We start from the raw sequence: 57,172 nt of genomic DNA, 5'->3' as shown, positions 1-57,172 counted from the left end.
CGCCTCGGCCGAGCTCCTCCGGGCCGACTCGTCCCTCGGCGATCCGGTGCTCATCCTCGACGACGTCTTCGCCGAGCTCGATTCGCGTCGCCGGGAACGCCTCGCGGCCGCGGTCGCGGAGTACGACCAGGTCATCATCACCGCGGCCGTGTTCGACGACGTCCCCGAACGGTTCACCGCGCACGTCGTGCGCATCGAGGCCGGACGGATCGTGGACGGTCCGGACGAGGCGGCCTCCTTCGTGAGCCCCACGGAGTCGACGCATGACTGAGCCGCGGCGACTCGGACGGGACGCCGACCCGGCGGGGGAACTCTCCGCCACGGTGTACCTCCGGTTCAAGGAGATCTTCGGCGGCGAACGGGTCTCCCGTGATCGCAAGCGCCGCGAACGCTCGGCCGAGGGGCCGCAGGACTCGGTGCCGTACGGTGTCGGTCGCGACCCGAAGGGCCTCGGGACGGTCATCGATTCACTGACCGCCGGACTCGGGTGGAACTCGCCGCTCGCCCAGCACGAGGTCCTCGGGAACTGGGCGGAGTTGTGCGGCGAGGACACCGCCAGATACTCCGAACCGGTGTCGATCGCGGACGGCGTCCTGATCGTCCAATGCCAGTCCACGGCCTGGGCGACGCAACTCCGGCACATGCGCCATGAGATCCTCGTCCGCATCGCCGAACGCTATCCCGACGCCGGTGTCGACACGATCCGTTTCCAGGGCCCCGGAGCACCCTCCTGGAAAAGAGGCCCCAGGTCGATCCCAGGGCGTGGTCCACGCGATACTTACGGCTAGGGAGGCAAATACGGCCTCCGGGCATGGAAAAGTGCCTCAAACGGGCGTTTTCTCGCGGCTTCACGGGGTCTGTTTGGTAGGATGGAACGGTCGAATCTCGACGGTTTGGAGCCCTCTTTTCCTATGACATCAGAACCCAACACGCACGCCCAAGACTCTGATTACGGCGCAAGTGCCATCCAGGTTCTCGAAGGTCTCGAAGCCGTCCGGAAGCGGCCCGGTATGTACATCGGGTCCACCGGTCCACGTGGTCTGCACCACCTGGTCTACGAGATCGTCGACAACTCCGTGGACGAGGCCCTCGCCGGCTACTGCGACACGATCCTCGTGACCATCCTGGAGGACGGCGGCGTCCGCGTCATCGACAACGGTCGAGGCATCCCGGTCGACATCCACCCGGTGGAGAAGAAGTCGACCGTCGAGGTCGTCCTGACCATCCTGCACGCCGGCGGCAAGTTCGGCGGCGGCGGGTACGCGGTCTCCGGTGGGCTCCACGGCGTCGGTTCGTCCGTCGTCAACGCACTGTCCACGCGCCTCTCCGTCGAGGTCCGTCGTCAGGGTTCGGTCTGGCGCCAGAGCTTCCAGCACGGTGTCCCCGACGCCCCGCTCCACGAGGACGAGCCGTCCTCCGAGACGGGCACCACGATCACCTTCTGGCCGTCCGCCGAGACGTTCGAGACGACGGAGTTCGACTACGAGACGCTCCGGACCCGCTTCCAGCAGATGGCCTTCCTCAACAAGGGCCTCCGCATCGAGCTCGCCGACGAGCGTCCGTTGCGCGACGCCATCGAGGCCGACGACGTCGACGACAACTCGGCGGCACACTCGCAGCGCAAGGACGTCTTCTTCTACGAGCGCGGTCTCGAGGACTACGTCGAGTACCTGAACAAGGCCAAGCGTGCCGAGCTCGTCCACGACGAGATCATCTCCTTCGAGTCGGAGAACACCGAGCGCAAGATCGCGCTCGAGGTCGCGATGCAGTGGACGACGGCGTACAACGAGAGCGTCCACACCTATGCGAACACGATCAACACGCACGAGGGTGGCACCCACGAAGAAGGGTTCCGCGCGGCGCTCACCACGCTCGTGAACCGCTACGCACGTGAGAAGGGCATCCTCAAGGAGAAGGACGACAACCTCTCCGGCGACGACGTCCGCGAGGGCCTCACCGCCGTCATCTCCGTGAAGCTCTCCGAGCCGCAGTTCGAGGGCCAGACGAAGACCAAGCTCGGCAACACCGAGGCGAAGGCGTTCGTGCAGAAGGTCGTCAGCGAGCAGCTCAACGACTGGTTCGACCGCAACCCGAACCAGGCCAAGGAGATCATCCGGAAGGCGCTGCAGGCCGCGACCGCTCGTCTCGCCGCCCGCAAGGCCCGCGAGACGGCCCGTCGCAAGGGCCTCCTCGAGGGTGGCGGCATGCCCGGCAAGCTCAAGGACTGCCAGTCGAAGGACCCGTCGCTGTCCGAGATCTTCATCGTCGAGGGTGACTCCGCAGGCGGCTCCGCCGTGCAGGGGCGCAACCCGGAGACCCAGGCGATCCTCCCGCTCCGTGGCAAGATCCTCAACGTCGAGAAGGCACGCCTCGACCGCGCGCTCGCGAACAACGAGGTCCAGGCCATGATCACGGCCTTCGGTGCCGGCATCGGTGAGGACTTCAACCCCGACAAGGTGCGGTACCACAAGATCGTGCTCATGGCCGATGCCGATGTCGACGGCCAGCACATCACGACGCTGCTGCTGACCCTCCTGTTCCGCTACATGCGCCCGCTCGTCGACCTCGGATACGTGTACCTCGCGCAGCCGCCGCTCTACCGCCTGAAGTGGTCGAACGCCGACCACCAGTACGTGTACAGCGACCGCGAACGCGACGCCCTCCTCACCGACGGTGTCGCCTCGGGCAAGCGCATCCCGAAGGAGAACGGGATCCAGCGCTACAAGGGTCTCGGCGAGATGAACTACAAGGAGTTGTGGGAGACCACGATGGACCCGCAGACGCGGACGCTCCTCCAGGTCACCCTCGACGACGCCGCGGCTGCCGATGAGATCTTCTCCACGCTCATGGGCGAGGACGTGGAGTCCCGCCGGACCTTCATCCAGAAGAACGCGAAAGACGTCCGCTTCCTCGACATCTAGCCGGCCCGGTCACTGAGCTTGTCGAAGTGCGACAGCCTCGAGGACCGTCCGGCCCCGACATAGCCCCTCGACAAGCTCGGGGAGCGAAGATCGTTCAGCTCCGCAATCGAAAGAGTCAGTAGACACATGGCAGACGAAACCAACGACGAGATCACGGTCCCGGACGAGGACCACGGCGTGCACGGACGGATCGACCAGGTCGACCTGCAGCTCGAGATGCAGCGCAGCTACCTCGACTACGCGATGAGCGTCATCGTCGGCCGCGCCCTGCCCGACGTCCGCGACGGTCTGAAGCCCGTCCACCGCCGCGTGATCTACGCGATGTACGACGGCGGCTACCGCCCCGACCGCTCGTTCTCCAAGTGCGCGCGCGTCGTCGGCGACGTCATGGGTCAGTTCCACCCGCACGGCGACACGGCCATCTACGACGCGCTCGTCCGCCTCGTCCAGCCGTGGAGCCTTCGGTACCCGTTGGCGCTCGGCCAGGGCAACTTCGGCTCACCGGGCAACGACGGCGCGGCCGCCCCTCGGTACACCGAGACGAAGATGGCCCCACTCGCCATGGAGATGGTGCGCGACATCGACGAGGAGACCGTCGACTTCCAGCCCAACTACGACGGCGAGTCCCAGGAGCCGGTCGTCCTGCCGGCGCGCTTCCCGAACCTCCTCGTCAACGGTTCCGTCGGCATCGCGGTCGGCATGGCCACGAACATCCCGCCGCACAACCTCCGCGAGGTCGCCGACGGTGCCCTGTGGCACCTGGCGAACCCCGAGGCCAGCCGGGAAGAGCTCCTCGAGGCGCTCATGCAGCGCATCAAGGGGCCGGACTTCCCGACCGGCGCGCAGATCCTCGGTATCAAGGGCATCCAGGACGCCTACCGCACGGGTCGCGGTTCCATCACCATGCGGGCCGTCGTGAACGTCGAGGAGATCCAGGGCCGGACCTGCCTCGTCGTCACCGAGCTCCCGTACCAGGTGAACCCCGACAACCTCGCGCTGAAGATCGCCGACCTCGTCAAGGAGGGCCGTCTCGGCGGCGTCGCCGACATCCGCGACGAGACCTCCGGTCGCACCGGCCAGCGGCTCGTCATCGTGCTGAAGCGCGATGCGGTCGCGAAGGTCGTCCTCAACAACCTCTACAAGCACACGCAGCTGCAGGACAACTTCGGCGCGAACATGCTCGCGATCGTCGACGGCATCCCGCGCACGCTGCCGCTCGACGGGTTCATCACCAACTGGGTGACGCACCAGGTCGAGGTCATCGTCCGCCGCACCGTGTTCCGACTCCGCAAGAAGGAGGAGCGCGCACACATCCTCCGCGGCTACCTGAAGGCGCTCGACGCCCTGGACGAGGTCATCGCGCTCATCCGCCGTTCGCCGTCCGCCGACGAGGCGCGCACGGGCCTCATGGACCTCCTCGAGATCGACGAGCTCCAGGCCAGCGCGATCCTCGACATGCAGCTGCGTCGTCTCGCCGCCCTCGAGCGTCAGAAGATCATCGACGAGGCCGCCGAGATCGAAGCGCAGATCGCCGACCTCAAGGACATCCTCGCGAAGCCGGTCCGCCAGCGTGAGATCGTCAGCGAGGAACTGACCGCGATCGTCGACAAGTACGGCGACGACCGCCGCACCGAGATCATGTTCGGCTTCGACGGCGACATGAACATGGAAGACCTGATCCCCGAAGAGGAGATGGTCATCACCGTCACCCGCGGCGGGTACATCAAGCGCACGCGGAGCGACAACTACCGTCAGCAGCACCGCGGTGGCAAGGGTGTCAAGGGTGCCCAGCTGCGCGCGGACGACGTGGTCGACCACTTCTTCGTGACGACGACGCACCACTGGCTCCTCTTCTTCACCACGAAGGGCCGCGTGTACCGCGCGAAGGCCTACGAGTTGCAGGAGGCCGGCCGCGACGCCAAGGGCCAGCACGTCGCCAACCTGCTCGCCATGCAGCCGGATGAGGAGATCGCCGAGATCCTCGACATCCGCGACTACGAGGCCGCGACGTACCTGGTCCTCGCGACACACGACGGCCTCGTCAAGAAGACGGCGCTCTCGGAGTACGACACGAACCGCTCGGGCGGCATCATCGCGATCAACCTGCGCGAGGGCGACGAGCTCACCTCCGCACTGCTCGTGGAGAACGACAGCGACGTCCTGCTGGTGTCCCGCAAGGGTATGTCGATCCGCTTCACGGCGAGCGACGAGACCCTGCGGCCGATGGGACGAGCGACGAGCGGCGTGATCGGCATGCACTTCCGCGACGACGACAAGCTGCTCTCGGCGTCGGTGCTGCCGTCAGTCGAGGGTGAGGAACGCGAGGCGTTCGTCTTCGTCGTGACCGAGGGCGGCTACGCGAAGCGCACCAACATCGACCAGTACCGCGGCCAGAACCGCGGCGGTCTGGGCATCAAGGTGGCCAAGCTGAACGACGATCGAGGCACGCTCGCGGGCGCGTTGATCGTCGACGAGAGCGACGAGGTCCTTGTGGTTCTTGCCAGTGGCAAGGTGGTAAGGTCTGCCGTGGCCGAAGTTCCAGCGAAGGGGCGCGACACGATGGGCGTCGTCTTCGCACGTTTCGCGGAGAGCGACCGAATCATCGCGCTGGCCAAGAACAGTGACCGAAACCTTGAGACCCAGGATGTTCCGGAGACGGTTGCAGACGCAGCCGCCACGGAGGGTGCAGAACCCGAGGCATCCGTGCCGGACGAGACTCCGGCGATGAAGGAAGAAGTAGATGAGCAGTAGCGTCGCAGAGAAGTTGGCCAAGAAGTCGACCAAACGCACCAGCACCAAGCAGGTGCGCCTGAAGCTGGTGTACATCGACTTCTGGTCGGCGGTGAAGCTGTCGTTCCTGGCGGCGATCGCGGTCGCCGTGGTCATCGTGGTGTTCTTCTTCCTCGTCTACACGGTGCTCAACACCACCGGTGTCTTCACGAAGGTCGGTGGCCTGTTCACCGACATCGCCGGCCCGGGGAACAACATCCTCCAGTACGTCAACCTGCCGCAGGTCATGGCCTTCGCCGGCATCGTGGCGCTGCTCAACCTCATCGTCATCACGCTGATGGGAGCCCTTCTCGCGGGGCTCTACAACCTCAGCGTGAAGATCACGGGTGGCCTCCTCGTCGGGTTCACCAACAACTGACGCTCCTTCGGGTCGGCGCCGCCCCGTGCGGCGCCGCTCGATTATGAGTTGCGGCGGGAATCGGGTAGTCTCAACAAGGTTCAAAACGGGGCTATAGCTCAGGCGGTTAGAGCGCTTCGCTGATAACGAAGAGGTCCCAGGTTCAAGTCCTGGTAGCCCCACCCTGCACGACCAGTAACACACCGATTGGATCGGATCCCCGGATCTGCTCCATCCGGGGCCTTAGCTCAGTTGGTAGAGCGCCTGCTTTGCAAGCAGGATGTCGGGAGTTCGATTCTCCCAGGCTCCACAGTCCAGAAACGCCCTCGGCAGACGCCGGGGGCGTTCTCCGTTGTCGCGGGGACCGGCGGTTAGGCTGGCGGCATGGATATCCGCGTCGCTGCATATGCCGTCATCGTCGACGAACGGGGCATGCTCCTCTCCCACTGGAACGAGAGCGGACACAGCGGATGGACGCTCCCGGGCGGCGGGATCGACCCCGGTGAGGACCCGGCCGATGCTGCGGTCCGCGAGGTGTTCGAGGAGACCGGCTACCACGCCGAGCTCGACGACCTGATCGGCGTCGACTCGCAGGTCGTGCCGGCGGAGCGTCGCCTCAGCACGACGGCCACCGGGCCGCTCCACACGCTGCGCATCGTCTACCGGGCGCACCTCACCGGCGGCACGCTGACCTACGAGGCCGACGGCAGCACCGACTACGCCGCGTGGTACCCGCTCGAGGAGGTCGGCTCACTCGACCGCGTCAGCCTCGTCGACGTCGGACGACGCTTCGCCGGCCTCATCTGAGCACAGCCGTCACAACACGAAGCCCCTCCCCGGTCGGAACCGGCGAGGGGCTGCGTCGTGCGAAGCGAGATCAGGAAGCGGCAGGCTCCTCGTCGGAGACCCACAGCTCGTCGTCTGCGCGGAACGTCTGCCAGACGGCGTAGGCGACACCGGCAGCGGCGAGGACGCCGAGGCCGATCGCGATGACGGTACCGGCGCTCGCGCCCTTCTTGGCGGGCAGCACCTGCTCGGGGACGTGGAGGCGACGGAGGGCCGCCTGCACGCGGGTGTCCTTGGCGATGTCGCCGATGCTCAGCACCGTACCGACGACGCCACCGACAGCGGGGACGACGCCATCCGAGATGCCCTTGCGCACGCCGTCGACGGCGTTGCGGGAGACCTTGATCCCCCGGTCGACCGTCGGGACGACGCGGTGCTCGTAGGTGTCGCGCACGACGGGGACCACCTGCTCCTTCGAGAAGTTCCCGAGCTGACGGCTCACCTCACGAGCGACTTCGTTGGCGTGGTTCAGGACATCCTGCTGGGAGTCCCAGAGGTCGGCAGCGGAACCCTTGAGCTTCTTGAGCTCTTTCCGGCGCTTGCGTGACAGGCTCATGTGGTCATCTCCAATGATCGCGGCAACAACGTAACCTCCATCTTGCCACTTAGACCCCTGGATACCATCCGAGAGTCCCGAACCCTTGTGCAAGAATTGGGAGTATGTCAAAGCACACCGCAGTCGCCACGTTGCACACCAACCACGGTGAGATCAAGGTCAACCTCTTCGGGGACCACGCTCCTAAGACGGTCAAGAACTTCACCGACCTGGCGACCGGCGGGCGCGAGTGGACGGACTCGAAGACGGGCCAGACCCGGAACGACGCGCTGTACAGCGACCTCATCTTCCACCGCATCATCCCGGCGTTCATGATCCAGGGCGGCGACCCGCTCGGAACCGGCACCGGTGGCCCGGGCTACAACTTCGACGACGAGATCCACCCGGAGCTCAACTTCGACGAGCCCTACATCCTCGCCATGGCGAACGCCGGCAAGCGCCGCAACGCCATCACGGGCGCCGTCGAGGGCACGAACGGTTCGCAGTTCTTCATCACCACCGTTCCCACGCAGTGGCTCCAGGGCAAGCACACCATCTTCGGTGAGGTCGCCGACGCCGAGTCCCGCGCGGTCGTCGACGCCATCCAGGCCGTCCCGACCGGTGCCGGCGACAAGCCGATCGAGCCCGTCGTCCTCGAGAGCGTCACCATCTCCGAGGCCTAGGCCCCGCTCGGAGGACAGACCGTGACCCTGCCCCGGGATCCGTCGGCCAACTTCTGCTATCGCCACCCCGACCGACAGAGCTTCGTGCTCTGCCAGCGTTGCGGTCGGACGATCTGTGGAGAGTGCCAGACGCCCGGGGCAGTCGGTTTCATCTGTCCGGAGGACATGAAGGCGCAACGACAGAGCGCCCCCCGCAACCGTCTCGGCGCGAGGATCAGCAACTCCTCCCCCATCGTCACGTACGCGATCATCGCCGTGACGGCGTTCGTGTTCCTGTTGCAGTGGATCCCCGGGCTCGGCGTCACGAACGCGCTCCTCTACGCCGGCGTGTACTCCGACCCGTCGTACGGTGCCTTCCAGCCCTGGCGGATGCTGACCGCCGTGTTCGTGCACTCGCAGGGGTTCATCTTCCACATCCTGCTGAACATGTACACGCTCTGGATCTTCGGCCGGATCCTCGAGACGATGCTCGGGCACTGGCGGTTCCTCGCGCTCTACCTGGTCGCCGGGTTCGCCGGTTCGGTCGGTGTCCTGTTCCTCGCCGACCCGAGGACGGCCGTCGTCGGCGCCTCGGGCGCGATCTTCGGGCTCCTCGGGGCGTTCCTCGTCATCCAGCGACGCATGGGTGCCGACACCCGCGGGCTGCTGGTGCTCCTGGGCATCAACCTCGTCATCGGCTTCATCCCCGGCGTGAACATCGCCTGGCAGGCCCACCTGGGCGGGCTCGTCGGCGGCGCCCTCATCGGCCTCATCCTCGTCAACACCCGCAAGCGGACGCAGCAGCCCCTCCAGGCAGTCCTGATCGGCGTCTTGAGCGTCGTCCTCGTGGGCGCCAGCCTCCTGCCCGCCCTGCTCTGAGCGGGACCGCACTTCGACAGGCTCAGTGACCGGGTTTGGCTCAGTGACCGGGTTTGGCTCGGTGACCCGGTGTGGCTCGGTGACCGGGTTCGGCCCGGTGACCGGGTACCGCCCGGTGATCAGCGTCGACCAGTGGTGCGCCCGGCGGCGCGCCACAACCGTGCAGCAGACGTTGAAGGTTTCTCGAGTTATCCACAGAGTTATGAACACTGGGGATAATTACACCGGTGTGGTTCCCCGTGTTTCCGGGACTCCCTGCGGTTCTCCACACCGGCATGTGGATAACTCGGAAGTTCTCCACATTCCTGTGGAGAACTCGATACGCCGGATCCCGAGTACAACGAAACAGCGGGCCGTCCGAGAGGACGACCCGCTGTGCACGACGTGAAGTGAGAGAGGCTAGCGCCACCTGGTGGTCATGAGGAAGCCGATGAAAGCGATGCCGAAGCCGACGAGGATGTTCCATGGGCCGAGCGACTGGATCGGGAGCAGCGTGCCGCTCAAGTAGTAGACGACGATCCAAGCGAGGCCGAGGAGCATGAAGCCGAACATGACCGGCTTGAACCAGACCGCGTTCGGTGCGGGTTCGCCGCTCGTCTGCTCGGGTTCGCGGGACGGTTTGCTTCGTGACTTCGTGCGTGCCATGCCGACATTCTACCTGTTCACCCCAATCGGTGCCTTGGGGATCAGCCGATCCCGGGTTCTTCTCGGTAGAATCCATGCGTGACCGACGACCTACCTTCGCGAGCGAGCGCGCGCGCCGCTGAGCGCAGAGCGCCGTCGAAGCACCGGATCAGCGTCTTCGGGGTGGCCGGGGAGCTGCTCATCACCGCGGGCATGGTGGTCCTGCTGTTCCTCGCCTGGCAGCTCTGGTGGAACGACATGATCATGGCCGGCAGCCAGGCGAACGCCGCGTCGAACCAGTCGCAGGAGTGGATCAAGAACGCCGAGACCGCTCCGGCACCCGAACCGACCGTCGATGCGACCGGCGCGCCGAACTACGGTGAGCCGCCCGTGACCGCCCGCCCCGCGCCGGGCGACCCGTTCGCGGTGCTCTACGTGCCGCGGTACGGTGCCGACTACCGCCGCGTCGTCGCCGAGGGTGTCGACACCGCGACCGTCCTCAACAGCTTCGACCTCGGCGTCGGTCACTACCCGAGCACCCAGATGCCCGGCGAGGTCGGCAACTTCGTCGTCGCCGGTCACCGCAAGGCTTACGGCGGCGCGATGACCCTGATCAGCGACCTGCAGATCGGCGACAAGGTCTACGTCCAGACGGCCGACGGCTACTACACCTACGTGTTCCGGAACATCACCTACGTGTTGCCCACCCAGGTGGACGTCCTCAACCCCGTCCCCCAGGTGGACGGCGTCGCACCCACGCAGCGCATCCTCACCCTGACCACCTGCAACCCGCTCTATTCGACGGCGGAACGCAGTATCGCTTACGCGGTGTACGAGTCCTGGCAGCCGCTGTCCGCCGGGCCGCCCGCCGAGATCGCCGCGTCCGTCGCGGCCGCTGGAGGCTGACGATGTACGGCGCACTCTGGAGGGTCCTGCCCGGACCCGTCTGGCTGAGGATCATCATCCTCGTCGTCCTGTTCGTGGCGGTCGTGGCCGCCCTCTTCACGTGGGTGTTCCCCTACGTGGACTCGTTCATCGTCGATCAGAATGTGACCGTCGGCGACGAATGACCCGAGTCCTGGTCATCGACAACTACGACAGCTTCGTCTACACGCTGAACGGGTACGTCGAACAACTGGGTGCAGAGACCCTCGTCGTGCAGAACGACGGCATCGCGCTCGACGACCTCGAGCAGCGGATCCTCGAGTTCGACGGCGTGCTCGTCTCGCCCGGACCCGGCCGGCCCGGTGACGCCGGGATCTCGCTGGCCACCGTGCGCGCCGCGTACCGCACCGGGACACCGCTCCTCGGGGTGTGCCTCGGCCACCAGGCGATCGCCGAGGCGTTCGGAGCGACCGTGCACACCGCCGACGAGCTGATGCACGGGCAGAGCTCGCTCGTGGAACACGACGGTAGTGCCCTCTACCGCGGGATCCCGCAGCAGTTCAACGCCACCCGGTACCACTCGCTGGCCGTCGTCGACGGCAGCGTTCCCGAGGAGCTCGTCGTGACGAGCCGGACGACCGGCGGCGTCATCATGGGCCTCCGCCATCGTGACGCCCCGATCCACGGCGTGCAGTTCCACCCGGAGTCGGTGCTCTCCGAGGGCGGCTACCAGCTCCTGGCGAACTGGCTCGAGACGGCCGGGCTCACCGGTGCGCATGAGCGGGCACGAGGGCTCAGTCCGCTCATGACCCGGTAGGCCCTTCGACAGGCTCAGGGACCGGAGAGCCTACGGACCGGTGCAGTAGGTGAGTGTGATGACGGACTTCTGCGGAATGTCGCCGGGTGCGGGTGACATGGCCGTCACCGGGTCGCCGGCGACGGCCTTGCACGTCGCGTCGGCCTGCGGCTGCACGGTGAACTGCCTCGTCGCATCCTGCAGGTAGTTCGTCGCGTCGAGGAGTGGCTGCCCGACGACGTCCGTCAGCGTGACGTTCCCGCTGGAGACGACGAGGTTCACCGTGGACCCCTGGTCGACGGAGGTACCCGCTCCGGGATCCATCCGCAGCACGACACCTGCCGGCACGGTCGGCGAGTTCTCGCGGGTCACGGAGCCTTGGGTGAGGCCGGCAGCGGTGACCGCGGCCCACGCGGCCTCGGAGGATTGGTTGGTGACGTCGGGTACCTCGACCTGAGCGCGACCGGTCGACACGTAGACCTTGATCTGCGTGTTCTTCGTGACCGTGGTGCCGCCTGGCGGGTCGGTGCGGATGACGTGCCCGGCATCGTAGTCGCTGCTCGCTTCGTCGAACTTGGTGGGGACGAGCTCGAGCTGCTCGATCGTGCTGTTCGCGCTCTCCCACGTGGCGTCGACGAGATCCGGCACCTCTCGGGAGTCCGTGGAGATGCTTGTCGCGGGCGGGAGCTGCACCACCCAGAACACGAGCGAGAACAGGATGACGGCGATACCGGCGATGGCGGCCCAGATCCACACGACCGGTGGCCGGCGCTGAGTACGCGTCACGGTGTCGTCAGAGGTGAGCTGACGGATCGCCTGCTCGGTGCTGGACGCCGCCGTCGGAGATGGGCCGAACAGCGAGTCGTGGTCGTCGCGTCGGACCGGGACATGGCCGGCTCCGGCTTCGTCGAGGTCCTCACGGAACTCGACGGCGCTCTGGTACCGCTCGAAGCGATCCTTCGCGAGGGCTCGGAGGACGACCTGGTCGAGTGCCGGCGACACCTTCGGGTTGATCGAGCTCGGTTTCACCGGGCGCTCGCTCACGTGCTGGTACGCGACGGCGACGGCGGTGTCGCCGCGGAAGGGCGCCTTGCCCGTCAGCATCTCGAAGAGGACGACGCCGGTGGAGTAGAGGTCGGTCCGCGCGTCGACCGTTTCGCCCTTGGCCTGCTCGGGCGAGAAGTACGCGGCCGTGCCGAGGATGGCGGTCGTCTGGGCGACCGTCGTGGACGAATCGGAGACGGCGCGCGCGATGCCGAAGTCGGTGACCTTGACGTCGCCGGCCGTGGTGATCATGACGTTGCCCGGCTTGATGTCGCGGTGCACGACGCCGGCTCGGTGGGAGTACTCCAGCGCGGTGAGGATGCTGTGCGCGATGCGCACCGCCTCCTCGGACGCAACGGGGCCCTCGGCGATGAGGTCCTTCAGCATGCGTCCTTCGACGTACTCCATGACGATGAAGGGCTCGATGAGGTCGTGACCGGAGCCGTCCTTCACCCGCTCCTCGCCGGCGTCGTAGACGCGGACGATCGTGGGGTGCGCCATCCGTGAGGCGGCCTGCGCCTCCTGACGGAAACGGGAGCGGAATGCGGGGTCGGTGGCGAGCGTGGACTTCAGGACCTTGATGGCGACGGTGCGGCCGAGCTTGGTGTCGACGCCGCGGAAGACGTTGGACATGCCCCCGCGACCGATGAGGTCGCCGACGACGTATCGGCCTGCGAGCAGGCGTTGATCGTCAGCCACGTACCACCCCTGAATTCGCTTGGAGGACAAACACTAACAGCTTACCCGGGCACGCTTCGAGTGCTCTCAGGGATGCCCCTGAGAGCACTCGAAGCGGTACTAGGAAGTCGCCTTGACGACGGTGATGGGCGACGGTGCGGGGGAACCCGACGATGTGCCTGTACTGCACCGTACCGCGTACGTCGCCGACAGGGATCCGGGGGTGTCCACGGTGACCGTACCGAACGTGGTGTTGGCGTCGAACTCACCCGAGGCGTTGTTCTGGAACGTACCTCCGGTGACCGTCACGGTGTAGCCCAGGAAGTCGGTTCCGGTCGGGCAGGCGTTCTGCACCGCGAGCCAGTCGACACGGATCGTCGTCGACGCGGCATCCTTCGGGATCTCGAGCTGACCAGCGTCGTTGAGGACGGACTGGTCGAACTTCGGCGCCTCCGTGGGCGGGTCGATGACCGCGATCTCCCCGTACACGGTGAGGGTGATCGCCGACCCGGTCTTCACGTTACCCGTCGGGTTGACGTCGTACACCGTGTTGACCTGCTCCGGCGAGGTCGCGGCATTGCCGACGTTCTTCGACACGCTGAAGTTGTACGGCGGCGCGCTGAAGATCGTGTTGAGTTCGTCGAAGGACCGGCCCTGGAGGTCGCTCAGGTTGATCGGGAACACCGTGGGCGTGGGCGTCGGTGTGGGCGTCGGGGTCTTCGTCGGCTTCGGCGCCGCGGACGTCGTCGGCGGTGGCGTGGTGCCCCCGGCATCGTTGCCCTGGTTGGCGAACACGGCGATCAGCGAACCGACCAGCACGATGACGAGCAACGCGACCAGACCGATGAGCGGCCAGGTCCACTTGCTGCGCTTCTTCTTCTCGCCCTCGCCCTCGACGTCGTCCTCGAGCTGGTCCGCCTCGGCGGCGGACAGCAACTGCGTGGTCGCGTCGTCGGCTGCGGGCATCCGGCGGGTCTGTTCCATGACGGTGGTCGCGGCGTCGCCGGCCCCACCGAGGATCATCGGCACGGCTGCGGCCGCGGCGTTGAGGTCGCCTCGACGGAGTGCCTGAGCGGCGCGCGCGACGTGGGCGGACGATGCCGGACGGTCGACCGGGTTCTTCGCGATCATCGACATGACGAACCGGCGGACCGGCTCGGCGATCGTGACGGGGAGCTCCGGCGGCTGCTCGTTGATCTGCGCCATCGCGATGGCGACCTGCGACTCGCCCGTGAACGGACGGCGTCCGGCGAGACATTCGTACGCGACGATGCCGAGCGAGTAGATGTCCGTCGACGGTGAGGCGGGGTGCCCGCTCGCCTGCTCGGGCGAGAGGTACTGCACGGTGCCCATGACCTGACCGGTGGCCGTGAGCGGCACCTGGTCGGCGATCCGGGCGATGCCGAAGTCGGTGATCTTGACGCGGCCGTCCGGCGTGATGAGCAGGTTGCCCGGCTTGATGTCACGGTGGACGAGGCCTGCGGCGTGCGCGGCCTGGAGTGCCGACGAGGTCTGCGCGACGATGTCGAGCACCTTGTCGGTGGGCAGGACACGCTCCCGCTCGAGCACGGTGGACAGGGCCTCACCGGGCACGAGTTCCATGACGAGGAACGCGCTGCCGTCCTCCTCGCCGTAGTCGAAGACGTTGGCGATGCCCTCGTGGTTCACGAGTGCGGCGTGCCGTGCCTCGGCACGGAACCGCTCGAGGAACCCGGGGTCCCCCATGTACTCGTCCTTGAGGATCTTGATGGCGATGGTCCGGCCGATGACCAGGTCAGTGGCCTGCCACACCTCGCCCATGCCACCGATCGCAATGCGAGATTGCAGTTCGTAGCGACCCCCGAAGGTCAGCCCGGCTGTCGGTCTCATTTGTTCAGCACCGCCTCTAGTACTTTCTTCGCGATCGGAGCGGCCACGAGGTTGCCGTAACCGTCCTGTCCGAGTCCACCGCCATCTTCAACAACGACCGCCACAGCGACCTTCGGGTCGTCCGCAGGCGCGAAACCGGTGAACCACAGCGTGTACGGATCGTCGGATCCGTTCTGTGCCGTGCCTGTCTTTCCAGCCACATCGACCCCATCTATTCTTGCATTAGTCGCAGCACCGCTCTGGACGCCCTGGACCATGATGTCCGTGATCTCCTTGGCCACCGAGCTCGAGATCGGCTGCGACAGCTGCGCCGGTTCGAACTCCTTGAGGACGCTCAGATCGGGGTTCACGACGCGGTTCACCAGCTGCGGGTTGCAGACGATGCCACCGTTCGCGATACCGGCCGAGACCATGGCCATCTGGAGCGCCGAGGCCCGCACGGTGTACTGCCCGAAGGCGGCCATGGCGGTCTGGTCGTCGCTCAGCGCGTTCGGGAAGGTGCTCGGCTGCATCGGCATGGGGTTGAGTCCCGTTCCGGTGATGTTGACGTCCATGTTGAAGCCGAAGCTCTGCGCCATGTCGCGGATCTTCTCGTAGCCGAGTTCGACGCCGAGCTCCGCGAGCGGGATGTTGCAGCTGAGCTCGACGGCCGTCGCGATGGACACCGTCGCCCCGCCGCCGCAGCTTCCGCCCTCGGAGTTGCGGATGACGGTGCTCGTCCCGGGCAGCGTGTAGGTGGAGGGGTTCGGGAACTCCGACTCCGGCGTGTAGTCGCCCGAGGCGAACGCCGCGGCCGCGGTGACGAGCTTGAACGTGGAACCGGGCGGATCGAGGTCGCCGTCGACGCCCTTGTTGAGGAGCGGCTGGCGGTCGTCGTCGTCGAGGGTCCGATAGGCGTCGAGCACGGCCGCGTTGTCGTGGCTGGCCAGGACGTTCGGGTCGTAGCCGGGGCTCGACACCGAGGCGAGGATCTTGCCCGTCTTCGGCTCGATGGCGACGATCGCGCCCTCCTGGTCGCCGAGCGCGTCGAAGGCGGCCTGCTGAACGACGGGGTCCAAGGTGACCTCGACCGCCGCACCCTTCGGAGCCTGGCCGGAGATGAGCCGGTTGATGGAGTCGAGGAACTGGGAGTTCGACGTGCCGCTGAGGAGGTCGTTCGTCGCGAGTTCGAGACCGGACGAGCCCTGGGTGGGCGAGAAGTAGCCGGTGACCGGCGCGTACAGCGGTCCGTTCGCGTAGACGCGCTGGTACTTGTACTCGTCGTCGCTCGCGACCGACGAGGCGATGGCGGTCCCGTCCGTGAGCAGGATGGGACCTCGCTCCGTCCGGTAGCTGTCGTAGAGCGTCCGGGTGTTGCGACCGTCGGCGTTGAGGGTGTCGGCCTGGAACATCTGGATGATCGTGGTCGACCCGAAGAGCGCCAGGAACATCGCCAGGACGACGATGCTCACCCGCTTGAGTTCGCGATTCATGAGACCACCGCCTTGGGTTGGGTTCGGACCGTGTCGGAGATGCGGAGCAGGACGGCGATGATGATCCAGTTCGCGACGAGCGACGACCCGCCGGCCGCCAGGAAGGGTGTGGTGAGCCCCGTGAGCGGGATGATGCGGGTCACGCCGCCGACGACGACGAAGACCTGCAGCGCGACGGTGAACGCCAGGCCGATCGAGAGGAGCTTGCCGAAGTCGTCGGTACCGGCGTAGCCGACTCGGAAGCCCCGCGAGACGAGCAGCAGGTAGAGCGCGAAGATCGCGAAGAGGCCGGCCAGGCCGAGCTCTTCACCGAGGCTGGCGATGATGTAGTCGCTCTGCGGGACGGGCGTGATCTCGGGCATGCCCTGGCCGAGCCCGGTGCCCAGCAGTCCGCCGTGGGCGAGGCCGAAGATGCCCTGCACGAGCTGGTAGCTGCCGCCGTCGCGGTCGAAGACCTCCGGGTTGAAGGCGTCCCACCAGTTGTGGAACCGACCGGCGACGTAGGAGAGGGTCTGGCCGGCGATGAACGCACCGGCGAAGAACATCGTCAGGCCGATGATGATCCAGCTGGCGCGGCTCGTCGCGACGTACAGCATCACGAGGAACATGCCGAAGTAGAGCAGACCGGTTCCGAGGTCGCGCTGGAAGACGATCACGCCCATCGCCATCGCCCAGACCACGAGGATCGGGCCGAGGTCGCGCAGACGGGGGAACTGGATCCCGAGGAACTTCTTGCCGACCATCGAGAGGCTGTCGCGCGTGCGCACGAGATAACCGGCGAAGAAGACCGCGAGAGCGATCTTCGCGATCTCGCCGGGCTGGAAGGTGACCGCGTCGCCGATGCCGATCCAGACGCGGGCGCCGTTGACCTCCCGACCGATGCCCGGCAGCAGGGGAAGCAGGAGGAGGACGAAGGCGAAGAGGCCGGCGATGTACGTGTACTTGAAGAGCACGCGGTGGTTGCGGATGATCAGGACCACGGCGATGGCGCCGGCGATCGCGATCGCACTCCACACCATCTGTCGGACCGCGGCGCTTGCCCAACCGGAGTCGCCGAGGGCGATGTCGATCCGGTAGATCTCAGCGATGCCGACGCCGCCGAGCACGGTGGCGATCGGTAGCAGGAAGGGGTCGGCCTCCGCCGCGGTGTAGCGCAGCACGATGTGGAAGGCGAGGACCAGGAGTGACAGGCCCGAGCCGAAGGTGATCAGGGCGAAGTCGAGGTGCCCGAGGGCGCCGAGCTGCACGAGCATGACCGCGACCGCGTTGATGGCGAACGCGAAGATGAGGAGCGCGAGCTCCAGGTTGCGGAGCTTCTTCGGCAGCCGGAGTCGGCGCATCGTCTTGATGACGCCGGTGTCGGCTTGGATGGGGGCTGCGACGTCACTGGTCATCGGTCACCCGCAATCGCTTCACGATGTCGAGGGCCTCGGTGAACGAGGACGCGCTGATGGTCTGGTCGACGGCCTGGCGGTCGAAGTCGGAGAGCGAGCCGAGCGGGATGCCGGTGTCCTCCTTGACGTTCGAGAGTTTGATGGGGCCGACGTCCTGCTGGATGCCCTGGTAGATGACCACCGTGTCTTCGTCGCCGCCGACGAAGTAGCGGGTCTGGGTCCACGCGTACCCGAGCACGACACCACCGACGATCGCGACGATGACCACGATGAGACCGACGAGCCAGGTGATGCGCCGACGTCTCGCGCGGCGCTCGTCCTCCTCGATGAGCTCGTCGAGGTAATCCTCGGAGGCGGGCTCGAAGTGCGAGTTGCCGAGCGAGGTGACCCGCCCCGGGTGCAGCCAGCTGTTGGGGATGAGCGACGGCTTCTTCACCGACGGGGTGAGCGCGAAGGCCACGGGCTTCGAGGCCGAACCGACGACGACGGGCTCACCGTCACTCACCGGCTCGTCGACGATGTCGACGACCACGACGGTGACGTTGTCCGGTGCACCGCGGTCCAGGCTCTGCCGGACGAGCTTCTCGGCAGTGCGCTGCGCCGACAGCTGCTCGGTGAGGGTCGCGGTGATGTGCGTCTCGTCGACCACGCCCGACAGACCGTCCGAGCAGAGGATCCAGCGGTCACCCGGCTGCGTCCCGAGCGTCATCGTGTCGATCTCGGGGGAGGCGTCGACGTCGCCGAGGACGCGCATCAGCACCGATCGGCGGGGATGGACCATCGCTTCCTCGGCCGTGATCCGGCCGGAGTCCACGAGGCGCTGGACGAAGGTGTGGTCGACCGTGATCTGGCTGAGCTCGCCCTCACGGAAGAGGTAGATGCGGGAGTCGCCGATGTGGGCGATGGCGACCTCGTTGCCGATGACCGCGAGCGCGGAGACCGTGGTGCCCATGCCCGTCAGCTCGCGGTGCTTCGAGACCGTGTCGCCCAGGATGGAGTTCGCCGCGAGGATCGCGGACTGAAGCGTCGCCTCAGCGGCTTCGGAGGACGGATACGGTTCGTCGGCCTCGATGATGCGGTTGAGTGCCATCGCCGAGGCGACGTCACCGCCGGCGTGGCCACCCATGCCGTCGGCGACGACGAACAGGTGATGCCCGGAGTAGCCGGAATCCTGGTTGTTTGAGCGCACTTTACCCACGTGGGAGAGCGCTGCGCCGGCGCCGCTGGTCGTCACCGGGTTACCGCCGCAACTCGAAACTGGTCTGGCCGACCTTGACGGGGGTGTCGAGTGGGATCTGCGTCGGGACGCTCACGCGCTTGCCTGCGAGGAAGGTGCCGTTGGTGGAATCCAGGTCCTGGACCATCCACTCGTCGTTCCAGAGCATGAGGCGTGCGTGATGCGTGGACGTGTAGTCGTCGCGGATGATGAGGCCGGAGTCCGCTGAACGACCGATGGTGATCGGCTCGCGGCCGAGCGGGAGCTCGGTGCCCTGCTTGGGGCCGGACACGATGACGAGGCGCGAGGTGTTGTCGACCGTGGCGCGCGGAGGCGTGCCGCTCGATCCACCGGCGGCGGGCCGACTGGGGGCCGGGGCGGTCGCGGCGCGCATCGGCTGCGGTGGGGTGGCCGGAGCTCCGTTCGACGACTGCTGCTGCGGCTTCCGGACGCGCGGTCCGAAGAGATCGGTGCGGAGGGCGTAGACGATGCCGAAGACGAACGTCCAGAGCAGGAGCAGGAAGCCGATGCGGAGGACCAGCAGGGTCAGTTCGCTCACGCGCCGTTCCCCCACGAGTCGCCGAACGACGACACATCGTGACGTCGGGTCGCGTCGCTCATCTGGCGATCGGATTCGCCGGCCTTGGCGACCACCCGGAACACGATCCTGGTGCGGCCGATCTCGATGACGGAGTCGGGGGAGAGGGCCGCCTGGCGGAAGGCTTGGCCGTTGAGCTTCGAGCCGTTCGTCGAGCCGAGGTCGCGCGCCTGACCGGCGTTGCCGTCCCAGAGGATCTCGACGTGCTTCCGTGAGGTGCCGGTGTCGGGGATCGTGATGTCAGCCTCGGTACCGCGGCCGATGACCGTGCGGGCCTGCGTGATCGGGTAGCGCTTACCGCCGATATCGAGCACGGGTGCCCAGGTGACGGAGCCCTTGAGGTTGACGCTGTCGATCTGCACGAGGCCGTCGGGGAGGGAGCGGTCGCCGGAGAGCTTGATGGTCACGGCACCCGGAAAGGAGTACCCCTGGCTCTTGGCGTGCTTCTGGACGAGCGAACCGAGCTCGTCGATGAGGGAGGGGCCGATGGCGTCCATGCGCTCGAAGTCGGTGGGCGACATGCGGACGGTGAACTTGTTCGGCACGAGGATGCGGTCGCGGGAGACGACGGCGGCCTTGGTATCGAGCTCGCGTCGGAGCGCGCTCGTGATCTCGACCGGCTGGAGTCCGGACTTGAAGGTCTTCGCGAAGGCGCCGTTGACGGCGCGCTCGAGTCCCTTCTCGAAGTTGTCCAGAATGCCCACGGTCTCTCGATTCGTGTCGGTGTCCAGGCAATGTTAGACGGTTTGCCTGCACACGAGGCCAATCGACGCGGGCGCCGACGCCAGGTGTTCACCCGCTCGGCAGCAGGAGATCAGCATCGGCGCATGGCCGTCCGACCCGTTTCCTCCTGCCTTGGCGCGGATCTCCGGTGTTCTACCGCGCGGGTTCCGCGTGCTATCCTCGATAAGTTGCCGCGAGAGCGGTGACGTCTGGTGTCTCGCGCGAGTGGCGGAATTGGCAGACGCGCTGGCTTCAGGTGCCAGTGCTCGAAAGGGCGTGCGGGTTCAAGTCCCGCCTCGCGCACCAGGGCGGGTTCACGTAGAAACGCGAATCAGTTCATGAAATGCGAGTTCGGCGGTTGCCTCGGTGAAAATCGAGGCAACCGCCGCTTCATTTTCGGGCCTCAGCGTGGTTCGTGAGCGCGGATCCGCGCTCGCCGCGTTCTGTGTCCACGACGAATAGCCTCTTGAGGGGCTGTTCGGTCTTGCTTTTCGATTTCAAGCGAGTCGTTCGGACTACGCGGGAGGTGCGAGCGCGCCGACTGTTGCCGGCCGAACATTAGCCAGGTTCGTGGCGGAGAACTTCTTCCTGTGCTTGATGCCCTTGTTCACAGACTCGACCTGGTTGCGCTGACCGTAGGCCTTCTTCCACTCAGCGGTTCCCCACGAGTATCGCTGAAGATGACGGCGTGAGTCTTTCCAGGAACATCGCGCCTCTTTCTGCGGCGCTGTCGGGGAGATCAGGGGGTACGTGATGCTTGCAGGTACGTGAGCACTGCTTTCACACGCCGGTTCTCATCTACGGGGCTCAGGCCGAGCTTCTGGAAGATGCGTCCGACGTGCTTGCCGACCGCGGGGTCGCTGAGCACGAGCTTCTCGGCGATGGCGGCGTTTGATTGGCCGTCCGCCATGAGAATGAGGACTTCGGTCTCCCGTGGCGTGAGCGTATCCAACGGGCCGGGGTGTGCGCTGCTGAGGAGGTGCTGGACCACATGAGGGTCGATAGTCGTCCCCCCGCTGGCGATGTTCTGCAGTGCGCCGGCGAAGTCACGCACCCGGTTGATGCGGTCCTTGAGCAGATACCCGACGGCCCCTTCGGGCAGTGTGAGGAGACGGCGGGCGTTCATGTCCGCGAGGTACTGCGAAAGGACGAGGATCGGCTGGTGCGGGTGCTGCTCCCGGATGCGAAGGGCGGCCCGCAGGCCGTCGTCCTTGTTCCCGGGTGGCATGCGGACGTCGGTGATGATGATGTCGGGAGCACTGTCCAGTCGCGCGTACGCTTCCTCCAGCTGGGGTGCCGTCTCGGCGGCGCCCACCACCGTGTGGCCCAGCCGCTCGAGCAGAGCGATGAGTGCTTCACGCAGTAGCGCTGAGTCCTCAGCGATCAGTATTCGCATGCAAGGCGTTCCCTTCTTCGGGTAGGGGGAGGTCCATTCGCAGGACGGTGGGTCCGCCGGCGGGGCTTGTGACTTTCAGATGACCGTTGAGAGCCTCTGCACGTTCGGTGAGTCCTCGTAGTCCGGTTCCGTTCCGTTTGTCGGCACCGCCTGTTCCGTTGTCGGTCACGGTGACGATGAACGTCTTGCCATCGGTGCCGGTGGCGACCACGGCGGAGGAGGCGGATGCGTGCTTGGCGATGTTCGTGAGGGCCTCTGCGACCAGATAGTAGACGGTGGTCTCGTGTGCGGCGGGGAGGTGAACTCTGGGGTTCCCTTCGACGGTCACTCGAATGTCGCTGCGCTCAGCGAGCTCCTCGAGGGCCGCGCGGAGTCCGTAATCGGTGAGTACTGAAGGGTGGATCCCGCGGACCGTGTCACGGAGGGTCGTCATCGCATGCTCCGCCTGAACCTGGGCTTCGTCGACCGCTCGCAATAGCTGAGTGGTGTCAGTGCCTCTCGCGGCGAGCTCGTCCACTTCGAGGCCGATCATTCCCAGTCGTGCGCCGAGTGCGATGAGTTCTTGCTGTACGCCGTCGTGCAGGTCCCGTTCGATGCGACGGCGCTCCGCGTCTGACGACTCGGCGAGAGCACGGCGCGAGTTGATGAGACGCTGGATGTTCGCGTCGACGCCGCGTGCTTTCGGCCCGCACAGGAGTCGCAACACACATGCTTGACCAGTTGCGAGACACGCGTTGATGTAGCCGAACAGGATCAGCACGACGAGGGTGATGAGCGCGACTGGCCACCAGTTTGTGGGGGTCATGACCCCTTCGGCGTCTCCGAAGAACTGGGTCGGTGTGGGTCCGGTGATACCGGCGGCAGCGACCATGCCGAGCGCCAGAAGTGTGATGGTCTCGAAAAACAGCACGATGAGTGCGAGGAGAGCGCAGACAAGGTCCCAGATGAGCGCCAGTGCCTCGCGCCACGTCGCACGTTCTGTGAGGCGGATGTTGATCCAGTGGTGACGCTCGCTGGCATCGACCGTGGCGTGGTCGCTCATCTGCACGGGGAACCCGAGAAGGCGTGTGCGTCGGCGCTCCATGGATCCGAGGACGAGACCCCAGAACGGCAACAGTAGGAATGTGAAGATCACAAGCGGGACGAGAGCTGCTCCAACGAGCATACTCAGCATCAGGTAGATGAGTGCCCGCCACGGCCAGCGGCTGAGAACGAAGCGCCACGGGGGCAACCTCATCGCCTTCCACACGTGACTCGCCGTCGTCATGGGTCCAGCCTAGGGATCCCCCACGCCGGGCATCGCCAGCGGCACCGAAAGGTATAGCCAGCCCTACCTCGAAGAGTAGGGCAGGACCCATCGTGCGGGTGCCCAGGGCTGAGATTCGATGGACGTCAGGCGCCACCCGCCAGGAGGAGTCAGCCAGGAACGCAGCGGAAGGAGATGCCATGACAGACAGCCGATGTCAGGCATCGTCAACGCTCGGGGCCGCAGCGACAAAGCCGGTGCGGGTCGCCCGGACCAGTCAGCCACGTGAGGCCTGATGTACCGCAATCACTCCATGCTGCGGTTGCAGCACTGCACGCCCGGCGAGGCGTACTACGAACAGTCGACCACCGCTGCATCGGGTCGCCACTTCTCACACCCCGCGCCCCCCACCTGGTCGCTCTCGAAGTTCGGCCCATGGGCGACGCTTCACCCGGACGATGGTGGCGTTCTCCCGCGCCAGGGGTGGAAGGTACACGTCAGCACTCGCCCGGAGCAGGCGCGAGACGCGCTCCGCATCGTCGGCGACATCTGCGTCGAGCGTGGTGTCCCCTTCAAGTACCTCTCTGACGAGACCGAACTGCGCCGAACCAGCATGAAGTACGCCAACCGTGGGTCGGCAGGCAAGTTCATCACTGTCTTCCCCCGCACCGATGAAGAGTTTTGCGAACTCCTGCCACTGTTCGATGAGGCTCTTCGCGGATTCGACGGCCCATACATTCTGTCGGATGTGAAGTTCGGCGAGAGTCCCGTCTACTTCCGTTACGGCGCCTTCTTCCTGGACCGCCTCGAGCATGCGGACGGTTCGGCGGGCTACGCCATTCAGAGCCCAGACGGAGAGAAAGTCCACGACAGTCGCGCCGCCGTCTTCACGCTGCCGAGCTTCGTTGATCCCCCGGCCCTGATTCGTGAACTTGTCGAGGAGCGACTCAGTCCGACGCCGGGGGTGTTGGAAGAACTTCTGCATCCGTACGTCGTGCGCTCCAGCTTGCATTTCAGCAATGCCGGCGGTGTGTACCTTGCTGACGCCGGATCGAGTCAGGTGGTCTTGAAGGAGGCGCGGCGATGGTCGGCGTACAGCTCGGACTCCGCCGACGCGACCTCGCGGCTGCGGAGTGAACACCGGGCTCTGAAGCAGCTCGCCAGCGTGGGCGCCGTCGTCAATGCCATCGAGTACCGGGTTATCGGCGACCATGAGTTTCTCGTCGAGGAGTACATTCCCGGGCTCACGCTCCAGTCCTGGGCAGCCAGCAACTATCCGTTCAGCACGGAGGAGACTGTCCTCGCCGACTACGCTGCACGAGCTCTGCCACTCGCCCGGCAGGTGATCACCGCGGTCGATCAGATTCATGATGCAGGCTGGAGCATTCTCGACCTGCAGCCGAAGAACATCCTGGTCGACGGCGACCGTGTCCGACTCATCGACCTCGAAGCCGCCCGTGAGATGGATGCCTCGGCGGTCGGCAGTATCGGCACCCCGGGCTTCATACCCCACGCGCAGACTTCGAACCGTGACCGCGACAGGTACGCGCTCGCTGCCGTTGTCCTGCACTTGTTCTGGCCGTCGCTGGCCGGGGCGTTCGACCCGTCCGTGCTGACCTACCGGGCACAGAAGGTTGCGGAGCAATTCCCGGAAGACGTCGCGGACGTCGTCAACACCTTGGTCGACGCTGTGCCCCCGGACGCGATGGCAACGTCGCACCCGTACCGCCACGCCACAGGCCTTGCTCTGACTCCAGGTAGACAAGTCTTGGAGCAGGTGTGCAAGGGCATCGAAGGAACCCGACGTGACGGGCCCCGCCGATTCCCCGGGGACGCGACACAGTTCGCAGACGGAGCCAGCGCCTTGCTGAACATCGAGACGGGAGCCGCAGGCGTGATCCTCATGCTCGCAAGAGCCGGCCGCGACGTCACGCAGGACCACAGGTGGTTGAGCGCGCGCCTTCGAGAAGTGGACGACATTCCGTTTCACGGTCTCCTCCGCGGAACCGTGGGCATCGCGGCCGCACTCGCCCAGCTCGGCGACACTGCAAGTGCCGAAGTGATCCTCGCAGCTGGAGAGGTAAGCGCCGACCCCGGACATGACCTATCCGTGCGGAGTGGCTTGGCAGGCACGATCCTCGCTCTGTGCGATGCTGCCTTCGCGGACACAGACTCCGCTCGCGACATGCGCGACCGATACGCCTCGTTGCTCGCCGCCCGTGTCACAGGCGGAGGGGACCTCCGTAGCCCTCACTCGGAAACCGGTAACACCATCGGGTTGTTCGACGGGTGGTCGGGTGTCGGAATGGTCTGCCGCCAGCTCGCGGAAGTCACCGGGGACGCCTCCTGGGATCACCTGATGCACCTCTGCTTCCAGCGCGAGCTGCAGCAGCTCACCGAAGCGGACAACGGGACCCTTCGTGTGGACTACTCGCGTGTCTCCTACGGCTACCTGTCGGAGGGTGCCGCGGGGATCGCGTTCACTCTCGCACAGTGCGCGCCGACCCACTACCGGGACGAGATCGCACGACTCGCTCAGACGGTCGACGGCATCATCAGCATGAACGGCGGCCTGTTTCGGGGGACTGCGGGCATCGCCTGCGCGCTCCTGTCCGCTCCGCTCTCTTATGGGGGCAGCGAACGGGTCCGGTTGATGTCCTTCACCGCCGAGAACTTCCTCTTCCGTGGGAGCGACCCTGACGCGCTGGTGATGCTCGGAGACAACGGATACCACCTCTCCGCGGACTACTCCACGGGAGCTGCAGGCTACGTCGGCGCGCTCCTCGCCTTATTCGAAGAGAACCCGGACGACTGGTTCCCGGTGACTCTTCCCAGACCACTTGACGATGACGTGGAAGGAGGTGAACACAATGAGCGCATTGCTTTCTTTGCAGGGCCTGTCGAACGAGTCCGGGCCTGAGGTCGGTGTCTTCGGATCCGGCATCAGCATGTGGTGTGACGGCGACAACAGCGGTATCAGCATCTCCTGCGGACCGAACTGATACACGGACGTGTGGGGCGCGCGGCGACGCGCGTCCCACGCTTCTTCTACGAAAGGGCAGCACATGCTCACAGCAACCGGACTCGGGCACACGTTCTCGAACGGGCGGGTGGAGACGCTCGCGCTTGACGGTGTCAGCTGCGCGTTCGAGCCTGGTTCGTTCACCGCCATCATGGGCCCGTCTGGCTCCGGGAAGTCCACCCTCCTCTACTGCCTCGCCGGTCTCATCCGCGCGTCAGCGGGTTCCGTCACCTTCGACGCCACGGAACTGACCACCGCGAAGCAACGTCAGCTCGATCTTCTCCGACGTGACGAATTCGGTTTCATTTTTCAGAGCTTCAACCTCATCGATGCTCTGACAGCGTTGCAGAACGTCACACTGCCCTCCCTCTTTGGGGGAGCGGCGATACCGCGTGAGCAGGCCGTGAACGCCCTGGCCAACGTTGGGCTCTCTGAGAAGGTCAAGTCGTACCCGGCAGAGCTTTCCGGCGGGCAGCAGCAACGCGTGGCCATCGCACGCGCCCTCGCTCAGACCAGGCGCGTGATCTTCGCCGATGAACCGACTGGAGCGCTGGACCGCAAGAGCGGTTTCCTGGTGATGGACCAGCTTCGTCGGTTCCGGGACGTCGGCACTTCTGTTGTCATGGTCACTCATGATCCCCAGATCGCTGCATACGCCGACCGGGTCCTGTTCCTTGTCGACGGGCGACTCGTGGACACGATGGACGCCCCGACTGCGGAGGCCGTCAGCTCTCGCATGACGGGGCTGGAGAGCGCCGCGCGATGACTGTGGCTCAGCAGCTGCCCGTCTCTCTGGGGTTCGTGCGTCGCCATCGAGCGGCGTATGTCGGGGTCGCCATCCTTCTCAGTATCGCCACCATCGCCGCGACTGCGGAGATGGTCTTGTTCACCGGCCTTGCAAGCGGGCAGGCGGTCCGGATCGATTCGATGTCGGAGTTCGATGCCCGCGTCGTTCGGGCTGCTGTCAGCGCATCGCAGGGCATCCTGCAGGTCATGTGCTTCACCACGGTGGTGATCGCACTCGTGCTGGTCTACTTGGGCTTCCGGAACATGCTCGCCTTGCGGCGCAGAGAACTCGGCCAGCTTCGTCTCGCAGGAGCGAGTGTGTTGCGCGTTCGCGTGATGGTTACCGGTGAGGCGTTCGTCTTCGCCACGTTGGTCGTGATCCCGAGTGTCCTCATCGGTGGGCTGCTCGCCCACCCCTTCTATCTCCTGCTCCAGGCCGTGGGCGTGTTCGGGAAGACTCTGCGGGTGGATTTCGGTTTCCCGGTCCTCACTCTGGCCCTGGTCGCGGGAGGGATGATCCTCTGCTCTATGGTCGCCGCGTGGTTGAGCCTTCGCTCCAAGCAGACCAACGATGTTCTCGCCGCTCTCGAGGCGTCTGCGACGGGCACACAGGGCAAGAAGATGAGCGCGATTCGTATCGTCATCGCAGCCGCGTCCGTCGTCGGGCTCGCCGCATTCCTCATTTTCATGCCGGACACCGGGAGCGAGAACCCTGTCGCCTCAATCATCGTCCCGCTGCTGATCATCTTCCCCCTCGGCGCACTTGCACCAGTCCTCGTTCCGGTGGTCGCGCGAGCGTTGGGCTGGCTCCTCAGGCCCCTGATCGGCGGCTCGGGTGTCCTCGTCGCGCAGCGCGCCTCCCGCGACTCGCAACGGTTCGCATCCAACGTCCTCCCGCTGCTCATCCTGATGGGCGTCATGGGCGGGTTCGCCATCGGTGCAGGGCCTGATCAGGCGACCATGCAGGATGACTATCACTCCAAGCTGGATGCTGACCTCATCGTCGAGCCGTCATCCGTCAAGGATGCCGACACCGTCACCGGCGACATCGGGAATATGCAGGGCGTGAACGCGGTGGTACGTTCCGCAGCAACTACCCGGCTCATCGAACAGGGGCGCGCGGACGGCACCTTCCTCACCGTTTTCAACTTCGTAGACCTCGACGCTTACCAGGACGTCTTCGAGACGGACGTGACAACAGGCGACTTCGACAGCGCCGGTGGCGCGGCCGTCGTCTCCACACGGGAGAGCGACAAGGTCGGAGACACCGTCACGGTCGAGGCACCGAGCGGAACCACGGCCACCCTCACCGTCGCCGCCGTCATCACCTCCCGGATCTACACCGGACTCCTCGTCGACTGGGAGATGCTGCAGACCCTGGACCCGGAGGTGTGGGACATCCGTGTGTTCCTGAGTGCGGACTCCGCCGCCGTCTCCGACATCACCGCGCGCGTCGACGACCTCGCCCCGACGATGACGAAGGACGAGTTCATCCAGACGCGTGTCGAACTTCGCCAGAGCAACGCTGCCACCGGAAACATCGCCTTGTTCGGCACCATCTATGGTCTCGCCATCGTCGCCATGATCCAAGGCCTCACCGCGTCCGTCATGAATCGCCGGGGCGAGTTCCGACTCCTGAGCCTGCTCGGGATATCCCGCGCTCGGACGATAGGCACACTGCTCTCAGAAGCCCTCGTTCTCATCGTGTCCAGCGGTGTGCTGCTTGCCGGCGCGTTCGCCTTCATTGCATGGCGATATCTCGCGCAAGACCCGACGAAGATGACCACCGCTGTCGGCGCCATTCCATGGGGCGACATCGCTCTCACGTTTGTGGGTATGGGTCTCCTTTTCACCGCCACAGTCTTCATCGCCGCAGTGGTCGCGACCAGGAACACCCAGCGATGATCCGAAGCAACACCCTCCGAGACTTCATCCGACGCCATCGTTGGCGACTCGGAGGACTGGTGGCGCTGTCCCTCGTGGGGGCGGGGCTGGGGCTTGCCCAACCGTTGCTGCTGCAACAGATGTTCGATGCCTTGACTTCCGGGTCAGTGCCGCTTCCTGCGGTGCTGATCCTGACCACGGTGGTTGTCGCTCAGGCGCTACTCGCCGGGGTGGAGTCGTATGCTCTTGCTCGCACCGCACACGACCTCATCCTCGAACTGCGGACACGCGTGTCGGCACGCATCGTGTCGTTGCCAATGAGTCGCGTGCAACGGGTGCCACAGGGTGAGTTCCTCTCTCGAATGATCTCCGACACCGCCGCCTCATCATCCGTTCTGACGACAGGTGTATTCAAACTCCTCGCTGCGGTCGTCACCTTCGCGGTCGCGGCCGTCCTCATGGCCACCATCGACCCGATTCTGTTCGCTCTGTCGTTGGTGATCACCGTTGTTGCTACGGTGCTGTCCACCGTCATGGGGCGACTGGTGCGCTCAGCGTCCGGGAGAACTCAGGCGGCGACCGCGACGCTCGCAGGCAGCTTCGAACGCACGCTGACTGCGCTGCCGCTGATCCGAGCCTACGGAGTGGGCGGACAGCAGCTTGCCCTCATCGCAGCCGACGCCAGTGACGTCAGGACGAACGCAATCAAGGTGGCGCGGTTGGGTGCATACATGCAACCAGTCATGACCCTCGCCACCCAAGCACTCCTCATCGTCACGCTTGCTCTCGGTGGCGTCCGAGTCGCTGAGGGCAGCCTGTCACTCGGAGGGCTGATCGCGTTCATGATGTACCTCATGATGATGGTCGGACCGGTCTCTCAGGTCGGTTCGACGTTCGTGAGCATTCAGACGGGACTTGCGGCGATAGACCGCGTCGATGAAATTGTCTCCGCGCCGCAAGAGAGCAATCTCCTGTCGGATGGCACTCACGCCGACTTGGGGTGCGCGGGTGAGGTGCTCGTCGAACTCGAGAGCGTCACTTTCGAGTATCCGCAAGCGTCGGCCGGGTCGGCGACTCGCATCGGGCCGCTCGATGTCACGATCCGTGACGGTGAGCACGTCGCTCTCGTGGGCCCGTCCGGGTCTGGGAAGTCCACCGTGTTCGCTCTTCTCGAGAGGTTCTACGAACCCAGCAGTGGCACCATACGGATGCGTGGAGTGCCGACTCACGACGGCCCGCTCGGCGATTACCGAGCTCGTATGGCGTGGGTGCCGCAGAACTCGCCGCCGGTGGGAGGAACCGTTCGGGACAATCTCGACATCGAGCACCGCGGCCTTCCGGACAGTGCGCTCTTGCAGACGTTGGCGGACGTGGGGCTGTTCGCCAGCATAGGCGGGGACGTCCTCGACCGACCTGTCGCAGTGTCAGGTAGCAACCTCTCAGGAGGTGAGCGGCAGCGGCTGGGTGTTGCCCGAGCGTTGCTCTCTGACCGAGAGATGCTGCTCCTTGACGAACCGACATCGAGCCTTGACGCCATCTCCGCCGAGGGACTGTCGTCGCTGCTGCGGGAGCGTGCGCAGGCGAAGACCATCGTTATGGCCTCCCACCGTCTGGCGGAGGTACGCGACTTCGACAAGATCATCGTGATGGAGCACGGACGCATCGTGGACGTCGGTGCGCACGACGAGCTCCTCGACAGATGCGAGCTCTACCGGACACTGTGCGCGCAGCAACACGTTCCTGCGTGAAGGCAACGTTCATGGCAGCATGAGCACACGACCCAGGGCATGAGCGTCAAGAACGAGAAGCCGCGTTGCTCCCATGGGCCTAGGATCGCGTACCCATCAGCAGCGGAATAACGTTCGGCGGCCGCTCCCCGTCCGTGGGCGTGTACTCGCTCCCGTGCGGGGTGCGTGCCGTGGCGATATCGAACAAATCTCGAGGCGCGCGAGCCTGGTCGATGAGGGATTCCCGGGTGATCCCTGCGGAGTATGTAGCTCGATGGGGGCCGGCAGCAGTGAAGGTTGCTCTGTCGCAGTGGCGAGCCCGGGCTCTCGGCGGCGCGTGCAGGCAAGTTCAGATCCGCGGAATCTCAGGGGTTTCCGGGGCATCGCGGTAAAATCGGGGGGCTTAGCGTGGAAAGCACCAAAAACCCCCTTCTGCGAGCCCCGCTCCCGTCTGGGATCGCGGCTTTCATGAACCCTCCCACCAGTGAATGTGACACGAAGGCCCCCGAGGAACCGGGGGCGTTCGTCGTTTCCGGGGTCGTTCAGCGAGCCGGTTCCCGTCGTTCACGGACGCGCTGCACCTCGAGGACGACGACCGCGACACCGACCGCCGTGGCCGTCCCGAGCACGGTCACGATCGGGAGTGCCGCCGAGGCGAGGACGACCGCCGCCGCCCCGAGGAATAGCGCGGATGCACCGGTGGAGATCCGCCCGCGGAGGAGTACGAACCACACCGCGACCATGAACACGGCGACCGGCACTGTGAGTGAGAACGAGGCGTCGGCAGCTGGGAGATGCTCGCCGGCCTCGGTCAGCAGGTCGAGTTCCACCTCGATGCCCGCGGAGACGGCACCGGCGGCGGCGAAGACGACGTAGTGGGCATACCCGAAGGCGAACCCCTGGCGGGACGAGGCCAGGCGACCCCCCTGCTCCCGGCTGAAGTAGATCCACCACATCCCGGCGGCGAGGACGATGCCTGCCACGGCCAAGCCGACGAGCCCGTCGATCCGCTCGTCGCTGTTCGCCGCGTCGATGATGGCGTTCGCCGAACCGAGAAGGCTCTCACCGAGCAGGATCAGCGTGAACAGGCCGTACCGCTCGGCGACGTGATGCGGGTGCCAGGGCGTGCGGTGGACCCGTTCCGCCCAGACGGGCACGAGCACCTCGAGCAGCATCGCGGGCCAGAAGGTCCAGAACTGCCCCTCCACCGGAAGGGCCAGTCGCGCGACCCAGAGGACCTGCACGAGGCTGATCCCGATCGCGAACCGGAGGGCCACCGCGCGTTGCTCCGGATCCGACAACGCGAGTCGGAGCCACTGCGCAACCATCGCCAGTCGCATGATGACGTACCCGATGGTGATGATCGCCCACTCGCCGTCGACCATGGCGTCGTGCACGCCGGCGGCGAGCACGAGGACCCCACCCATCTGCACGATGGTGGTCACGCGGTAGAGCCAGTCGTCGGTGTCGAACGCTGAGGCGAACCAGGTGAAGTTCATCCACGCCCACCAGACGGCGAAGAAGATCATCGCGTACGACACGGCCGTCTCCGCGGCGTGGCCCTCGACGATCCCGTGGTGCAGGTTCTGCGATGCCTGGGAGACGGCGACGACGAACACGAGGTCGAAGAGCAGCTCCAACGGGCTCGCCACCCGGTGCCCCTCGCCGGGGTCGCGGCCGGTCATACGGAGGAGACCCAGTCGGTTCAGCACGATCCCATCCTGCCGTGCCTGTCGTTGCCAAGGAAGCTTGACACGTCGCCGGATGACAAGCATGCTTGACGTATGTCAGGTTTCCTTGTCATTTCGGACTCGATCGTCCAGATGCGCCGACGATGACGAACGACAGGTCGGCCCGCTGCGGCGGCGCCGCGTTCCGGCGGCTGGCGTCGATGAGCGCTCGCGACGTGCTCAGGAACCCGCTCACCGGGATCTCGATGTGGTTCATGACCGGCATCATCCTCGTGATCTACGTCTCCATGTGGCTCGCGTTCGTCGTCCTGGGCCCTGCTCCGGTCGCAGCGCTGGACACGGACGAACCGGGAGTCTCGTCGGCGCTCGAGCGGGCCGGTGTGCAGGTGGTCGCCCCCGACGACCCCGATCGGAACACGCGGGTGACCGTGCACGAGGGGCGCGCCCTGGTGGTGCTCGACGCTGCGGACCAGGCTGCATGGGACCCGATCTGGCGAGGGCTGCGCGACGCAGGCGTCCCGGCTCACGGGGTGACGGTGATGGACGACGAGGGCGACGTGAAGATCGACCCGCTGCAGGAGAACCTCGGGATCGTCGTCCTGGTCGGCGTCGCGAGCGTCGCGTTCATCGGGACCACCGTGCCGCTCGTGGCGATGCGGGAACGCGGACTCATCCGGCTGCTCGGCGTGACACCGCTCCGGCGGTCCACCTTCCTCCTCGCGCAGCTCCCCTTGCGCGCGCTGGTGGCGGCGGGGATCCTGGTGCTGACGACCGGGATCGCGGTCTGGCGCAGGTACGTCGACGGTGTGGACCTCCCGGCCCTGGGGGTCTCGTTCCTCCTCGGAGCGGCGATGCTGTTCGCTCTGGCGCTGGTGTTCGCCGCCCGATCGCGGAACGCCGAGGCGACACAACAGACGATGGTGATGGTGACGATCGGGCTCGTGTTCGCGTCGGGTGGGCTCCTGCCGCAGTCCATCCTCCCCGCCGCCGTGCAGGTCGCCATGAACTGCCTGCCGACCACCTGGTTCGTCGCCGCCGCGAGTGCCTCACTGACCGGGGCCGAACCGTTCCTCCCCGTCCCCGCGCTCTGGGGGCTCATGTCGCTCGTCACCGTCGCAGCAAGCGTGCTCGCCGTGCGGTGGTTCGAGTGGGATCAGTCCGAGCGCGATGGGTGGACGACCACGATGTCCGACACGCAACGAGAGGTGGCAGCATGAACGAACACACGACACGGGGATCGACGCCGCAGGAGCGTCGTGCGTCCCGCAGATACATGTGGGAGATCGCGGCCGGTGCCGTCGGGTTCCTCGTGACGTTCCTCTTCCTGCCGGAGCTGCTCCCCACCGAGCCGGGATCGCCCGCAGCCGTCGCGGTCGCACTCGTCCCGCTCGTGCCGGTGGTGTGGATCGTGATCGCCCTCATCCGGCACGTGCGCCGTGTCGACGAACTGCAGCGCGGAGTGATCGTGCTGAGTCTCGCGATCGGGTTCGGCGCGGCGATGCTGATCAGCCTCGCGGTCGTGTTCCTGTCGACCGCCGGTGTCGTCGTCCCCCAGCCGGAATGGTGGGTGTTCATCGGCGGGATGGCGGTCTGGGGCGTGACCATCGGTGTCGTCTCCTTCCGGGCCACCCGATGAAGAACGACGTCCGCGCCCTGCGCACCGAACGCGGGTGGACCCAGGTCCAGTTCGCTGAAGCACTCGGCGTCTCCAGGCAGACGGTGAACGCGCTCGAGACCGGGCGCTACGACCCCTCCCTGCCGTTGGCGTTCCGGGTCTCCGCACTGCTCTCCCGCCCGATCGAGGAGATCTTCTTCCCGGGTGAACACGATGCCCCGCCGTCTGGAGGGCGACGATGAACGGATCGCACCGAGTGGTCGTCACCGTCGACCGGCTCAGCAAGCGCTACGGTGACCGGAGCGTCCTGCGCGACGTCTCCCTCCGGGTCCACGCGGGCGAGGTGTTCGGCCTGCTGGGACCGAACGGCGCCGGGAAGACCACCACGCTCGAGACCATCGTCGGACTCCGCCGTCCCACCGACGGAACCGTCCGGGTGCTCGGACGAGACCCGTCGATCGACCGCCGATACGTGACCGAGCGGATGGCGGTGCAGCCGCAGGCCGCCACCCTGTTCCCGACGCTGACGGTCGCGGAGACGCTCGACCTCTTCGCGTCGTTCTACCGCGACGTGCGGCGCCCCGAGGAGGTCTTGGACGAGCTCGACCTGGGGGAGGCACGGCGCGTGCGCGTCAAGCACCTCTCAGGCGGCCAGGAGCGTCGCCTGCTGATCGCCATCGCGTTGATCGGCAATCCCGAGATCGTCGTCCTCGACGAGCCGTCGGCCGGACTCGACCCGCAGGCTCGACGGAACCTCTGGGGCATCATCCGGCGCCAGCAGGAGCGCGGGACCACGATCCTGCTCTCGACGCACCACATGGACGAGGCCACCCAGGTCTGCGACCGGATCGCCGTCCTCGTGGACGGCTCGATCGCCGCCTCGGGGGAGCCGGAGACCCTGGTCCGGGAACACGCCGCGACGGCCACGGTGACCTTCGAGGTCCCCGGCCGGACCACCGCGGACGAGTTGCGTTCCCACGACATCCCCGGCGAGATCACCGTGACGGCGAAGGGCGCCGTCAGCCTGGTCGGGATCGTGACCGACGACCCCGACGCCGTGTTGCGCCGACTCACCTTCTCCACCGGTCTCAGACCGCGCGGGTTCCGAGTGGCGCACGGGTCACTCGAGGATCTCTTCATCGATCTCGCGAATCGGCCGACGTCTGCAGCCGAGGGCGACCGGGCCCACAGCCCATGAGCACGACGCATGCGTTCCCAGCGCAGGTCCGGAGCTTCGCCGCGGCCCACGCGCGTGACCTCGTCCGGGACCCGCGCTCGATCATCGCGCTCGTGGCGAGTTTCCTGGCCTTGATCGGACTGCTCTGGGGTGTGGACGCCCTCGTGGCGACGGCGTCCGGCACCCCGGCCGGCGTGCTGGAGCGAGGCCTCCCGCTCGTTTCGAGCACGGGCTTGATGGCGATCGCGTTCATGCTCACCACGGTCCCGCTGGTCCGGCATCGCAGCACCGGCCTGCTGCGGGCGCTGTCGACCTCGCCGGCCCGACGCGACGCGTACCTGCTCGGACATCTACCGATCCGCGTAGGGTTGGTCGTCGTCGAGGCAGCGGCGATCATCGCTCTGGCGGCCTGGACGGTGCCCGCTCGTCCGCTCTCCGATCTCGTCGCGGTCGCCGTCACGATGCTGCTCGGCGGCGCGATGCTGCTCGGCTTCGGCTATCTCCTCGCCGCCCGGCTGTCGAACCCGGACATCGCCATGCAACTCGCGTACCTGCTGCCGATGCTCGCTCTGGCCACGTCCGGGGCCCTCTTCCCGCTCGCGTTCCTTCCGGAGTGGGTCGCCGGTCTCTTTCGGCTCCTGCCCACGACCTGGATCGTCGGCGCGCTCGAGGCGACCATCTCCCAAGGCCCTCAGCCCGTACCGCTCGCGGTGGTCTGGAGCCTGATGGCGGCGTGCGCGCTCGTGTCGGGTCTCGCGGCCGCCCGGCTCCACCGATGGGACGCCGGCTGATCGGCGAAGCTGCCGTCCGTCGCTTCAGGCCCGGCGCGGGGGTGCCGTCGAGTCGCGCACGATGAGCTGCGAGTCGAGACTCGCGACCGAACGGGGCGACCCTCCGGCCATGGCGTGGAGCAGCACCTCGACCGCCAACGACCCGCACCGGTTGATCGCGAGCCGCACGGTGGTGAGACCGGGCTGGCGGATGGACGCCATCTCGATGTCGTCGGTGCCGATGATGCTGAGGTCCTCGGGGCAGCGCTTGCCCATCGACGTGATCCCGGCGTCGATGCCGAGGGCGACGAGGTCGTTGTAGGCGATGACCGCCGTCGCGCCGCTCGCCACGATCGTGGCCGCTGCGGCGAGGCCGCCCTGGATCGAGGCCGCCTGGTGGCCCAGGCGGGTGAACTCGATGTCGAGCTGTGCACATGCCGCCGCGACCGCGTCGCCACGGCGGAGGTCCGCCCAGGAGTGCTTCGGACCGGCCGCGTAGGCGATGTGTCGGTGACCCAGGGCGGCGAGGTGCTCGACCGCCTGCCGTGGCCCGCTCTCGGTGTCCATCACGACGTAGGGCAGGCCGTCGATGATGCGGTTGACCACCACGACCGGGGTGTCGCCGACGAGCGCGCGGATCTCGTCGTCCGGGAGGCGTGGCGAGCAGAGGAGCATCCCGTTGAGCTTCCGCGCCAGTTCCAGCTGCTCGTGCTCCCGATGCAGGTCCTCGTCGGTGTCGAACAACACCGGGCGGTGGCGTCCCTGCCAGGCCTGGGCGTGGACGCCCTTCAGGAGTGTCGCGTAGACCGGGCTGGCGATGTCGGGGACGATGACGCCGAAGGTCTTCTCCGCCGTCGAGCCGTTCGGGTTCGAGTACCCGAGGTCCGCCGCCGCCGTGAGGACCCGCTCGAGCGTCGCGTTCGCAAGGCGATCCGGTTCGCCGAACGCCCGCGACGCGGTGGCGATGGAGACGCCCGCGTGACGGGCGACATCGGTGAGGGTGGCGGTCACGGTTGATCCTTCGCGGGGTCGGGTGTACTCATGATGCGGCATCGTGCTGCCATGAAACTACTTGACAAACTTTGTACAAACCATTCAGAATCGCTTTCATGATGATCGACGCGGATCTCCTCCAGCCGACGACGCAGTGCCCCGAGGCTCGGCGATGACGGCCCTGCCGCCGCGACTGGGCGCTGGTTCGGGCCCGCGTCCCGAGCACCCGGCACCGTCCGCCGCCGGCATCCTGCACCTCGGCCTCGGCAACTTCCACCGAGCGCACCAGGCCGTCCACACGGCGGCTGCGCTCAGCGCGGGCAGCGATGAATGGGGCATCGTCGGTGTCGCATCCCGGTCTCGAGCGGTCGTCGACGCCATGCAGGCGCAGGATCTCCGCTACACGGTCGCCGAGATCTCACCCACCGGGGCCTCGTTCTCCGTGCCTGCGGTGCACACCGACGTGTTCGTCGCGACGGAGGATCCGGAGCGCGTGGTCGGTATCCTCGCGGACGACCGCATCCGGGTCGTCACGCTGACCGTGACGGAGCACGGCTACAGCGCCTCACCGTCGACCGGCCTCCTCGACCTGGGCGCCCCGCTGATCGCAGCCGACCTCCGCGGAGGCCCGCCGCAGACGACCATCGGCCAGCTCGCCCGCGGTCTACAGCGTCGGGCTTCGGGTAGCGGTGCCCCGATCACGATCCTGAGCTGCGACAACCTGAGCGAGAACGGCGCTCGCACGGAGGCGCTCGTCCGGGCCTTCCTCTCCGAACTGCGCGGCACCGAGGGCGCGGAAGCGCTCGCCTACCTCGACAGCGCGGTCGCCTTCCCGTCCAGCATGGTCGACCGCATCGTCCCGGCGACGACCCCGCGACTGCGCGAGCTCGTGGCAGCCCGCCTCGGCGTCCGGGACGACGCACCGGTCTCCGCTGAACCGTTCACGATGTGGGCGATCGAGGACCGCTTCGCCGCTGCGCGTCCCGCCTGGGAGGCCGGAGGCGCCGTGTTCACCGACGAGGTGGGGGCGTACGAGCAGATGAAGGTGCGGCTCCTCAACGGGACGCACTCGCTCATCGCCTACCTCGGTGCGCTCCGCGGGGTGGCCACGATCTCGGAGTCGATCGCCGACACCGCCGTCGAATCCGCCGCACTGGCGATCCTCCGCGACGAGTACGAACCGTCCGTGCGGTTCCCGTCCGGTGTCGACGTCCGCACGTATGAGCGGCAGCTCTTCGAACGCTGGGCCAACCACGCCCTCGGGCACCGCACGGCGCAGGTGGGCACCGACGGATCGGTGAAGCTCCGCCAGCGCATCCCGGAACCCGCCCTCCGACTGCTCGAGGCCGGATCCGTTCCACACCTCATCGCCCTCACGGTCGCGGCCTACCTGTCCTGCATCGCCCCGATGCCGGGGTTCGACCCCGGTCCGCACGCGCGCGCCATGGTCGATCCGGCCCGCGAGGAGCTCGCCCGGCTGGCAGGCACGTCGACGGACGGTCGGCACCTCGCACATCGGGTGATCGCTGAGCTGCACCTCTTCGGGCAGGACCTCGCCGAGCAGCAGACCTTCATCTCGCGGGTCGGCGAACTGATCGACACCATTCGCCGACACGGCGTCGACGCCGCCATCCGCGACAGCATCGCCGCCTCACAGGCACCCATGACCACGACAGGAGCCCACCGATGAAGACGCTCGCGATCCACGGCGCGGAGGACATCCGCTGGGAGGACGCCGTCACCCCGGAACCACGCGACGGCGAGGTCCGCCTCCGAGTGCGGTACGTCGGTATCTGCGGCTCCGACCTGCACTACTACTTCAACGGAGCGAACGGCGAGTACGTCATCCGGGAACCGCTCACCCCCGGCCACGAGCTCTCGGCCGTCGTCGACGTGGACCCTTCCGGTCGGCTCGCCCCCGGCACCCGGGTCACCGTGCACCCGGCGCGATACGGCCCGAGCCTGCCGGGGCTCGAGGACCGCCCACACCTGAGGCCCGGCGGCGACTACCTCGGGAGCGCCGCGGCGAACCCGCACCGACAGGGTGGGGCCTCGGAGTACCTGATCGTCGAACACTCGATGGTGCGCGTCCTGCCCGACGGACTCCCGCTCGAGCGGGCGGCGCTCGCCGAACCCCTCGCGGTCGCCATGCACGCGGTCGGGCTGGCCGACGACGTGCGCGGTGCGCGGGTCCTCGTCATCGGTGCAGGCCCCATCGGTCTGCTCGTGATCGCCGCGGCCGGCCGCGCCGGTGCAGCGACGATCACGGCGAGCGACATGCGCGAACAGGCGCTGGAGCGCGCTGCGACCGTTGGAGCCGGTGAGCTCCTGCTCGTGGGTCGGGACGCCGTCGCCGACGAGTCCTACGACGTCGTCTTCGAGTGCTCCGGCGCGCCGGTCGCCCTGACCCAGGCGGTCCGGGCCGCGAGACGAGGCGGATCGATCGTCCAGGTCGGCATGCTCCCCGACGCCGACAGCCCGATCAACCTCGCCCCCATGCTCGCCAAGGAGCTCACCATCCGCGGCGCGTTCCGCTTCTCCACCGAGATCGACGACGCGATCGCGTTCCTCGCCGAGGGCGATCTCCTCGACGCCGTCGTGACCCAGGTGATCCCAGCCGAGGAGGCGGTCGAGGCCTTCGCCGTCGCTCGGGACTCGTCCCGGTCCGCGAAGGTGCTCCTCGCCTTCTGAGCCACCCACCGCCCACTCCCACCCCCACTTCCGCTGCATCCCGTAGGTCCGAAGGAGTACCTCATGTCAGAACCCAAATCGTCCGTCGCCACCGGCGACCCCACCGCGAACCGATCCGTCCGCGACCTCGTCCGCGCCGCCATCTCCGGGTGGCTCGGCACCGCGCTCGAGTTCATGGACTACCAGCTCTACTCGCTGGCCGCCGCGCTCGTGTTCGCCGACCTCTTCTTCTCCAACGAGGACCCGGCCATGGCCGTCGTCGCCGCGATGGCGACGTACGGGGTCGGCTACGTCGCCCGTCCGGTCGGCGCGTTCTTCTTCGCCCGGCTCGGCGACAAGACCGGCCGGACCAAGGTCCTCTTCTACACGATCCTGCTCATGGGCCTGTCGACGACGCTCATCGGATTCCTGCCGACCTACTCGCAGGTCGGCATCCTCGCGCCGATCCTGCTGGTCCTCCTGCGGATCGCGCAGGGCTTCGGAGCCGGTGCCGAGATCTCGGGCGCCGGCGTCATGCTCGCCGAGTACGCCCCGGCCAAGCGACGCGGCATCATCGCATCGCTCGTGGCGCTCGGGACCAACTGCGGCACCCTGCTCGCCTCCGCGCTGTGGGCCGGTCTGCTCCTGGCGTTCAGCGAGGACGAGGTCATCGCGTGGGCCTGGCGCATCCCGTTCATCGGCAGCGTCGTGATCATGCTCTTCGCGGTCTGGGTCCGCTTCAACCTCAAGGAGAGCCCGGTCTTCGAGGAGCGTGACGACGTCGTCGACGGTAAGGCGCTCACCAAGCAGGAGACCATCGCCCTCGCGACCGAGACCGGCAACCTCCGCACGCTCGAGGCCATGAACCGCAAGCCGATCAAGGCGTTCAGCATCGCGCTCCTGCTGCGGTTCGGTCAGGCCGGCAACTCGGGACTCGTCCAGACGTACCTCATCAGCTACATCACCGTCGTCCTGCTGCTGGACCGGTCGATCGGGGTGAACGCCGTCATCGTCTCCTCGCTCGTCGCCTTCATCACCGTGCCGCTCTCCGGCTGGCTCGGTGACCGGTACGGACGGAAGCGCATGTACATGGTGTGGGCGATCATCGCGCTCATCATCATCGTCCCGACCATGCTCATGATCCACAGCAAGGACACCGTCCAGGTGTTCGTCGGCTACGTCGTCCTGCACAACCTGGCCGTGATGAGCTTCGCGTCGCTCGAGAACCTGACCCTGCCGGAACTCTTCGGCGCGCGGAACCGCTACACCTACACCGCGATGGCCCGGGAGATCGCCGCGATCGTCGCGACCGGCGCCGGTCCCGTCATCGCCGCCGCCTGGGTGTCCGCCGCCACCGGCTCCTTCATCCCGATCATCATCATGCTCGGCGTCTTCACTCTCTGTGCCCTGGTCGCGTCCATCTGGATGCCCGAGGTCGCCGGTCGGGACCTCACCGACCCGCGCGACGCCATCTGACCGGCACCCGACCTCCTCGAAAGGAACCCCATGAGCATCGAACGCGCGGACGTCATCGTCACGAGTCCCGGCCGGAACTTCGTCACCCTGAAGATCACCACCAGCGACGGTGTCGTGGGCTGGGGCGACGCGACCCTCAACGGGCGTGAGCTCGCTGTCGCGTCGTACCTCGGCGACCACGTCGCGTCGATGCTGATCGGCCGTGACGAGGACCGCATCGAGGACACCTGGCAGTACCTGTACCGCGGACCGTACTGGCGGCGCGGCCCCGTCACGATGGCGGCCATCGCGGCGGTGGACATGGCGCTCTGGGACATCAAGGCCAAGAAGGCCGGGGTGCCGCTGTACCAGCTGCTCGGCGGGGCGAGCCGATCGGGGATCCGGGCGTACGCTCACGCCTCGGGGACGGACTACCAGGCGCTCGCCAACGCGATCACCGGGTACCAGGAGCTCGGGTTCACCGCGGTGCGCGTCCAGACCGGTGTGCCGGGACTCGGGCAGGTCTATGGGGTGTCCGCCGCAGGACCCGGGGTCCGCTATGACTACGAGCCGGCGAAGCGAGCGGCGGACGGCTCGGCAGCCACGGCACCGACCGAGGAGTCCTGGGACACGGCCGGCTACCTCGCGCACATGCCGGGCGTCTTCGAACGGATCCGCGAGGACTTCGGGACGGGCCTCCGGATCCTGCACGACGGACACCACCGCATGTCGCCGATCGAGGCCGCCCGGTTCGCGAAGGACATCGAGCCGTACAAGCTCTTCTGGCTCGAGGACTGCACACCGGGGGAGGACCAGACCGCCCTGCGACTCGTCCGCCAGCACTCGACCACGCCGCTGGCGATCGGCGAGGTCTTCAACTCGGTGTACGACTACCAGACCCTCATCACCGAGCGCCTCATCGACTACGTCCGCTCGGCGGTGACGCACACCGGTGGCATCACGGCGATGAAGAAACTGCTCGACTTCGCGGCCATCTACGGGATCCGTTCCGGCATCCACGGCCCCACCGACATCTCGCCCATCGGGATGGCCGCAGCGCTGCACCTCGACCTCGCGATCCACAACTTCGGGATCCAGGAGTACATGCCGCACAACGAGCAGACGCTCGAGGTCTTCCAGACCTCCTTCACCTTCGACGACGGCTTCCTGCACCCCGGCGAGCAGCCCGGCCTCGGCGTCGAACTCGACGAGGACGCGGCCGCCGCGTTCGAGTACACGAAGGCGTACCTGCCGGTGAACCGGCTGACGGACGGCACCGTCCACGACTGGTGAGTGCCGGCGGCGTCGAGTCGGCCGGGCCGGGGTCGCGCCGACGATAGGGTGAGGACCCGTGACGGCCGCCCTTCCCCCTGAGCATCGCGAGACGACGCCCCGCGGGGTCCTCGTCTCCGTCGTCGCCTCGTTCCTGTTCGCGGCGCTGTTCTTCCTGCCACCGCTGCTGGAGCCGTTCGGGGCGAACGAGATCTTCGCCTGGCGCGTGATCGCGACGGTGCCGGTGCTGGCGACGCTCATCGCGGTGTTCGGGTGGTGGCGGGACGTCCGCGACATCGCGGTCCGTCTCGCACGTCGTCCGCTCCTCGTCCTCGTGGTCGTCCTCGACGGGCTCCTGTTGTCCCTGCAGCTGTGGCTCTTCGGTTGGGCACCGCAGACCGGGCACGGGCTCGAACTCGCGCTCGGCTACCTGCTGATGCCATTGGCGATGGTCGTGGTCGGCGTCGTCCTGCATCGGGAGCGACTCGCACCGCTCCGGATCGCTGCGGTCGTCGCAGCCGCCATCGGTGTCACCGCCGCGATCGTCGTCGCCGGTGGGTTGTCCTGGGCGACCATCGCGGTTGCGGTCGGCTACCCGGTGTACTTCGCGATCCGGCGCCGAGCCGGGCTCGACTCCATCGGTGCGTTCTGCTTCGAGCTGACGGTCCTCGTCCCCGTCGCGGTCGTGCTGGCACTGCAACCGTCCTCACTCGCCATCCTGGCCGCGCACCCGCAGCTGGGCTGGGGGATCGTGCTCCTCGGGGTGATCGGTGGTGTCGCCCTCGTGCTGTACCTCGTCGCGAGTCGTCTGCTGTCGTTCGGCGTCTTCGGGCTGCTCAGCTATCTGGAACCGGTGCTGCTGGTCCTCGTGGCGGTCCTCCTCCTCGGCGAATCACTGACCCTCGCCGACGGGTTCGTCTACGGCCCGATCGTGGTCGCCCTCGTGTTCTTGGGGCTCGAGACCGTGCGACGCCCGCCGCGCTGATCGTCCACCTGCAGCCCGGCGCGTCGTCGCGAACCTGTGAAGTCAAGCCTCGGGACGCGTTCCGCGAGCGCGCCTAGCCTGATGGCATGGTCACGAAGCATGCTCCAGCAGTGTCGCTCGAGCCGTCCTTTCCCTCACAGCACGATGTGTCTCCAGCGCGAGACTCGTCCGAACGGCACCACGTCGTCCCGATCGGTGCCCGGCAATGGCGGATCTCGAACGACGCCGACCCCTCCTCGCCCGAATGCTGTCTCGCGTACGTCGAGGCACAGGGCACCGGTTACGACGTCCTCATCGTGGCACCAAGCCCGCCCGAATGGCTGCATGTGGACACCTTCGACGAGGCCAAGCGCGCCGCGATCCGACGGCCGTCACCGCAGCTCTGAGTCGCTCCTCCGGCAGTCATTCGCCCATTCTTGGGCGACGGAGTGCTGGTTCGCCCAAGAATGGGCGAACGAATGGGTTCAGACGCTCCCGCGACGCACGATCGACGTGGGGACGAACGAGCCGACAGGCGAGATCGTCTCGCCCCGGAGCTGCGCGAGGAGTACTTCCGCCGCGCGCTGACCGACGGCCGCCGCCGGCTGGTGGACGGTGGTCAGGGGCGGGTGGCATCGGAGCGCCCACGCCGAGTCGTCGAAGCCGACGACCGACACATCCTCCGGCACGCTCCGCCCTGCCGCACGGAGGGCTTCGAGCGCTCCGGCCGCGACGGCGTCCGAAGCCGCGAACACGCCGTCGATGTCCGGCTCCCGGCGGAGCAGTTCCGACATGCCGGCGAAGCCGTCCTGGTGCGAGTAGAGCGGGACCTCCACGACGAGTCGTTCGTCGAAGCGGTCGCCGAGCGCGTCACGGAACCCTGCGAGTCGGTCTGAGCCCGAGTCCCGGTCGAGGGCTGCCGCGATCATGCCGATGTGCTGTCGACCGGCGCCGATCAGCTCTCCGGTGATGTCGACCGACGCCGACCGGTTGTCGATCCCGACGAAGGGGAGCTCACGGAGGTCGGGCGGGTGGCCGACGAAGGTCGCGGGGAGACCGAGGCGCTCGATGACGCGCGTGATCGGGTCGTTCTGGCGAGCGGAGACCATGATCACCCCGTCGACGAAGCCGCCCGAGAGGTACCGGGTGATGCGGTCGGTGTCGCGCTCGGAGTCCACGACCAGGCAGACGAGCTGGTGGTCGGCCTGTGAGAGTGCCTCGTTCGCCCCGAGCAGGATGTTGCCGATGTTGGGGTCGTCGACGAACAGGCTGTGCGGCTCGTGGACGACGAACCCGACGGCCTGGGTGCGCTGCATGACGAGGTTCCGGGCGGCCGTGTTCGGCACGTAGCCGACCTTCTCGATGGCGGCCTCGATCGCCTCGCGCGCTTCAGCCGACACGTAGCGCTCGCCGTTGACGACCCGGCTGACCGTGCCCCGGGAGACGCCGGCCTCGACGGCGACATCGTGCACCGTCGCTCGTTTGCGTCGGGTCGGCGGAGGGGTCACGGCTCCACCCTAGCGCCGGTCCGGGCGGCCTTCGGCGGGCTCCGTGTTGACAGATTCAGAAACGCACGCCTACTCTGTGTACGTTCACAGACTCTCAATGTGGAGTTGTCGCTCTTCGATCTGTGCACGTTCACAGATCGCGGAAGGCACCATGAGCACGACCCCCACGTTCAGCCACGACGGCATCGCCTACGGCTGCGACTACAACCCCGAGCAGTGGGATCGGTCCGTCTGGCGCGAAGACGTCGCGCTCATGCAGGAGGCGGGCGTCGACCTCGTCGCCCTCAACATCTTCGGCTGGTCGCACCTCGAGCCACGGCCCGGGGAGTTCGACTTCGCCGGGCTCGACGAGATCCTCGACCTGCTCCATGAGGCCGGCATCCGGGTGAATCTCGGGACCGGCACCGCATCGGCCCCGCCGTGGCTGACGTTCCGGCACCCGGAGATCCTCCCCGAGACCGAGGACGGGACGACGCGCTTCCCCGGCGGTCGCCAGGCCTGGTGCCCGTCGTCCGCGGTCTTCCGTCGCTACGCCCTCGAACTCGTGGAGCGCATCGCCAAGCGCTACGGCGCTCACCCCGCCGTCGAGCTCTGGCACGTGTCGAACGAACTCGGCTGCCACAACGCGCTCTGCTACGACGACGAGAGCGCCGAGGCCTTCCGGGGCTGGCTCCGCGCCCGCTACGAGACGATCGAGCGCCTGAACACCGCGTGGGGCACGTCGTTCTGGAGCCAGCAGTACAGCGACTTCGCCGAGATCCTGCCGCCGCGCTTGACCCTGTCGAGCCGGAACCCGAGCCAGGTCATCGACTTCCACCGCTTCTCCTCCGACGAGCTCCTCGGCTACTACCGGGCCGAGCTCGAGGTCCTGCGCCGCCACAGCTCGGTGCCAGTCACGACCAACTTCATGGTCACCGCGCACATCCGGAACCTCGACTACTGGCAGTGGGCGCCCGAGATGGACGTCGTCGCCAACGACCACTACCTCGACAACCGCCTCGCGGACCCCACGGCCGAACTCGCGTTCGCGAGCGACCTCACGCGCGGTCTCGCGGGTGGCGGTGCGTGGTTGCTCATGGAGCAGTCCACCGGCGCGGTCAACTGGCAGCCGCAGAACCTCGCGAAGGCACCGGGCGAGATGACCCGCAACTCCCTGACGCACGTCGCGAAGGGCGCCGAGGCGATCTGCTTCTTCCAGTGGAGGGCGTCGCTGCAGGGCTCGGAGAAGTTCCACTCGGCCCTCCTGCCGCACGCGGGTACCGACTCGGACGTGTGGCGCGAGGTCATCGAGCTGGGCGGCACCCTCGACCGACTCGACGAGATCACCGGCACGCGCGTCCAGGCCGATGTCGCCCTCCTCTTCTCCTGGGAGAACTGGTGGGCCGCCGACGGCGAGAGTCGCCCGACCCACGCGATCGACCACCTCTCGCAGGTCCACGCGGTCCACGCGTCGCTGCGTCGTCTGGGTCACACCGTCGACGTCGTGCGTCCGGGCGCCGACCTCTCCGCCTACCGGCTCGTCGTCGTCCCGAACCTGTACCTGGTGCGCGACAGCGAGGCCGCGGTCGTCTCGGATTTCGTCGCAGCCGGTGGGCACGCCGTCGTCACGTTCTTCAGCGGCATCGCCGACGAGGAGGACCGGGTCCGCCCCGGCGGCTACCCCGGCGCGTTCCGTGAGCTGCTCGGCGTCAACGTCGAGGAGTTCGCCCCCGTCCTTCCCGGCCAGGTGCTGACGCTCGCGTCGGGCCGGACCGCGACGGCCTGGTCCGAGCGGACCCGCGCCCGCGGTGCCGAGGTCGTCGACTCCTTCGCCGACGGCCCGTCGGCCGGTCGCCCGGCCGTCACGCGCAACCGCATCGCGGGTGGCGGCGACGCCTGGTACCTCGCGACGAACCTGGATGCCGTCGCGCTCGACGAGGTGCTCCGCGACGCAGCCGCGGGGGCCGGGGCGCTGCCGCAGGGTGATCCGGACCAGCCGGGCCTCGAGGTCATCCGCCGCGCCGATGAGGGACGGAGCTACCTCTTCCTCATCAACCACTCGACGAACGACGTCGAGCTGCCGGCCAGCGGGCGCGAGCTCGTCACCGGCGAACCCGTCGACTCCATCGCACGCGTGCCAGCCGGCGCCGTGCGCGTCATCAGAGAGGACCGCACGCGATGAGCGTCAACATCGAGACGGCCGAGGCGACGTCGCCACGGCCCGTCCGCCCGCCGAGGGCGGCCAAGTTGCCGAAGGCGGTGGTGCAGCACAAGCGGGCGATCGCGATCTTCATCGTCCCGTTCGCCGTGCTGTTCACGCTGTTCTACCTCGTGCCGATCGGGTACGCGGTCTACCAGTCGCTGCTCGTGATCGAGCGTGACGGCACCTTCGGTCAGGCCCGGGAGGTGTTCGGCGGACTGGCGCAGTACGTGCAGGTCTTCCAGAACGGCCCGTTCTGGCAGTCCGTCGGACGGGTGCTCCTGTTCGGCGTCGTCCAGGTGCCGGTGATGCTCGGGCTCGCGCTCCTCTTCGCGCTGCTGCTCGACTCGCCGCTCCTGCGGGGCAAGCGGTTCTTCCGTCTCGCGTTCTTCGTCCCGTACGCGGTGCCCGGCGTGATCGCCGCCATCATGTGGGGCTTCCTCTACTCGCCGAACCTGTCGCCGTTCACCGCGATCACGCAGAACGTGGACTTCCTCTCGGCCGATCTCGTGCTCTGGGCCATCGCGAACGTCGTCACCTGGGTGTTCGTCGGCTACAACATGCTCATCATCTACTCCTCGCTGCTCTCCATCCCGACGGAGATCTACGAGGCCGCGCGGCTCGACGGCGCCGGTCAGGCGCGCATCGCCTGGTCGATCAAGATCCCGCTGGTGATGCCGGCGATCGTGCTCACGGCGATCTTCTCGATCATCGGCACGCTGCAACTCCTCGCCGAGCCGCAGGTGTTCCGCACCTTCAGCTCGGCCGTCAGCAGCACCTTCACCCCGAACCTCACCGTCTACACCACCTCGTCCATCCCGAACGTGAACCTCGCAGCCGCCTTCTCGGTCGTGCTCGCGTTGGCGACCTTCGTCCTCTCCTTCGGGTTCCTGAAATTCACGCAGCGAAAGGAAGGCAAATGACCGCCATCCTGTCCACCGGCCGCGGCCCGCAGGAGAGCCGCCTGTCGCGCGCCGGCGCGCTCATCGTGATGCTCGTCTTCACGCTCTACTTCCTCATCCCCATCTGGTGGCTGTTCATCGCCTCGACGAAGTCGTCAGCGCAGTTCGGCAACTCGGCTCCGCTCTGGTTCGCGGACTTCAACCTGTTCGAGAACATCGGCCAGCTCGTCGCCTACCGCGACGGCGTCTACCTCAAGTGGATGCTGAACTCGGTGCTGTACGCCGGCCTCGGCGCACTGCTCGGCACCCTCTTCGCGGCCATGTGCGGCTACGCCCTCGCGAAGTACCGGTTCCCGGGACGCGACCTGATCTTCAACGTCGTCCTCGGCGGTGTGCTCGTCCCCGCGACCGCGCTCGCGCTCCCGCTGTTCCTCATCTTCAGCCAGGTGGGCCTCACGAACACGTTCTGGGCGGTCTTCCTGCCCTCGCTGGTGAGCCCCTTCGGTGTCTACCTGACGCGGATCTTCGCGGCGTCGAGCGTGCCCGAGGAACTCCTCGAGGCCTCGCGTCTCGACGGTGCCGGTGAGATCCGGACCTTCTTCACCATCTCCGTGCGACTCATGTTCCCGGCGCTCGTCACCGTGTTCCTCTTCCAGTTCGTCGCCATCTGGAACAACTTCTTCCTGCCGCTCATCATGCTGCGCGACGAAGCCTTGTTCCCGGTCACCCTCGGGCTCTACTCCTGGAACTCGCAGGTCAACCAGATCCCCGAGCTGCGCCTCTACGTCCTCGTCGGCGCATTCCTGTCGATCATCCCGCTCGTCATCACCTTCCTCCTGCTCCAGCGGTTCTGGCGCTCCGGCCTCGGTGCCGGCGCCGTGAAGTAGTCGGACCGACGAGCTGACACTCCTCTCCATCCCGCACCAACACCCATCCCGCACCATTCACAGAAGAACGGATTCGCTATGAACCTCAAGAGAACAGCGGTCGCCGCAGCGGTGCTGTCGGCCGTCGTCCTGAGCGGCTGCTCCTCCACCGGGTCGGAGGGCGGCAGTGCTGCTGCCTCCTGCGCCCCGGCCGAGGGCAAGGTCGACCTCAGCTTCACCTCCTGGATCCCCGGCATCGAAGAGGTCGTCGACGTCTGGAACAAGGAGAACCCCGACATCCAGGTCAAGGTCCAGACCGGCCCGAACGGCAACAGCGGTACGTACCAGAACTTCTTCAACCAGCTGAAGGCCGGCAACGCCCCCGACCTCGGCCAGATCGAGTACGACGCCCTGCCGAACTTCCGCGTGCAGAACGGCCTCATGGACCTCGGTGCGTGCGACGACGTCATGGCCGCCAAGGACGACTTCGTCGACTGGACCTGGGGTCAGGTCTCGCTCGGTGAGTCCGACTCGGTCTACGCCGTCCCGCAGGACTCCGGTCCGATGGCCATGTTCTACCGCGCGGACCTGTTCGAGCAGAACGGGATCGCCATCCCGACGACGTGGGCGGAGTACAAGGAGGCCGCCAAGCAGGTCCGCGCCACCGGTGCCTACATCACCAACTTCTCGCAGGGTGACATCAACCAGTTCGCCGGCTTCGTCTGGCAGGCCGGCGGCAGCTGGTTCGACAACGACGGCTCCGACTGGACCGTCGACCTGACCGACCCCGCCTCCAAGAAGGTCGCCGACTACTGGCAGGACCTGATCGACGAGGACCTCGTCTCGACCGTCCCCACCTGGACGACCGAGTGGGACAACGCCTACAACTCCAGCGCCGCCTGGACCTGGAACTCCGCCGTCTGGGGCGCGAACTCCATCGCGTCGGGTGCTCCCGACACCGCCGGCAAGTGGGCCGTCGCGAAGGCTCCGCAGTGGGAGGCCGGCGACTCCGCGGCAGGTAACTGGGGCGGTTCCTCGACCGCCGTCTTCACCGGTTCCAAGCACCCCTATGAGGCGTCGAAGTTCGCGCTGTGGCTGAACACCTCCGACGAGGCGCTCACCATGCTCAACAAGAGCGCCAACATCTACCCGGCGACGAAGGAGGGCCTGAACCTGCCCGTCCTCAAGGAGGGCGTCGACTTCTACGGCGGCCAGCCGATCTACGATGTCTTCGCGGAGGCTTCCTCCGAGGTGTCGGAGGACTTCGCCTGGGGTCCGACGATGACGCAGACGTACAACGACGTGTCCGACGGCTTCAAGGCTGCGGTCTCCGGCGACGGAACCCTGCTCGACGCCCTCACCAAGGGCCAGTCGGCGACGATCGACGCCCTCAAGGCGCAGTCCATCCCCGTCAAGGAGTAACAGAGCAGTGATCCACCACCTTCGTGCCGCGGGCGTCAGCCTGATCGTCGACGCCCGCGGCACGGAGGTGCCCACCATCCTCCACTGGGGAGCCGATGTCGGCGAACTCGCCGCCGACTCCCTCATCGCCGTCGCCCACGGGCTGACGCCGGCGATCCCGCCCTCCTCCATCGATGCCCCGCCGCGCCTCAGCCTGCTGCCCACCGTGTTCGACGGTTGGAGCGGCCGCCCGGGTGTCGGCGTGCACCGGCCGGGCGGAACCGATGCGTCGAACCTGCTCGCGCTGCGGCTGATCGACCAGCAGGCCACCGACACCTCGCTGATCCTGACGACGTCCGACGAGCGCGCCGCGGTGACGATCGTCTCGACGATCGAGTTGACCCCCCAGGGTGTGCTCCGCGTCCGGCACACGGTGCGGAACGACGCCGAGGTCGACCGACCGCTCGCCGTCGACGCCCTCGCCGTCGTGCTCCCGGTTCCCGGCCGCGCCACCGAACTCCTCGACTTCACCGGTCTCTGGACGCACGAGCGCACGCCGCAGCGCCACCGCCTCGGTCAGGGTGCCTGGACGCGCGAGCACCGTCACGGACGACCCGGTCACGACGACGCGTTCCTGTCCGTCGCGGGCGCACCCGGCTTCGAGTTCCGCAGCGGCGAAGTGTGGGCGACCCACCTCGCGTGGAGCGGCGACAAGGTGATCTGGAGTGAGCGCTCGCCACTCGGTCCCGTGGTCACCGGCTCCGGTGAACTCCTCGCGCCCGGCGAAGTCACGCTGGAGCCAGGGGAGACCTACGAGTCGCCGTGGACGGTCGCCGTCTACTCCGACGCTGGTCTCGACGGCGTCTCCGCGCGACTGCACCCCTGGATCCGCTCGTGGAGCACGATCACGAAGCCCCGCCCGGTGGTGCTGAACACCTGGGAGGCCGTGTACTTCGACCATGACCTGCCGACACTGCTCACCCTCGTCGAGCAGGCGAAGCGCGTCGGTGTCGAGCGGTTCGTCCTGGACGACGGTTGGTTCACCGGTCGCACGGACGACCGCCGTGCGCTGGGCGACTGGTTCGTCGACCCGGAACGCTGGGCGGGCGGGCTGTCACCACTCATCGACGCGGTCACGGGTGCCGGCATGGACTTCGGGCTGTGGGTCGAGCCGGAGATGGTGAACCCTGACTCGGAGCTCGCGCGCGCGCATCCCGATTGGGTCCTCGGGCAGCCGGACGCTCCGACCTGGCGCTTCCAACGGGTGCTCGACCTGGACAACCCGGACGCCTTCGCGTACCTCCTCGGACGCCTCGACGCGTTGCTGACCGAGTACGACATCGCGTTCCTCAAGTGGGACCACAACCGCGACCTCCTCGGCGGCTCGGCGCACCGGCAGACGACGGCGCTCTACCGACTGCTCGACGAGGTGCGTGCCCTGCATCCCGGTGTCGACATCGAGTCGTGCGCGTCAGGTGGCGCGAGGATCGACCTCGGCATCCTCGAACGGGTCGAACGGGTGTGGACGAGCGACACGAACGACCCGCTTGAGCGGCAGTCGATCCAGCGCTACACGGGGCTCGTCGTACCACCGGAGTATCTCGGCGGTCACCTCGGTGCGGCCCGCTCGCACACCACCTGGCGCACCTCGGACCTCGCGTTCCGCCTCGCCACGGCGCTCTTCGGGAGCGCTGGCATCGAGTGGAACCTCAACGAGGCGAGCGAGTCGGAACTCGAGTTGATCGCGGCATGGATCGCGCACTACAAGCGCCTCCGCCCGCTGCTGCACACGGGCGAGGTCGTCCGCATGGACAGCGCCGACCCGGCACTGCACGCGCACGGGGTGATCGCCCAGGACCGCTCGTCCGCGATCGTCGCGCAGGTGGCGCTCGCCGCGCCGCTGACGGCGATCCCCGCGCCGCTCCGGGTGCCCGGCCTCGATCCCGAGCGTCGCTATCGGGTCCGCCCACTCGACCTCGGCGCGCCCGCCCGGTCGATCCAGGACGTGCCGCCACTGTGGCTGACCGAGGGCTCGGTCGTGCTCACCGGCCGCGCGATGGCCGAGGTCGGGATCGCGATGCCGCTCCTCGCTCCCGAGCAGGCGCAGCTCTTCACCTTCGACGCGGAGTAGCCGCCGCGTTCGTTCGCCCGTTCCCGGGCGAACGAGAACTCCCTCGCCCGAACACGGGCGAGGGAGTGTCGTCGTGCGGGTCCGGTCAGATGTTGCAGCCTGAGGCGCGCGCCGCGTCGTACGGGTACCACGAGATCGGCCCGGGGCCCATCTGCGGCCCGCAGAGGATGTTCCAGGTCTCGGCGCCCACGACGCCGTCGACCTGCATGCCCCAGTACGTCTGGAAGGCGACGACGGCTGCTCGGGTCTGGTCGCCGAACTGGCCGTCGACCTCCAGGTTGGTCACACCACCGGGGATCCTCGGTCCGAAGGCGTTGAGCAGGGTCTGGATGTTGGCGACGCAACTACCGTCGCCGCCGGCGGAGTACTGGTAGTCGACGCACTGGCCCGCCGCTTGGGCCGGTGCAGCCGTGGCGACCCCGCCGACGGAGCCGGCGATGGCGAGACCGAGGGCGGCCCCCGCGATGGTGATCCTGTTGCGCATCGTTCGTGTGGTCATGTCATGTTCCTCTCGGTCGACTGCTCGGACATCACGAGCGTAGGTCGAGCGTCTCGAACCCTGAATGGGCAGTGGTGCCCATGCCCGGGGTTCAGTCCGCGAGGAGATCGGGCGGGGTGACGACCAAGCAGAGGACGCCCCAGAACATCGCGCCGAACACCGAGAGGACGACCGGCAGCGCGACCAGGTCGGCTCCCGTGCCGGCCAATCGGGTGAACTCCACCGACCACATCCAGACGACGAGACCCAGCACGGCCGCTCCTCCGGCGAGTGCTCGCTGCACCCGACGGTTCGCCTGCCACGACTCGCGGAGCCCGGCGATGCCGAGGACCGCGGCGACCACGGACAGCGCGAGCGGGACCGCGATCATGAGCCAGGTCGGCGCGGTACCGTCGACCACTCCGTTCCGGTCGACGTGGACGTCGAGCGTCGGGGGTGCGGTCGGGAGAACGGTCCAGGCAGCGACGATCCCAGCTGTCAACGGGAGGCACATCATCCCGGCCGAGACGACTTCGCGGACCATCCTGCTCATCGGTTCGCCCCCCCAGCGCCTCCGGTGTCTGTTCGTTCGCCCTTCTTCGGGCGAACGAAGCGCGGTCAGTCGATGCCGATGTCCTCGCCGACGACGGTGATCTGGGCCGGGACGGGCCACGGGTGGTCGCCGACGGGTGCGAGACGGACGAGCTCGGTGACCCGGGGCGCCGGCGCACCCGCGGAACCGATGAGCCAGCCGCCCACGAGGAAGGTGGTGCCGGGGACCGACCAGACGGCGATGCCGGTCACTCCGAAGTCGCCGTAAGCGCCATCGGAGAACCGCACCGTGACGAGGTCGCCGTGTGAGAGCTCGGCGAGCTGAGCGGCGACAGCACCGGCGTCGGGGTCGACGGGGTCGAGCTCGGGGATCGACTCGAGCACCTGCAACGGCTTCGTCGGCTTGCCGTTCTGATCGAGTGCCGTGCCGGCCAGGAGGAGTCCGCCGATGATCGGCGAGCGGCGGGCCCGGCCGACGAGGTCGAACACGCCGTAGCGGGGCACGCTCAGACGCGCTTGCAGTGAAGCAGCGTCCTCGGCCGACTCGATGGCGGCCGTGAGGCCTTTGATGTCGCGGCGAGCAGGAGCGCTGAGGTCGTAGTTCACCCATCAACTCTCCCATGTCCACTCCGGCAGCGGACGGACGCTCTTAAGAGACAGTTTCAATCAAGTACGAACAGTCCGTTATTGAACCGTGACCACCGCGCGTTGACCTGTCACGCGGACACCGGGCATGCTGAACAACACTTGGCCGCTGATAAGAGCGCCGCCGCCCCAGGAAGCCCCGCATGTAGCGGAATGCTCCTCACAAGGATGTGAGTATGACGACTTCACAGTTAGATACAGTTTCAAACAAACCAAGACGGATGCCGGACGGGATGTTCGCGTTCGTCCTCGTCCTCCCGGGGCTCGCGCTCCTGGTGGCGGTCGTCGCCTATCCGCTGCTGACCGCGCTCGTCACGGCGTTCTTCAAGCAGAGCCTGGTCGTCCCCGGACGGGAGTTCGTCGGACTCCAGAACATCATCGACGTGCTCCAGGGTGACTTCCTCAAGCTGCTCGGGCAGACCATGGTCTTCACCCTCGGGACGACCATCGCCCCCTTCATCATCGGCTTCGCGCTCGCCCTCGCACTCAACACGCGCATCCGCGGTGCCAAGATGCTGCGCGGACTCATGCTGATCCCCTGGCTGGTTCCGGGTGTCGTCGTGTCGTTCCTCTGGATGTGGATCTTCAACGCGAACTACGGAGTGGCGAACGCCGTCCTCGGTCTGTTCGGAATCGAGGCGCAGGCGTGGCTGGCACAACCGCAGACGGCCATGTTCGCGGTGATCGTGGCGAAGACCTGGCAGTCCTTCCCCTGGATCATGGTCATGCTGCTCGCCGGCCTGCAGACCGTGCCACAGGAACTCCATGAGGCGGCCGAGATGGACGGCGCCGGGACCATTCGACGCTTCTTCTCGATCACGGTCCCGCAGCTGAAGGGCATCATCGGCCTCGTCCTGCTGCTCGAGTTCATCTGGAACTTCCAGCACTTCGACATCATCTACGTCCTGACGGGCGGCGGTCCGGCTGGGAGCACCCAGACCTTCGCCACCGCCGTGTACGAGACCGCCTTCCGCGGCTTCGACCTCGGCCACGCGGGCGCCCTCGGGCTGCTCTGGCTCATCCTCCTGATGGCGCTCGTCGTCGTCTACGTCCGATTCTCGGAGAAAGGCGAGCAGAAATGAGCGTCTCCACCGCCCCGCCTGCACCGCAGGACACCACGCCGGACCCGCAACCGCCGTTCGTCGCGACCGAACTCGGCACGCTGCGACGCCGTCCGTCGCTCTTCCGCTCGGAGAGCCGGGCGGTCCGGATCAGCGCTTGGGTCGCGGTGATCGTCTGCGGCGGCTTCGGGCTGCTGCCGGTGTACTGGTTGCTGGCCACCTCGCTGACCCCGCGAGCCCAGGTCTTCTCCTACCCACCGAAGCTCTTCCCCACGGAGATCAGCTTCGAGGCCTACACCGCCCTCGCATCGAACCCGGACCTGTTCGGTTACCTGCGGAACAGCATCATCGTGTCGGTCATCACCGCCCTGCTGTCCGTGATCGTCTCGGCCTACATGGGCTACTCGTTCTCGAAGTTCCGCTACCGCGGGCGTCGATCACTCATGTACTTCGTGCTCGCCTCGCAGATGTTCCCGCAGGCGTTGCTGCTGATCACCCTGTACTCGGTGTTCAGTGCCTACGGACTCCTGAACACCTACGCGGCGCTGGTGCTCTCCTTCACGACGTTCACCCTGCCGCTGTGCGTCTGGATGCTGAAGGGGTTCTTCGACACGATCCCTGACGAACTCATCGAGGCGGCTCGCGTCGACGGGGCGTCCCGCCTGCGGATCATCCACTCCATCGTGCTGCCGCTGTCCGCACCCGGCCTGGTCGCCGCGGGCCTGTTCGCCTTCGTCCGCGGGTGGAACGACTTCATCTTCGCGCTCACGCTGGCGGGACCCGACAAGCAGACACTCCCGCCCGGCCTCGTGAACACATTCGTCGGTGAGGCGGCCACGGCTTGGCCCGAGCTCATGGCCGCGTCCCTCGTCGTCTCCCTACCCGTGGCGATCGCGTTCATGGCCCTGCAGCGTCACCTCGTCGGCGGACTGACCGCCGGTGCCGTGAAGGGCTGAGCGCAGCACACCGAACCGGCCCGCCGCCGGTCTCCCCACAATCCGTTCCACCAACCCAGACACGTCCCACCAGGATCACGCTCGAGGAGGAGCCATGTCCCACACCACCCCGTCCTTCGCCACCGCCGCACAGCAGACCGTCATCACCCGCCGCCGTGCCCTGCAGTTCCTCGGCATCGGCGTCGCCGCAGCCACCCTCGCCGGATGTGCGCCCACCGGTGCCGCGCCCGGAGCGGGATCCATCCCGAAGGCGACCGCCGGCGGCACAGCGACCGACTTCGACTTCGCGAGCTGGTCGCTCACCGAGAAGGCTTCGGCACCCGCCATCCAGAGCCTCCTGCAGAAATACGAGGGCAAGGCCAAGATCGACGTCGGTGAGGTGTCCTTCCCCTACAACGAGTACATCAACCAGCTCATGCTGCAGGTCCGCGGCGGGCAGTTCTCCGGAGTCGCCCACGTCGATGTCGCGTGGCTGGGTTCCCTCGCGAGCCTCGGCAAGCTGCAGGACGTGTCCGGGCTGACCGAGGGACGCGGATACACGAAGGCCGGACTCACGGCCGCGACGTTCGACGGCGTGCAGTACGGCCTCCCGTGGACGATCGGCGCGATCGGCCTCGTCACCAACCAGGCGATCCTCGACCAGGCCGGCATCGGCGAGTTCCCCACGACGATCGACGAGTTCGAGGGCTCACTCAAGCAGCTCAAGGGCCTCGGCAACGGCATGATCCCCTACGCGGCGTCGACGAAGGCCGCGCAGCTGAAGGACATCCTCATCTGGATGCAGACCTTCGGCAGTCCGCTGGTCGACGGGGACACCGTCACGATCGGCGACGACGCGAGCATCGAGGCGGTCACCTGGTACAAGAGCCTGTACGACCAGGGCCTCATCGCAGCAGACGTCGACCGCTTCGACGCACGCTCCCTCTTCGCGCAGGGCCGCACCGCGATCTACGACGACGCGATCGTCGGACGGAGCGCGGTGACCGGCGAGTCACCCGACCCCGACTTCGCGAGCAAGCTGCAGCCGGTCTCCCGGCCGGTCCTCAAGCAGGGGGACACGCCGCGTGCGCTTGTATGGGGCGGGGCGCTCGCCGTGGTCGACGGTCCGGCCGCCGGCACCGCAGCGGACTTCGCCCAGTGGGTGACCTCCGACCCGGAGACCGTGCTCGAGGACTTCGCTGCCCGTGGTCTGCCGCCGGCGACCGAGGACGCGCTCAACTCCGACGCCGTGAAGAACGACTCGTTCGCCACGAACTTCAGCGACCGCATCACCAAGACGAGCTCGACGAACCCGTTCTGGAAGTTCGTCCAGTACTCGCAGATCGAGACGAAGATCGCGGAGAAGGTGCAGGCGGTCCTCGTCGGCCAGGAGAAGCCCGCTGAAGCCATGAAGGCCGCCGGGGCAGCCGCGCAGAAGCTCGTCGGCTGAGCCGCGGATCGGACGATCGTGACCGGCGCCGGGGGAACCATGCGACGCAGCCCATCGAACACCGTCCGCGCGCTCGCCGCGGCCGCGCTCACGGTCCTCGCGCTGGGGGTGACGGCGCCGGCGGTCG

The 57,172-nt window shown here is 67.2% G+C and carries 51 protein-coding genes and 3 tRNA genes (1 of these 54 cut by a window edge); 37 read left to right on the top strand and 17 right to left on the bottom strand.

Features of this window, described 5'->3' with window-relative positions:
• From recF to IFT89_RS00235, 8 genes are all read left to right on the top strand, one after another.
• Positions 1-271, top strand: partial view of a DNA replication/repair protein RecF gene (gene recF, locus IFT89_RS00270; protein WP_137242932.1) — the 3' portion only. Its footprint begins 950 nt before the window's first position; only the last 271 of its 1,221 coding nucleotides appear in the window; its start codon lies beyond the left edge, outside the window; the stop codon is at positions 269-271.
• Positions 264-788: a DUF721 domain-containing protein gene (locus IFT89_RS00265; RefSeq protein ID WP_137242931.1), complete on the top strand. Its 525-nt coding sequence runs from the start codon at positions 264-266 to the stop codon at positions 786-788. Before recF ends, IFT89_RS00265 begins: the two co-directional genes overlap by 8 nt.
• 123 nt (positions 789-911) lie before the next feature.
• Positions 912-2,921 carry a DNA topoisomerase (ATP-hydrolyzing) subunit B gene (gene gyrB, locus IFT89_RS00260; protein WP_064294034.1) on the top strand — a complete coding sequence of 670 codons (2,010 nt, stop codon included), beginning with the start codon at positions 912-914 and terminating at the stop codon, positions 2,919-2,921.
• Positions 2,922-3,047: 126 nt separating this feature from the next.
• Positions 3,048-5,672, top strand: a complete 2,625-nt coding sequence (gene gyrA / locus IFT89_RS00255; protein ID WP_079704324.1) for a DNA gyrase subunit A — start codon at positions 3,048-3,050, stop codon at positions 5,670-5,672.
• Positions 5,662-6,069: a DUF3566 domain-containing protein gene (locus IFT89_RS00250; RefSeq protein WP_056010202.1), complete on the top strand. Its 408-nt coding sequence runs from the start codon at positions 5,662-5,664 to the stop codon at positions 6,067-6,069. The genes gyrA and IFT89_RS00250 overlap by 11 nt, the downstream gene beginning before the upstream one ends.
• A gap of 87 nt (positions 6,070-6,156) precedes the next feature.
• Positions 6,157-6,230 (top strand) — tRNA-Ile (locus IFT89_RS00245).
• Positions 6,231-6,285: 55 nt separating this feature from the next.
• Positions 6,286-6,358, top strand: a tRNA-Ala gene (locus IFT89_RS00240).
• A gap of 74 nt (positions 6,359-6,432) precedes the next feature.
• Positions 6,433-6,855: an NUDIX hydrolase gene (locus IFT89_RS00235; RefSeq protein WP_079704326.1), complete on the top strand. Its 423-nt coding sequence runs from the start codon at positions 6,433-6,435 to the stop codon at positions 6,853-6,855.
• 70 nt (positions 6,856-6,925) lie between these two features.
• Here IFT89_RS00235 and IFT89_RS00230 read toward each other — a convergent pair whose 3' ends face one another.
• Entirely contained in the window at positions 6,926-7,450 is a 525-nt protein-coding gene (locus IFT89_RS00230; RefSeq protein WP_079704327.1) for a hypothetical protein, read from the bottom strand.
• A 104-nt stretch (positions 7,451-7,554) separates the two neighbouring features.
• Here IFT89_RS00230 and IFT89_RS00225 point away from each other — a divergent pair, with 104 nt between their 5' ends.
• Both IFT89_RS00225 and IFT89_RS00220 read left to right on the top strand, forming a co-directional pair.
• On the top strand, positions 7,555-8,112 hold the full coding sequence (locus IFT89_RS00225) for a peptidylprolyl isomerase (protein WP_064294028.1): 558 nt from the start codon (positions 7,555-7,557) through the stop codon (positions 8,110-8,112).
• Positions 8,113-8,277: 165 nt separating this feature from the next.
• Positions 8,278-8,970, top strand: coding sequence for a rhomboid family intramembrane serine protease (locus IFT89_RS00220; RefSeq protein WP_240043993.1), 693 nt, complete (start codon positions 8,278-8,280; stop codon positions 8,968-8,970).
• 399 nt (positions 8,971-9,369) lie between these two features.
• On the opposite strand, the gene IFT89_RS00215 is transcribed toward IFT89_RS00220, so the two are convergent.
• Positions 9,370-9,615, bottom strand: coding sequence for a cell division protein CrgA (locus tag IFT89_RS00215; protein WP_064294026.1), 246 nt, complete (start codon positions 9,613-9,615; stop codon positions 9,370-9,372).
• Positions 9,616-9,693: 78 nt separating this feature from the next.
• Between IFT89_RS00215 and IFT89_RS00210 the strand changes: the two genes are divergently transcribed.
• Genes IFT89_RS00210 through IFT89_RS00200 form a run of 3 tightly spaced genes read left to right on the top strand, consistent with a single transcriptional unit; the run spans position 9,694 to position 11,296 of the window.
• Positions 9,694-10,500, top strand: a complete 807-nt coding sequence (locus tag IFT89_RS00210) for a class E sortase (RefSeq protein WP_137242929.1) — start codon at positions 9,694-9,696, stop codon at positions 10,498-10,500.
• A gap of 2 nt (positions 10,501-10,502) precedes the next feature.
• Positions 10,503-10,664, top strand: a complete 162-nt coding sequence (locus IFT89_RS00205; RefSeq protein ID WP_162852296.1) for a hypothetical protein — start codon at positions 10,503-10,505, stop codon at positions 10,662-10,664.
• Positions 10,661-11,296: an anthranilate synthase component II gene (locus IFT89_RS00200; protein WP_137242928.1), complete on the top strand. Its 636-nt coding sequence runs from the start codon at positions 10,661-10,663 to the stop codon at positions 11,294-11,296. The genes IFT89_RS00205 and IFT89_RS00200 overlap by 4 nt, the downstream gene beginning before the upstream one ends.
• Positions 11,297-11,326: 30 nt before the next feature.
• On the opposite strand, the gene pknB is transcribed toward IFT89_RS00200, so the two are convergent.
• The 7 genes from pknB to IFT89_RS00165 all read right to left on the bottom strand — a co-directional run bounded on the left by pknB (position 11,327) and on the right by IFT89_RS00165 (position 20,250).
• A complete protein-coding gene (pknB, locus tag IFT89_RS00195; protein ID WP_137242927.1) occupies positions 11,327-13,018 on the bottom strand; it encodes a Stk1 family PASTA domain-containing Ser/Thr kinase in 1,692 nt (563 codons plus the stop codon).
• A 99-nt stretch (positions 13,019-13,117) separates the two neighbouring features.
• A complete protein-coding gene (locus tag IFT89_RS00190; protein ID WP_202937902.1) occupies positions 13,118-14,866 on the bottom strand; it encodes a serine/threonine-protein kinase in 1,749 nt (582 codons plus the stop codon).
• Entirely contained in the window at positions 14,863-16,338 is a 1,476-nt protein-coding gene (locus tag IFT89_RS00185; RefSeq protein WP_071261991.1) for a peptidoglycan D,D-transpeptidase FtsI family protein, read from the bottom strand. The genes IFT89_RS00190 and IFT89_RS00185 overlap by 4 nt, the downstream gene beginning before the upstream one ends.
• Entirely contained in the window at positions 16,335-17,732 is a 1,398-nt protein-coding gene (locus IFT89_RS00180) for an FtsW/RodA/SpoVE family cell cycle protein (RefSeq protein WP_079704333.1), read from the bottom strand. The genes IFT89_RS00185 and IFT89_RS00180 overlap by 4 nt, the downstream gene beginning before the upstream one ends.
• Positions 17,722-18,966 carry a Stp1/IreP family PP2C-type Ser/Thr phosphatase gene (locus tag IFT89_RS00175; protein WP_202937901.1) on the bottom strand — a complete coding sequence of 415 codons (1,245 nt, stop codon included), beginning with the start codon at positions 18,964-18,966 and terminating at the stop codon, positions 17,722-17,724. Before IFT89_RS00175 ends, IFT89_RS00180 begins: the two co-directional genes overlap by 11 nt.
• A gap of 4 nt (positions 18,967-18,970) precedes the next feature.
• Positions 18,971-19,507, bottom strand: coding sequence for an FHA domain-containing protein FhaB/FipA (locus IFT89_RS00170; RefSeq protein WP_064294019.1), 537 nt, complete (start codon positions 19,505-19,507; stop codon positions 18,971-18,973).
• Positions 19,504-20,250 carry an FhaA domain-containing protein gene (locus IFT89_RS00165; RefSeq protein ID WP_202937900.1) on the bottom strand — a complete coding sequence of 249 codons (747 nt, stop codon included), beginning with the start codon at positions 20,248-20,250 and terminating at the stop codon, positions 19,504-19,506. Before IFT89_RS00165 ends, IFT89_RS00170 begins: the two co-directional genes overlap by 4 nt.
• A gap of 238 nt (positions 20,251-20,488) precedes the next feature.
• Here IFT89_RS00165 and IFT89_RS00160 point away from each other — a divergent pair.
• Positions 20,489-20,575 (top strand) — tRNA-Leu (locus tag IFT89_RS00160).
• Positions 20,576-21,008: 433 nt separating this feature from the next.
• Here the strand turns inward: IFT89_RS00160 and IFT89_RS00155 are convergent.
• Together IFT89_RS00155 and IFT89_RS00150 are read right to left on the bottom strand one after the other, a co-directional pair.
• A complete protein-coding gene (locus tag IFT89_RS00155; protein WP_124767844.1) occupies positions 21,009-21,665 on the bottom strand; it encodes a response regulator transcription factor in 657 nt (218 codons plus the stop codon).
• A complete protein-coding gene (locus IFT89_RS00150; protein WP_202937899.1) occupies positions 21,646-22,932 on the bottom strand; it encodes a sensor histidine kinase in 1,287 nt (428 codons plus the stop codon). The genes IFT89_RS00155 and IFT89_RS00150 overlap by 20 nt, the downstream gene beginning before the upstream one ends.
• A 292-nt stretch (positions 22,933-23,224) precedes the next feature.
• Here IFT89_RS00150 and lanKC point away from each other — a divergent pair, with 292 nt between their 5' ends.
• The 4 genes from lanKC to IFT89_RS00130 all read left to right on the top strand — a co-directional run bounded on the left by lanKC (position 23,225) and on the right by IFT89_RS00130 (position 30,351).
• Entirely contained in the window at positions 23,225-25,831 is a 2,607-nt protein-coding gene (gene lanKC / locus IFT89_RS00145; RefSeq protein ID WP_202937898.1) for a class III lanthionine synthetase LanKC, read from the top strand.
• A 145-nt stretch (positions 25,832-25,976) separates the two neighbouring features.
• Positions 25,977-26,699: an ABC transporter ATP-binding protein gene (locus IFT89_RS00140; RefSeq protein WP_137242924.1), complete on the top strand. Its 723-nt coding sequence runs from the start codon at positions 25,977-25,979 to the stop codon at positions 26,697-26,699.
• The gene (locus tag IFT89_RS00135; protein WP_191939959.1) at positions 26,696-28,624 is read left to right on the top strand and encodes an ABC transporter permease; all 1,929 of its coding nucleotides are present in this window, start codon (positions 26,696-26,698) and stop codon (positions 28,622-28,624) included. Before IFT89_RS00140 ends, IFT89_RS00135 begins: the two co-directional genes overlap by 4 nt.
• Positions 28,625-28,683: 59 nt before the next feature.
• The gene (locus IFT89_RS00130) at positions 28,684-30,351 is read left to right on the top strand and encodes an ABC transporter ATP-binding protein (RefSeq protein WP_202937897.1); all 1,668 of its coding nucleotides are present in this window, start codon (positions 28,684-28,686) and stop codon (positions 30,349-30,351) included.
• Between the two features lie 521 nt (positions 30,352-30,872).
• On the opposite strand, the gene IFT89_RS00125 is transcribed toward IFT89_RS00130, so the two are convergent.
• Positions 30,873-32,042, bottom strand: a complete 1,170-nt coding sequence (locus tag IFT89_RS00125; protein WP_307783345.1) for a low temperature requirement protein A — start codon at positions 32,040-32,042, stop codon at positions 30,873-30,875.
• A gap of 122 nt (positions 32,043-32,164) precedes the next feature.
• On the opposite strand from IFT89_RS00125, the gene IFT89_RS00120 reads away from it, so the two are divergent.
• Genes IFT89_RS00120 through IFT89_RS00100 form a run of 5 tightly spaced genes read left to right on the top strand, consistent with a single transcriptional unit; the run spans position 32,165 to position 35,604 of the window.
• Positions 32,165-33,238: an ABC transporter permease gene (locus IFT89_RS00120; RefSeq protein ID WP_202937896.1), complete on the top strand. Its 1,074-nt coding sequence runs from the start codon at positions 32,165-32,167 to the stop codon at positions 33,236-33,238.
• On the top strand, positions 33,235-33,657 hold the full coding sequence (locus tag IFT89_RS00115; protein WP_202937895.1) for a hypothetical protein: 423 nt from the start codon (positions 33,235-33,237) through the stop codon (positions 33,655-33,657). Before IFT89_RS00120 ends, IFT89_RS00115 begins: the two co-directional genes overlap by 4 nt.
• Positions 33,654-33,878 (top strand): helix-turn-helix transcriptional regulator, encoded by a 225-nt coding sequence (locus IFT89_RS00110; protein ID WP_079704339.1) that lies wholly within the window; start codon positions 33,654-33,656, stop codon positions 33,876-33,878. Before IFT89_RS00115 ends, IFT89_RS00110 begins: the two co-directional genes overlap by 4 nt.
• Positions 33,875-34,834, top strand: coding sequence for an ABC transporter ATP-binding protein (locus IFT89_RS00105; RefSeq protein WP_202937894.1), 960 nt, complete (start codon positions 33,875-33,877; stop codon positions 34,832-34,834). The genes IFT89_RS00110 and IFT89_RS00105 overlap by 4 nt, the downstream gene beginning before the upstream one ends.
• Entirely contained in the window at positions 34,831-35,604 is a 774-nt protein-coding gene (locus IFT89_RS00100; RefSeq protein ID WP_192018861.1) for an ABC transporter permease, read from the top strand. The genes IFT89_RS00105 and IFT89_RS00100 overlap by 4 nt, the downstream gene beginning before the upstream one ends.
• Positions 35,605-35,628: 24 nt before the next feature.
• Here the strand turns inward: IFT89_RS00100 and IFT89_RS00095 are convergent, their stop codons facing one another.
• Entirely contained in the window at positions 35,629-36,594 is a 966-nt protein-coding gene (locus IFT89_RS00095; protein ID WP_192018862.1) for a LacI family DNA-binding transcriptional regulator, read from the bottom strand.
• 154 nt (positions 36,595-36,748) lie between these two features.
• On the opposite strand from IFT89_RS00095, the gene IFT89_RS00090 reads away from it, so the two are divergent.
• The 6 genes from IFT89_RS00090 to IFT89_RS00065 all read left to right on the top strand — a co-directional run bounded on the left by IFT89_RS00090 (position 36,749) and on the right by IFT89_RS00065 (position 43,344).
• Positions 36,749-38,266: a mannitol dehydrogenase family protein gene (locus IFT89_RS00090; RefSeq protein ID WP_202937893.1), complete on the top strand. Its 1,518-nt coding sequence runs from the start codon at positions 36,749-36,751 to the stop codon at positions 38,264-38,266.
• Complete coding sequence (locus tag IFT89_RS00085; protein ID WP_202937892.1) at positions 38,263-39,267, top strand: L-idonate 5-dehydrogenase; 1,005 nt, start codon at positions 38,263-38,265, stop codon at positions 39,265-39,267. Before IFT89_RS00090 ends, IFT89_RS00085 begins: the two co-directional genes overlap by 4 nt.
• Positions 39,268-39,330: 63 nt before the next feature.
• Entirely contained in the window at positions 39,331-40,722 is a 1,392-nt protein-coding gene (locus IFT89_RS00080; RefSeq protein ID WP_086472499.1) for an MFS transporter, read from the top strand.
• Positions 40,723-40,752: 30 nt separating this feature from the next.
• The gene (gene manD / locus IFT89_RS00075) at positions 40,753-41,994 is read left to right on the top strand and encodes a D-mannonate dehydratase ManD (RefSeq protein WP_202937891.1); all 1,242 of its coding nucleotides are present in this window, start codon (positions 40,753-40,755) and stop codon (positions 41,992-41,994) included.
• Between the two features lie 58 nt (positions 41,995-42,052).
• Complete coding sequence (gene rarD, locus IFT89_RS00070; protein WP_202937890.1) at positions 42,053-42,958, top strand: EamA family transporter RarD; 906 nt, start codon at positions 42,053-42,055, stop codon at positions 42,956-42,958.
• Positions 42,959-43,044: 86 nt separating this feature from the next.
• The gene (locus IFT89_RS00065; protein ID WP_133059905.1) at positions 43,045-43,344 is read left to right on the top strand and encodes a hypothetical protein; all 300 of its coding nucleotides are present in this window, start codon (positions 43,045-43,047) and stop codon (positions 43,342-43,344) included.
• 78 nt (positions 43,345-43,422) lie between these two features.
• Here the strand turns inward: IFT89_RS00065 and IFT89_RS00060 are convergent, their stop codons facing one another.
• Positions 43,423-44,445 (bottom strand): LacI family DNA-binding transcriptional regulator, encoded by a 1,023-nt coding sequence (locus IFT89_RS00060; protein WP_202937889.1) that lies wholly within the window; start codon positions 44,443-44,445, stop codon positions 43,423-43,425.
• 151 nt (positions 44,446-44,596) lie between these two features.
• On the opposite strand from IFT89_RS00060, the gene IFT89_RS00055 reads away from it, so the two are divergent.
• The 5 genes from IFT89_RS00055 (at position 44,597) to IFT89_RS00035 (ending at position 51,924) form a co-directional block, all read left to right on the top strand.
• A complete protein-coding gene (locus tag IFT89_RS00055) occupies positions 44,597-46,606 on the top strand; it encodes a beta-galactosidase (RefSeq protein ID WP_202937888.1) in 2,010 nt (669 codons plus the stop codon).
• On the top strand, positions 46,603-47,547 hold the full coding sequence (locus IFT89_RS00050) for a carbohydrate ABC transporter permease (protein ID WP_137242911.1): 945 nt from the start codon (positions 46,603-46,605) through the stop codon (positions 47,545-47,547). Before IFT89_RS00055 ends, IFT89_RS00050 begins: the two co-directional genes overlap by 4 nt.
• On the top strand, positions 47,544-48,413 hold the full coding sequence (locus tag IFT89_RS00045) for a carbohydrate ABC transporter permease (RefSeq protein WP_079704354.1): 870 nt from the start codon (positions 47,544-47,546) through the stop codon (positions 48,411-48,413). Before IFT89_RS00050 ends, IFT89_RS00045 begins: the two co-directional genes overlap by 4 nt.
• Positions 48,414-48,491: 78 nt before the next feature.
• The gene (locus tag IFT89_RS00040) at positions 48,492-49,814 is read left to right on the top strand and encodes an ABC transporter substrate-binding protein (protein ID WP_085511468.1); all 1,323 of its coding nucleotides are present in this window, start codon (positions 48,492-48,494) and stop codon (positions 49,812-49,814) included.
• A gap of 7 nt (positions 49,815-49,821) precedes the next feature.
• Positions 49,822-51,924 carry an alpha-galactosidase gene (locus IFT89_RS00035; protein ID WP_307783344.1) on the top strand — a complete coding sequence of 701 codons (2,103 nt, stop codon included), beginning with the start codon at positions 49,822-49,824 and terminating at the stop codon, positions 51,922-51,924.
• Positions 51,925-52,009: 85 nt separating this feature from the next.
• On the opposite strand, the gene IFT89_RS00030 is transcribed toward IFT89_RS00035, so the two are convergent.
• The 3 genes from IFT89_RS00030 to IFT89_RS00020 form a co-directional block, all read right to left on the bottom strand.
• The gene (locus IFT89_RS00030; protein WP_119863533.1) at positions 52,010-52,423 is read right to left on the bottom strand and encodes a peptidoglycan-binding domain-containing protein; all 414 of its coding nucleotides are present in this window, start codon (positions 52,421-52,423) and stop codon (positions 52,010-52,012) included.
• A gap of 91 nt (positions 52,424-52,514) precedes the next feature.
• Complete coding sequence (locus tag IFT89_RS00025) at positions 52,515-52,946, bottom strand: hypothetical protein (RefSeq protein ID WP_202937887.1); 432 nt, start codon at positions 52,944-52,946, stop codon at positions 52,515-52,517.
• A gap of 74 nt (positions 52,947-53,020) precedes the next feature.
• A complete protein-coding gene (locus IFT89_RS00020) occupies positions 53,021-53,560 on the bottom strand; it encodes a hypothetical protein (protein ID WP_137242905.1) in 540 nt (179 codons plus the stop codon).
• 215 nt (positions 53,561-53,775) lie between these two features.
• Between IFT89_RS00020 and IFT89_RS00015 the strand changes: the two genes are divergently transcribed.
• From IFT89_RS00015 to IFT89_RS00005, 3 genes are all read left to right on the top strand, one after another.
• On the top strand, positions 53,776-54,681 hold the full coding sequence (locus IFT89_RS00015) for a carbohydrate ABC transporter permease (protein WP_244650512.1): 906 nt from the start codon (positions 53,776-53,778) through the stop codon (positions 54,679-54,681).
• Positions 54,678-55,616 carry a carbohydrate ABC transporter permease gene (locus IFT89_RS00010; RefSeq protein WP_083397394.1) on the top strand — a complete coding sequence of 313 codons (939 nt, stop codon included), beginning with the start codon at positions 54,678-54,680 and terminating at the stop codon, positions 55,614-55,616. The genes IFT89_RS00015 and IFT89_RS00010 overlap by 4 nt, the downstream gene beginning before the upstream one ends.
• 94 nt (positions 55,617-55,710) lie before the next feature.
• Complete coding sequence (locus IFT89_RS00005) at positions 55,711-57,045, top strand: ABC transporter substrate-binding protein (protein ID WP_192018876.1); 1,335 nt, start codon at positions 55,711-55,713, stop codon at positions 57,043-57,045.
• The last annotated feature ends 127 nt before the right edge of the window (positions 57,046-57,172 follow it).

The sequence above is a fragment of the Plantibacter sp. CFBP 13570 genome (assembly GCF_014841395.1).
Classification (GTDB): Bacteria; Actinomycetota; Actinomycetes; order Actinomycetales; family Microbacteriaceae; genus Plantibacter; species Plantibacter auratus.
This window is presented reverse-complemented; position numbering and strand designations above follow the sequence as displayed.

What these genes read in the sequence shown, in the direction of transcription:
- IFT89_RS00015 (WP_244650512.1), top strand. Translation starts at nt 53,776, where the DNA reads ATGACGACTTCACAGTTAGATACAGTTTCAAACAAACCAAGACGGATG.
- IFT89_RS00200 (WP_137242928.1), top strand. Translation starts at nt 10,661, where the DNA reads ATGACCCGAGTCCTGGTCATCGACAACTACGACAGCTTCGTCTACACG.
- gyrB (WP_064294034.1), top strand. Translation starts at nt 912, where the DNA reads ATGACATCAGAACCCAACACGCACGCCCAAGACTCTGATTACGGCGCA.
- IFT89_RS00040 (WP_085511468.1), top strand. Translation starts at nt 48,492, where the DNA reads ATGAACCTCAAGAGAACAGCGGTCGCCGCAGCGGTGCTGTCGGCCGTC.
- IFT89_RS00185 (WP_071261991.1), bottom strand. Translation starts at nt 16,338, where the DNA reads ATGAATCGCGAACTCAAGCGGGTGAGCATCGTCGTCCTGGCGATGTTC.
- manD (WP_202937891.1), top strand. Translation starts at nt 40,753, where the DNA reads ATGAGCATCGAACGCGCGGACGTCATCGTCACGAGTCCCGGCCGGAAC.
- IFT89_RS00215 (WP_064294026.1), bottom strand. Translation starts at nt 9,615, where the DNA reads ATGGCACGCACGAAGTCACGAAGCAAACCGTCCCGCGAACCCGAGCAG.
- IFT89_RS00150 (WP_202937899.1), bottom strand. Translation starts at nt 22,932, where the DNA reads ATGACGACGGCGAGTCACGTGTGGAAGGCGATGAGGTTGCCCCCGTGG.
- IFT89_RS00120 (WP_202937896.1), top strand. Translation starts at nt 32,165, where the DNA reads ATGACGAACGACAGGTCGGCCCGCTGCGGCGGCGCCGCGTTCCGGCGG.
- IFT89_RS00085 (WP_202937892.1), top strand. Translation starts at nt 38,263, where the DNA reads ATGAAGACGCTCGCGATCCACGGCGCGGAGGACATCCGCTGGGAGGAC.
- IFT89_RS00250 (WP_056010202.1), top strand. Translation starts at nt 5,662, where the DNA reads ATGAGCAGTAGCGTCGCAGAGAAGTTGGCCAAGAAGTCGACCAAACGC.
- IFT89_RS00090 (WP_202937893.1), top strand. Translation starts at nt 36,749, where the DNA reads ATGACGGCCCTGCCGCCGCGACTGGGCGCTGGTTCGGGCCCGCGTCCC.
- IFT89_RS00105 (WP_202937894.1), top strand. Translation starts at nt 33,875, where the DNA reads ATGAACGGATCGCACCGAGTGGTCGTCACCGTCGACCGGCTCAGCAAG.
- IFT89_RS00010 (WP_083397394.1), top strand. Translation starts at nt 54,678, where the DNA reads ATGAGCGTCTCCACCGCCCCGCCTGCACCGCAGGACACCACGCCGGAC.
- IFT89_RS00190 (WP_202937902.1), bottom strand. Translation starts at nt 14,866, where the DNA reads ATGAGACCGACAGCCGGGCTGACCTTCGGGGGTCGCTACGAACTGCAA.
- IFT89_RS00155 (WP_124767844.1), bottom strand. Translation starts at nt 21,665, where the DNA reads ATGCGAATACTGATCGCTGAGGACTCAGCGCTACTGCGTGAAGCACTC.
- IFT89_RS00205 (WP_162852296.1), top strand. Translation starts at nt 10,503, where the DNA reads ATGTACGGCGCACTCTGGAGGGTCCTGCCCGGACCCGTCTGGCTGAGG.
- IFT89_RS00115 (WP_202937895.1), top strand. Translation starts at nt 33,235, where the DNA reads ATGAACGAACACACGACACGGGGATCGACGCCGCAGGAGCGTCGTGCG.
- IFT89_RS00230 (WP_079704327.1), bottom strand. Translation starts at nt 7,450, where the DNA reads ATGAGCCTGTCACGCAAGCGCCGGAAAGAGCTCAAGAAGCTCAAGGGT.
- IFT89_RS00030 (WP_119863533.1), bottom strand. Translation starts at nt 52,423, where the DNA reads ATGACCACACGAACGATGCGCAACAGGATCACCATCGCGGGGGCCGCC.
- IFT89_RS00045 (WP_079704354.1), top strand. Translation starts at nt 47,544, where the DNA reads ATGACCGCCATCCTGTCCACCGGCCGCGGCCCGCAGGAGAGCCGCCTG.
- IFT89_RS00180 (WP_079704333.1), bottom strand. Translation starts at nt 17,732, where the DNA reads ATGACCAGTGACGTCGCAGCCCCCATCCAAGCCGACACCGGCGTCATC.
- IFT89_RS00055 (WP_202937888.1), top strand. Translation starts at nt 44,597, where the DNA reads ATGAGCACGACCCCCACGTTCAGCCACGACGGCATCGCCTACGGCTGC.
- lanKC (WP_202937898.1), top strand. Translation starts at nt 23,225, where the DNA reads ATGCTGCGGTTGCAGCACTGCACGCCCGGCGAGGCGTACTACGAACAG.
- IFT89_RS00025 (WP_202937887.1), bottom strand. Translation starts at nt 52,946, where the DNA reads ATGGTCCGCGAAGTCGTCTCGGCCGGGATGATGTGCCTCCCGTTGACA.
- IFT89_RS00005 (WP_192018876.1), top strand. Translation starts at nt 55,711, where the DNA reads ATGTCCCACACCACCCCGTCCTTCGCCACCGCCGCACAGCAGACCGTC.
- IFT89_RS00265 (WP_137242931.1), top strand. Translation starts at nt 264, where the DNA reads ATGACTGAGCCGCGGCGACTCGGACGGGACGCCGACCCGGCGGGGGAA.
- IFT89_RS00080 (WP_086472499.1), top strand. Translation starts at nt 39,331, where the DNA reads ATGTCAGAACCCAAATCGTCCGTCGCCACCGGCGACCCCACCGCGAAC.
- gyrA (WP_079704324.1), top strand. Translation starts at nt 3,048, where the DNA reads ATGGCAGACGAAACCAACGACGAGATCACGGTCCCGGACGAGGACCAC.
- IFT89_RS00065 (WP_133059905.1), top strand. Translation starts at nt 43,045, where the DNA reads ATGGTCACGAAGCATGCTCCAGCAGTGTCGCTCGAGCCGTCCTTTCCC.
- IFT89_RS00135 (WP_191939959.1), top strand. Translation starts at nt 26,696, where the DNA reads ATGACTGTGGCTCAGCAGCTGCCCGTCTCTCTGGGGTTCGTGCGTCGC.
- IFT89_RS00225 (WP_064294028.1), top strand. Translation starts at nt 7,555, where the DNA reads ATGTCAAAGCACACCGCAGTCGCCACGTTGCACACCAACCACGGTGAG.
- IFT89_RS00100 (WP_192018861.1), top strand. Translation starts at nt 34,831, where the DNA reads ATGAGCACGACGCATGCGTTCCCAGCGCAGGTCCGGAGCTTCGCCGCG.
- IFT89_RS00220 (WP_240043993.1), top strand. Translation starts at nt 8,278, where the DNA reads ATGAAGGCGCAACGACAGAGCGCCCCCCGCAACCGTCTCGGCGCGAGG.
- IFT89_RS00140 (WP_137242924.1), top strand. Translation starts at nt 25,977, where the DNA reads ATGCTCACAGCAACCGGACTCGGGCACACGTTCTCGAACGGGCGGGTG.
- IFT89_RS00050 (WP_137242911.1), top strand. Translation starts at nt 46,603, where the DNA reads ATGAGCGTCAACATCGAGACGGCCGAGGCGACGTCGCCACGGCCCGTC.
- IFT89_RS00110 (WP_079704339.1), top strand. Translation starts at nt 33,654, where the DNA reads ATGAAGAACGACGTCCGCGCCCTGCGCACCGAACGCGGGTGGACCCAG.
- IFT89_RS00235 (WP_079704326.1), top strand. Translation starts at nt 6,433, where the DNA reads ATGGATATCCGCGTCGCTGCATATGCCGTCATCGTCGACGAACGGGGC.